The organism is Aliiroseovarius sp. Z3 (genome assembly GCF_029105185.1).
In the GTDB taxonomy this organism is placed as follows: Bacteria; Pseudomonadota; Alphaproteobacteria; order Rhodobacterales; family Rhodobacteraceae; genus Aliiroseovarius.
The window spans coordinates 55688-111899 of sequence record NZ_JAFMZK010000005.1; the positions used below are offsets into that span (position 1 = coordinate 55688).

Here is a 56212-nt window from a genome sequence, read left to right on the forward strand (position 1 = left end):
GGTCAGGCCCACCAGTTCCAACTGAGCGTCCACGCGATCTTTGCGATCAGCGATGGACACGCCGTCAAGCTCCAGCCCCAATCCGACATTCTGGCGCACGGTTCGCCATGGCAACAAGCCAAATTGCTGGAATACCATCGCAACGCGGCGCGCGCGGATGCGGCGCAGCGTGTTTTTATTCGCATTGGTCACATCGACAAGAACGTTCCCGTCACAGACATGTGCTGCGCCCCGCACCACCGGGTTCAACCCGTTCACAGCGCGCAGAAGGGTGGATTTCCCTGACCCGGACAGCCCCATCAGCACAAGGATTTCACCTTCCTGCACTGTCAGCGAACAGTTATGCACACCCAGAACCTGGCCTGTGGCTTCCTGGATTTCGGCGCGCGTCAGGCCCTGATCCATTAATGGCAGGGCTTTGTCTGGCGACTGTCCGAACACGATCGAGACGTTGTCGAATTTAACGGCAACACCATTGGAGTCGGTGGGATTTGTGATCTGTGCCATCTTAACGTTCCACTCGCAAAACGCGGTCAAGCATGATGGCCACGACCACGATGATGAATCCGCTTTCAAATCCAAGCGCCGTATTCACCTGGTTCAGCGCCCGCACGACGGGCACACCCAGCCCATCGGCCCCGACCAGAGCCGCAATCACAACCATCGACAAGGACAGCATGATGGTTTGGTTCAGACCGGTCATGATCTGCGGCAGCGCATAGGGAAGTTCGACTTTCCAAAGGGTCTGCCTTGGCGTTGCGCCAAAGGCTTGTGCGGCCTCCAACAGCGCAGGAGGGGTCGAGCTGACGCCCAGATGGGTCAGACGAATGGGTGCGGGCAGCACGAAGATCACCGTCGCGATCAGGCCGGGCACCATGCCGATGCCAAAAAACACGATCGCCGGGATCAGGTAGACGAAAGTCGGCAGCGTTTGCATCAAATCCAGCACTGGACGCATCGCGCGAAACAGGCGTGGACGGTGCGCGGCGGCAATCCCGATAGGGGTGCCGACCGCCATGCAGACCACACAGGCCGATAGGACCAGTGTCAGGCTTTCGGTCGTTTCTTCCCAATACCCTTGGTTAAGGATGAACAGGAACCCAAAGAGCACAAGCAGACAAGTTTTCCAGTTGCGCTGCAAAAGCCACGTGATCGCAACGAAAGTGGCGGTTACCAACAATGGATGCGGGGTTTGTAACACCCACAGGATGCCGTCGATCAGCAGCTCCATCAGCCAGCTGAGCCAGTCAAAGAAGGGCTCTCCCGTGTCCTGAAGCCAGTCAAACAACTGTTTGGCGGTCTTGCCCACGGGTATCTTGGTCTCGGTCAGCCAGTCCATGCTCTGCCTTTTTCACATCTCGAAAAATCAAAGAAACGCGCCAGAGATATCTCCGGCGCGTTTGTGGATGGGGTCAGATCAAAGACCCAGCGCGCCCTTGACGGCGGCAACGCTGTCGCCACCATCAACCGTGGTCACACCGTCCAGCCACGCCACGAACGCATCGGGGTTGGCTTTCAGCCACGCGCTTGCGGCATCGGCCGGGTCTTCCCCGTCATTCAGGATCGCGCCCATGATCTCGTTCTCCATGGCCAGTGAAAACTCGAGATTTTGCAGAAGCTTGCCAACATTTGGGCATTCATCGACATAACCTTTGCGGGTGTTGGTCATGACCTGTGCGCCACCAAGGTTGGGACCGAAAAAATCATCGCCACCCGTCAGGTAGCCCATGTCGAAATTGGCATTCATCGGGTGGGGTTCCCAACCAAGGAAAACAACCGGCTCGCCTTTTTTGTCGGCACGGGCAACCTGCGCCAACATCCCTTGTTCCGAGCTTTCAACGACCTCGAATCCCTCAAGGTCAAACGCATTTCCGTCGATCATCGATTGGATCAGGCGGTTGCCGTCATTGCCCGGCTCGATGCCGTAAATCTTGCCCTCCAACGCGTCCTTTTGCGCTGCGATGTCGGCGAAATCCTTGATGCCCATATCCATGGCCGCCTTGTTCACGGCAAGCGTGTATTTCGCGCCGTCAAGGTTCATGCGCACGGTGTCCACGGTGCCAGCCTCGCGATAAGGCGCGATGTCGGCTTCCATCGTTGGCATCCAGTTGCCAAGGAATACGTCGATGTCACCTTCGGCCATCGACGTATAGGTCACGGGCACGGACAACACCTTGATGTCAGTGTCATATCCCAGTGCGCCCAGCACAACCGTCGTGGCAGCCGTCGTGGCGGTAATGTCTGTCCAACCCACATCCGAGAATGTGACTTCGCTACATTCGCCTTGTGCAAATGCGGCGCTTGCTACGGCCGTAAGGGCAAAGGCTGATAGTGTCGTTCTGAGGTTCATTTAGTCGCTCCCTATTTGTTCGTGCGGTTTCTTTTGACCGAAGGTTCGGGGCATCCCGAACCACTCATCCAACCCTAACGTAGTGGATGCATGGGTGAAACCAGCTTCATTAGTCACAGACGCTGCTTTTTATTGATTGACGAGTCAATTAAAAAAACGCAATCCTGCCAAGATACCGGAATTGGAGGGGATATGCCCAAGGTTGGAATGGAACCAATCCGGCGCGGCGCGCTGGTGCAAGCCACGATCCACGAGATCGGGCGCGCGGGGAGCTTGGACGTGACCGTGACCCAGATTGCCAAGCGTGCAGGCGTGTCCAGCGCGTTGGCCCATCACTATTTCGGCGGTAAGGAACAGATATTCCTTGCGGCGATGCGCCATATCCTGACGATCTATGGCGCACAGGTGCGGGTTGCCCTGTTTGGTCTAACGGCGCCGCGGGATCGGCTTGAAGCGATCATCCGCGCCAATTTCGAAGCCGGTAACTTCCGGCCCGAGGTCATATCGGCCTGGCTGAATTTCTACGTGCTGTCGCAAAGCAACGATGGGGCGCGGCGCCTGTTGCGCGTGTATCAGCACCGGTTGCATTCGAATCTTGTTCATGCCCTGCGCCCGCTTGTCGGCGACGACGCACATGACGTGGCCGACACGCTCGCCTCGATGATCGACGGGCTTTATATCCGCCACGCCTTGCGCGAGGACACACCAAGCGGCGCGCGCGCCTGCAACCGGGTGCTGGCTTGTCTTGATGTCATATTGGAGACCTACGCATGACCAAGCCGAACATCCTGATCATCATGGTCGACCAGTTGAACGGCACCCTGTTCCCGGACGGCCCTGCGGAATGGTTGCACACCCCGAACCTGAAAAAACTGGCGGCGCGGTCGGTGCGGTTTCAAAACGCCTATACCGCCAGCCCCCTGTGCGCACCGGGCCGGGCCAGTTTCATGTCGGGCCTGCTGCCGCGAAGCACCAAGGTTTATGACAACGCGGCCGAGTTCGCCTCGGACATCCCGACCTACGCCCACCACCTGCGCCGCGCGGGCTATCAAACCGCTTTGTCTGGAAAAATGCACTTCGTCGGCCCCGACCAGATGCACGGATTCGAGGAGCGTCTGACCACCGATATCTACCCTGCTGATTTCGGTTGGACACCGGATTACCGCAAACCCGGTGAGCGGATCGACTGGTGGTATCACAATATGGGGTCCGTCACCGGGGCAGGGGTCGCCGAGATTTCCAACCAGATGGAGTATGATGACGAGGTTGCTTACAACGCTTGTGCCAAGCTGTATGACCTTGCACGGGGACATGATAACCGCCCGTGGTGCCTGACGGTCAGTTTCACGCATCCGCATGATCCCTATGTGGCACGCCGCAAGTACTGGGATTTGTACGAGGGTTGCGAGCATCTTCTGCCCCAGGTGCCCGCGATGGATTACGACGATCACGATCCACACGCGCAACGGATTTTTGACGCCAATGATTGGCGCAATTTCGACATCGCCGATGAAGATATCCGTCGCTCGCGCCGCGCCTATTTCGCCAATATCTCGTATCTGGATGACAAGGTCGGCGAGATGCTGGACGTGATGGAACGCACCAGACAGGATGCGATCATCCTGTTCGTGTCTGACCATGGCGACATGCTGGGGGAGCGTGGCCTGTGGTTCAAAATGAACTTCTATGAAGGGTCGGCGCGGGTGCCCCTGATGATTTCGGCCCCGGACCTTGCGCCGGGGTTGATCGAAACGCCGGTGTCCACGCTGGATGTCACCCCGACATTGGCCGATCTGGCAGGTATTTCGTTGGACGAGGTAAAGCCTTGGGTGGATGGCGAAACTCTCGTCCCATTGGCCAAAGGCGAGGGGCGCGAAAGCCCTGTTGCGATGGAGTATGCGGCGGAAGCGTCCTATGCGCCACTTGTCTCTTTGCGATATGGGCCGTGGAAATACACCCGCTGTGCGCTAGATCCCGATCAGTTATTCAACATTGACGACGATCCGCACGAGTTAAACAACCTGGCAAGCCATCCTGAACATCTGGGCACGTTAAACAGCCTTCGCGCCAAGTCCGAAGCGCGGTGGGATCTTGCGGCCTATGATGCCGAAGTGCGCGAAAGTCAGGCACGGCGCTGGGTGGTGTATGAAGCTCTGCGCAACGGGGCCTATTTCCCATGGGATTACCAACCGCTGCAAAAGGCATCTGAACGCTACATGCGAAACCACATGAACCTCGACAATGTTGAAGAAAACGCTCGCTTCCCCCGTGGCGAGTAACCCCTGATCTGACGGAAAAACAATGCAAGCAGAATATATCATCGTTGGCGCGGGCAGCGCGGGATGCGCAATGGCGTATCGGCTGGCGGAAGCAGGCAAGCGGGTTCTGGTGATTGAACATGGCGGCACCGATGCGGGGCCGTTCATACAGATGCCGGCGGCGCTGAGTTATCCCATGAACATGCGCCAGTATGACTGGGGGTTTATGACCGAACCTGAACCGCATCTGGGCGGGCGCAGGCTGGTGACCCCGCGCGGCAAGGTCATTGGCGGGTCCAGCTCGATCAACGGCATGGTTTACGTCCGCGGACACGCGAAGGATTTCGACCATTGGGCCGAAAGCGGTGCCGATGGGTGGTCCTATGCAGATGTGCTGCCCTATTTTAAGCGGATGGAGCACTGGCATGACGGTGGCCATGGCGGTGATCCCCGATGGCGTGGCACAGATGGCCCCCTGCATGTGACGCGTGGACCGCGAAAAAACCCCCTTTTCCACGCCTTTGTTGAGGCAGGAACGCAGGCCGGATATCCGGTCACAGGGGATTATAACGGTCAGCAGCAGGAAGGCTTCGGCCCGATGGAGCAAACCGTCTGGCGCGGGCGGCGCTGGTCGGCGGCGAATGCCTATCTTCGTCCGGCGCTGAAACGGGACAATTGCGATCTGATCCGCGCGTTCGTTCGAAAGGTTGTGATAGAAGATGGCCGCGCCACCGGGGTCGAGGTCGAACGCGGCGGCAAGATCGAGGTTATCCAAGCTGAGGCCGAAGTGATCATCGCTGCCAGCTCGATCAACTCGCCCAAACTTCTGATGCTGTCGGGCATCGGCCCGGCGGCGCATCTGTCCGAGCACGGGATAGCGGTTGTCGCTGATCGCGCGGGTGTCGGTCAGAACCTGCAAGACCATCTTGAAGTCTATATGCAATATGCGGCGCAGAAACCGATCACGCTCTATCGCTATTGGAACCTGGTCTGGAAGGGCATTCTGGGCGCGCAATGGTTGTTCACAAAAACCGGACTTGGCGCATCAAACCAATTTGAAAGCGCGGCTTTCATTCGTTCGCGCGCGGGTGTCGAATACCCCGATATCCAATACCACTTCCTTCCGATGGCGGTGCGCTATGATGGCACCGCACCCGCCGAAGGGCACGGTTTTCAAGCCCATACAGGCCCCATGCGGTCCACGTCACGGGGCGAGATCACGCTGAAATCGGCGGACCCGAACGAAGCCCCGAGGATTTTCTTCAACTACATGTCCACAGATCAGGACTGGGAGGAGTTCCGCACGTGCATTCGCTTGACTCGCGAAATCTTTTCTCAGGACGCGTTCAAGGATCATGTGAAGCACGAAATTCAGCCCGGCAATGCGCTGCAAACCGATGACGAGATTGACAGCTTCATCCGCGAACACGCCGAAAGCGCCTATCACCCCTGTGGCACCTGCCGGATCGGGCGGGCCGATGATCCGAACGCCGTGGTCGACCCGGAATTGCGGGTGATCGGCGTTGATGGCCTGCGGGTTGCCGATAGTTCGGTGTTTCCGCGGATCACCAACGGAAATCTGAATGCGCCATCGATCATGGTGGGAGAGAAGGCATCGGATCATATCCTTGGGCGTCGGCTTCCCGCATCAAACGACGCGCCGTGGATACATCCGGATTGGCAGAATTCACAGCGTTAGCGCCATTGGTTTGATCCGGGTCAATGCAGGGCGGGATGGACCGGCGCAATCTTGGACCGAACCAAGATAAAAGGAGAGATCGCGAATGTCCCACACCCCTCATGAACTGAATGAAGAGTTCCCGGATATGATCGAGAAGATGGCCGAGTTGAAGCAGTCTGACGCTCATTTCGCGAAGCTGGCCGATGAGTATCACGAGTTGAATCGTGCCGTGCATCGCGCCGAAACCAACGTGGAGCCGACGGACCAGTTCAACGAAGAGGAAATGCGCAAAAAACGTGCAGTTCTGAAAGATGAGATTTATCGGATGCTGACGGCGGCATAGCGCGCCTGAAACGAAAGCCACCCTGCATGAACCGGGGTGGCTTTCATTATTGAAGCGTCGCAATCCACTCTTTCATTTTCTTCAAAGACTGCTTCGACCAAATTGTTGTATGCCCGGCTTTCGCCTGGGTCACGAAACGTTTGTTCGGGCTGGGTGATAGCTTATAAAGCTTTCGCCCCATCGATATCGGGACTGTTTTATCGCTCCCGCCATGCATGATGAATGTCGGTATCTTCACCCGCCTGATCGTTCGCTTTGACGGCCACAGGTCATTGCGCGAGGCAAACAGGGGAAGCATTGCAGGCCGCTTGGCAGCAACCAGATCAACCAGCGAAGTATACGGCGCCTGAAGGATCAATCCGATGGGCGGGCGCTGCCGCCCGACCTTGCTGTCAGCGATTTGAAGTGCAACGCCTGTGCCCAGACTTTCACCAAAAATAATCACCGGACCATCTCCGACGTATTTGGGTAAATCCCGATACAGCGAATTGGCAAGGTTCTGGATGACCTTGCGGCTGGGCAATCCCTTGCTGCCGCTCATCCCGGGATAGGCAAGCGCGACCAATCCATAGCCATTGCCAATCAGCCAAGGGAATTTTTTCCGGCGCGTCGCAAGGTTGCCACCGGAACCGGGCAGATAATAGATCGTGGGTTTCCCGGCTTTGGGCGGTATGACCCAGATGACGGCGCCCTTGTAACGTTTCGCCTTCAGTTTTGGATGCGCAACCTTCGGGTTAGCCTTCTGAGGATTGAACTGATAAAAAACCTTCCGTTCCAAGGCAGATTGAACGCTGCTTGTTTGGGCGGACGCAGGTGCTGAGGCGGCAAAGATTGCCACCACCATCAACAGGGCCGAAAACAGAAAATTCTTCATCGTTTGATCTCGTATGGGAGTGTGCCGCGTGAATATGGATCGACTTGCAGCTTGCGTTCAAGGGGCGGCACGGATCGCTGGTGGCAGAACTGGCGTTCGCAGATGCGGCAGGACACGCCTATTGGTTCAAATGCGGCGTCATTCGTCACGTTCAGATCGTCTGCGTAAACCAAGGCCCCGGCGTGTTTCACCTCGCAGCCCAAACCGATCGCATAGCGTCGCACAGGGGCGTCAAAACTGCCCCCAGATTTCGAGACGTTCCGCGATAGGCAGAGATATCTGACACCGTCCGGCGTCTGCGCAAGTTGACGCAGGAAACGTCCCGGTGTTTCAAAGGCTTGATGCACGTTCCACAACGGACAGGCCCCGCCGAACCGCGCAAACTGAAGACGTGTCGCAGAGTGTCGTTTCGTAATGGTGCCGGCTTGATCAACGCGGACAAAAAAGAAGGGGATACCCTTCGCGCCGGGTCTTTGTAAGGTGGACAGTCTATGGGCCACCTGTTCGATGGATGCGCCAAAGCGATCTGCCAACCGTTCAAGGTCGTGACGTGTCTCACGTGCTGCGGCAAGAAACTGCTCATAGGGCAGTCTGGCAGCCCCTGCGAAGTAGTTGGCAAGTCCAAGTTTGGCGATGGCACGGGCTTCTTCGGTCTGGAAACGGGCAAAATCCAGTGTCGCCTCTAACAACGCGTCTTGGGTCAACAACGCGATCTGCATGAGCAACTGGAATTCCTGCGTGGGACGGGGCGGGCGCGTGGATAGGCGCAGAATCCGGTTTTCGGGATCATAGCTGCGCATCGCATCCTGATCGACTCGTTCCAGCTGGATCCCCCGGTCTTTCAAAACGGTTTCGGCCATTTCCGTAGGGGCCAATCCGCGGGCCTTTCCCGTGGCGGCGAAATGCTCAGCGGCGCGATCCACAGCATCGATGTAGTTGTCGCAATAGTGAAAGAAGTCGCGCACTTCGTCCCATGGGCTTGCCTTTGAGCCAAGATCAACCGTGCCAAGGTTTTCGTCCAGAGATGCCAGCCTTTCATGGCCCCTCCGATAGGCGCGGTGAAGTTCAAGCAAAGCATGCGCAAGCGCGGGTGCGTTTGAGGCCGCGAGCCTGAGGTCAGCCAAGGGTGGCACATCTGAAAACACCGGGTCTGCGAATGCCTCGCGCATGTCGCTGACCAGACGTTCGGCGTCGCCCGTCGATAACTCGGCAACATCGAAACCAAACTCCTGTGCCAGCGCCAATACGACCCCGGTCGAGACAGGTCGGTTGTTGTTTTCCATCTGGTTCAGATAGGGCAGGCTGACGCCCAGTTTCTCGGCGAAGTTTTTCTGGGTCAATCCGAGCCGGGATCGAATTTCACGAAGCTTTACACCAGCATAGAGTTTCTGGGTGGCCATGCGCAGGGTGTTCCTTTTGGGGGTTTGCAAAATTTGCTAGTACTCCCTTATACCATTTGCAAAAGCGCTGCGTCAAAGATTCAACCGTTTTTCGCGCTGCATCACCAGTAAGATTGCAACGACCGCCATCGCCGAAGAGGCGAGCATCAAAAGCAGAAGCGGCAGCGCGGTTGATCCGGGCACCAACAGCCACCCGGCAAGGGCTGACAGGGCAGCACCTCCGCCGATGTTTAATGCTCCGCCAAGACCCGAGGCGCTGCCAGCAAGCTCGGGCCGCACACTCATCATGCCTGACGTCGCGTTTGGAAGGGTCATGCCATTGCCAACACCGACCCAGGTCATAAAGCCGAAGAAAACGTATTCGGATCCAAAGCCAAGTAGGAAAAGTGAAAGCGAAAGGAATAGGCCAGCAGCCGTGATAATGGCGCCCCAAAACACCATATTGGTCAAACCAATCCGCATTGAGTATCGCCCCGAGATGTAGTTTCCCACAAGATACCCGGCGGCGGGCGCGCCAAAGAACAACCCTAGGCGCGCGGGGCTCATGCCGTAGATTTCGCTTCCGACAAACGGCGCGCCGCCGAGATAGGCGAAGAACGCCCCGGAGGTCAGCGCGGCAGATGCACAAAATCCCCAGAACCGCGGCGATGTCAGCAAGGATGGATAGGCGCGGAACTGGGCGCTGAATCCGCCAGGTTGCGGCGTGATCGTTTCACCCAGATCACGCCAGGTCAGAAGGATTGCCGCCACACCCGCGCCAGCTTGCAACCAGAAGTTGGCTTTCCAGCCGAAGGCCTGATCCAGAACGCCGCCGATTGAAGGGCCAATCATTGGGATGATCGACATGCCCATGGTTACATATCCGATCATTGATGCCGCTTGGTCGCCGGGCACCATGTCACGGATCGCGGCGCGTGAAAGGACGACGCCAACAACGACGGATGCCTGAAGCATTCGAAACCCAAGGAAAACTTCAACGCTGGGTGCATAGATGCAGCCAAGAGTGGCGACGATATAGATGGCAAACCCGGCCATGATCACAGGGCGCCGCCCGAATCTGTCTGATAGCGGCCCGACCACCACCTGCATCAACGCGTTGATGCACAGATACAAGGCGACAGATAACTGTACGATGCGATAGTCGGTATCGAAATACCGCGCCATGCCGGGCAGGGACGGCAGAAAGACATTCATCGACAGGGTTGCTGCAGCGGCCACGAAAGTGAGCGTGAAGACATGCGGCGGTGTGGATGAATCCAAAAAACGGGATGCGGATCTTAATGGCATGTGTCATGGCTAGGCTTGGGTCGCTGGACTGTCCATCCCGAGAAGGCAGAATTTGCAGTTATTCAATTTGCAATATTCACATTGCAATAAATTTGCAAATTCGCCCAATTTTCCTTTCGGGATGAACGGTTAAGCGTTACTTTGCCCGGAAATCAAGGAGTGCTGCCAGATGAAAGATATCCTTCAGGAGCTTGAAGATCGCCGCAAGACCGCCCGCCTTGGGGGCGGACAGCGACGGATCGACAGTCAACACAAAAAAGGCAAACTGACCGCACGTGAGCGGGTCGAGCTTCTGTTGGACGAAGGCTCGTTTGAAGAGTTTGACATGTTCAAGGCCCATCGGTGCACGGAATTTGGCATGGAGGCCGACAAACCTGCGGGCGACGGTGTCATCACCGGTTGGGGAACGATCAACGGACGTCTGGTTTATGTGTTCAGTCAGGACTTCACCGTTTTTGGCGGTTCGCTGTCGGAAACCCATGCGGAAAAGATCTGCAAGATCATGGACATGGCAATGCAGAACGGCGCGCCGGTGATCGGCATCAACGATTCTGGTGGCGCGCGCATTCAGGAAGGCGTGGCGTCCCTTGCGGGGTATGCCGAGGTATTCCAGCGTAACATCATGGCATCGGGTGTTGTGCCACAGATCTCGGTGATCATGGGGCCATGCGCGGGTGGTGCGGTCTATTCACCGGCAATGACCGACTTCATCTTCATGGTGAAAGACAGCTCTTATATGTTCGTGACTGGTCCTGATGTTGTGAAAACCGTGACCAACGAAGTGGTGACCGCCGAAGAGCTTGGCGGGGCGTCGACCCACACCAAGAAGTCGTCGGTCGCAGACGGTGCATTTGAAAATGATGTCGAGGCCTTGACCGAAATTCGTCGCCTTGTCGATTTTCTGCCGCTGAACAATCGCGACAAGGCCCCTACGCGCCCGTTCTTTGATGATCCGGCGCGGGTAGATGAAAGCCTTGATACATTGGTGCCGGACAACGCCAATGCGCCCTACGACATGAAAGAGCTGATCGCGAAACTGGCCGATGAAGGCGATTTCTATGAAATTCAGGAAGAGTACGCCAAAAACATCATCACCGGGTTCGTGCGGCTGGAAGGTCAAACGGTTGGCGTCGTCGCCAACCAGCCAATGGTGCTGGCCGGCTGTCTGGATATTGACAGTTCGCGCAAGGCTGCACGTTTCGTGCGCTTCTGCGATGCATTCGAAATTCCGATCCTGACCTTGGTTGATGTGCCGGGCTTCCTGCCGGGAACCAGCCAAGAATATGGCGGTGTCATCAAGCATGGCGCGAAACTTCTGTTTGCCTATGGTGAAGCGACGGTGCCGAAGGTTACCCTGATCACCCGTAAAGCCTATGGCGGGGCGTATGACGTTATGGCGTCCAAGCACCTGCGTGGCGACTTCAACTATGCGTGGCCCACCGCAGAGATTGCGGTGATGGGAGCCAAGGGCGCAACAGAAATCCTGTATCGGTCCGAACTGGGCGACCCCGAGAAAATCGCTCAGCGCACGCAGGATTACGAAGAACGGTTCGCCAATCCCTTCGTTGCCGCCGAACGTGGCTTTATCGACGAAGTGATCCAGCCGCGCTCCTCTCGGATGCGGATCTGCCGGGCCTTTGCATCCTTGCGCAACAAGAAGCTGCAGAACCCCTGGAAAAAGCACGACAATATCCCGCTGTAGAAATGACAGGCGTGGGGGGATATAACGGCCTGCCGGGCCTGGTTGGGGTGATGGCATGTGCCGCCGCCTTAACCCTTTCCGCGCCCGCAGCCGCAGGCTCCACAGAAGCGCTTTTTGAAGAGGGCATGCGGATCAATGTGCCGTCCGGGCAAGAGGTGACTTTTTTGGATGTGATTGAAGGCGAAGACAGTGCTGTTGGCACGGCGATCCGCGTTCGGTTCCTTGCCCCCCGCATTTCACGCGAAAACGGGGACTTAGAATTTGTGCAGGCAGAGGGCGATATGGCCACGTTGTGTCAGGACTATGTATTGCCGCAAATGTTGACGACGGGCGTCGCGATGCCTGCTCAGATCATCATCGTTTTATCCGATCGCGTCGTCGAGCACGGCATGACCGATCCGGATGCGACACAGTTCTTCGAAGCCTACCGGCCCGAGGATGGAATGTGCGTTTGGGAGGGGTTCTGATGGCATTGCCATATATGACCAAACACAAAGGGTTTCCGGGGCGGCTTCCCGGGTCGGACTTTCAGTTCACCATTCGCCGACCCAATAAAAGCGGCGCAACGCCGCTTGTCGCGCGCGAGCGTTTTGCTGACCGCCGTCCCGCCGATCGCCGCGCCGATGCCGGCTTCATGGAGGCGTTGTGGAATTATTTTGGCGATCAGCCGTTTGAGCGTGGAAATCTGGATGCCGGGCGCCTGTCGTGGCTGTTCGGGCGCGAAGTCGTTGCCGCAGAGGATCCATTCGATCCGGAAAGCTACGAAGCCCTTCTGATGATCGACGTGAATCGCGCAACTGCCGCATTTCCGGACGTTTTTGAGGATTGATCGGCATGAACCCGCCCGCCCTTTCATCGAACCGGCAGATTCCAGCCCAAAAGGTGGGCTTGGTTGCAACGCATTCTTGCAACACGGGAAAGGCGTGCCAATCTGTATCTCAAGCGGAAAGCACATCCCCGTTTTCCGCTATGGTTTGTCGAAACCATTACCCTTCCCCTTCTTCAGCCCGGTTCTTTGCGAAAGCAACTGAACCGGGCCTCTTTTTTGCCGATTGCGCGGGCTATGCCGTGCATGAAACAAAATTGTGCTTTGGGATTCCTGCAAATCAAGGCAAACTGGTGGTAATAAAAAATACAACCAGAGGCAGTCAACGATGCAGATCAGCAAACTATTCGTGGGGGTCACAGCCCTTATCGTGCTGGCAGGATGTCAGTGGAACGATCTTCAACGCGCCGGTGTCGGCGCGGCGACAGGGGCGGTGGTCGCCAAGGCGACCAGCGGCAACCTTCTTACAGGTGCGGTCATCGGGGCGGGCGCGGGTGCGCTGTGCGACGATGTCGGTGTGCGCTTCTGTAACTGACACATCCGCCGTTTCGTACGGCACTTCACGCTTTTTTCAGCCCGCCGGGATCAAACCCTGTGGGCTTTTCTATGCCACTTCGCGCGACGGGTTGACCCGCCGCGCCAATACATGAACGGAAGGGACAGGACATGTTCAAGAAGATCCTGATTGCAAACCGGGGCGAAATCGCCTGCCGCGTGATCAAGACCGCCCGAAAGATGGGTATCCAGACGGTTGCCATCTATTCGGACGCTGACAAGAACGCGCTTCATGTGAAAATGGCCGATGAGGCGGTGCATATCGGTCCGCCGCCTGCCAACCAGTCCTATATCGTCATCGACAAAGTCATGAAGGCGATCAAGGACACCGGGGCGGAAGCCGTCCATCCGGGATACGGGTTCCTGTCTGAGAACTCGAAATTTGCCGAGGCATTGGCCACTGCGGGCGTCGCCTTTATCGGGCCGCCTGTTGGGGCGATCGAAGCCATGGGCGACAAGATCACTTCGAAGAAGATCGCACAAGATGCCGAGGTATCGACCGTCCCCGGTTACATGGGGCTGATCGAGGATGCCGACGAAGCGGTGAAAATCTCGAACGAGATCGGCTATCCAGTGATGATCAAGGCGTCGGCTGGCGGTGGCGGCAAGGGGATGCGGATCGCGTGGAGCGACGACGAAGCGCGAGAGGGCTTTCAATCGTCAAAGAACGAAGCCGCAAGCTCGTTCGGCGATGATCGTATCTTCATCGAAAAGTTTGTCACCCAGCCGCGCCATATCGAGATTCAGGTGCTCTGCGACAGCCATGGCAATGGTGTGTATCTGGGCGAGCGGGAGTGCTCGATCCAGCGCCGCAATCAGAAAGTTGTGGAAGAAGCGCCAAGTCCGTTCCTTGACGAGAAAACCCGCAAGGCGATGGGCGAACAGGCGGTCGCACTGGCACAGGCGGTGGATTACGCCAGTGCCGGCACGGTTGAATTCATCGTCGATGGGGACAAGAACTTCTATTTCCTTGAGATGAACACCCGCCTTCAGGTGGAACATCCCGTAACCGAATTGATCACCGGCGTAGACCTTGTGGAACAGATGATCCGCGTCGCGGCAGGTGAAAAGCTGTCGATCAGCCAGAAGGATGTGACCCTGACTGGTTGGGCGATCGAGAACCGGCTTTACGCCGAAGATCCCTATAGGAACTTTCTGCCGTCGATCGGTCGTCTGACACGTTATCGCCCGCCCGAGGAAACCGCGGCCGGTCCCTTGCTTGCCAACGGTAAGTGGCAGGGGGATGCACCGGAAGGTGACATCGCGGTGCGTAATGATACCGGCGTCTACGAAGGTGGCGAGATTTCGATGTATTACGACCCGATGATCGCCAAACTGTGCACCTGGGCGCCCACGCGCGATGACGCGATCGAGGCGATGCGCGTTGCACTGGACAGTTTTGAGGTCGAAGGTATTGGGCACAACCTGCCGTTTTTGTCCGCAGTGATGGATCATCCGATCTTTATCAAAGGCGAGATGACGACCGCATTCATCGAAGAACAATACCCGGACGGGTTTGAAGGGGTCGAGCTGAAGCAGGACGTGCTGAAGCGGATCGCCGCCTCGGCCGCCGCGATGCATCGTGTCGCCGAAATCCGCCGCGCCCGTATTTCGGGGCGGATGGACAATCACGAACGCAAAGTCGGCAAGCATTGGGTCGTGACGCTGCAAGGCGAAGAATTCGCGGTGAAGATCAAGGCTGACAAGAAAGGCTCGACCGTCAAGTTCGAAGATGGCTCGAAGCTGCGTGTCAAGTCAGACTGGACGCCGGGCGATAGCTTGGCTGTTCTTGAAGTGGGTGGCACGCCGCTGGTGCTTAAGGTCGACAAGATCACATCAGGGTTCCGTCTGCGGTCGCGTGGCGCGGATTTGAAAGTTCAGGTGCGCACGCCGCGTCAGGCTGAATTGGCCCGTCTGATGCCCGAGAAGCTGCCGCCGGATACTTCGAAAATGTTGCTCTGCCCGATGCCGGGTCTGATGGTGAAAGTCGATGTGGAAGCCGGTCAAGAGGTGCAGGAAGGTCAGGCCCTGTGCACCATCGAGGCGATGAAGATGGAAAACATCCTGCGCGCTGAGAAAAAGGGCATCGTGACCAAGATCAATGCAAGTTCGGGTGACAGCCTGGCCGTTGACGAAGTGATTATGGAGTTCGAATGATGATCAGCCGGGCATCAGCCCGAGAACGTTCGGCCATGTCGCCCTTGGTGGTGGCACTGACACCTGTGTTGGGGCTGTATCTCTGTATCCAGGTCATCGCATTCAGCAAAATCGGTGCGTTCGAGTTTCCTTTGGACGATATCTATATCCACCTTGCGATGGCCGAACAGATCGCATCGGGCGGCTATGGCGTGAACGCGGGGGAATACACCTCGGCAGCGTCGTCTCCGCTTTATCCGTTCCTGTTGGTGCCTTTTGGAGGGCAACCGGCACAGATCTGGGTGGCCGTGCTCTGGAACTTGCTTGCTTTGGTCGGATCGGTCGTGCTGTGGGTCAGGATTGTCGGTGACGCGGTGGAAGACAGGCGGTGGGCCGCCGTTCTGGCCGCTCTGGGACCGCTGGCCTTTAATCTTGCAGGGGCGGCCATGGTGGCGATGGAACACACATTGCATGTGTTTGCTTCGCTTGCGGTTCTGCGCGGCTTGCAAACGCAGATGCGCGAGGGACGGATCAGTTGGCTTCTGGTCTTCGGTATGTTGATCGGTCCGTTGATCCGCTTCGAAGGTCTTGCCGTTAGCGGTGCAGCGGCATCGGCTCTTGCCCTTGTCGGAAGATGGAAAATCGGTGCTGGATTGTTCGCCATCAGCGTCGCTCTGGTTGCCGCCTTTATGGGGTTTTTGATGTCTCTGGGGTTGGAGCCACTGCCAAATTCAGTCATGGCAAAAATCTCCGGCCCAACGGGAAGCCCGGACTTCGCACTAGCCAACCTTTTTGGCAAGCTTCAGGTGCAGCTACAAAGATCTGTTCCGGCTATGGCTATGCTGGTCACCCTTGTCATTGCATTGGTGTCTCTGGTGCGCAGCGACAAGGCTGACTCCATGGGACGCGCAATTCTTGTCGCCGCCCTTTTTGCCGGGTCGGGGCAGTTGTTTCTGGGGCAATTTGGCTGGTTTGAACGCTACGAGCTTTACGCCATGAGCTTCGTCTTCGGCCTGATGATGCTGTATGCGTTCCGGCCCGAGGTCGAACGTACGGTGCGCGTGCTGGTTGTGGTCGGGCTGGGTTTCCTGACGATCTACTATGGCCATTGGATGTTGCGATACGGCGTTTGGGCACCCGGCGGGATCTATGCGCAGCAGCAGAACGCCAGTCGTTTCGTGAAGGATGTCTACCAGAAACCCATTGCAGTGAATGACCTTGGATACGTCGCATGGGGCAACCCCAACTACGTGCTCGATTTGTGGGGGCTGGCATCATATCGGGCGTTGAAGATCAGAATGGACGAGCCGTATGAGGGATGGGCCGGTGATCTGACGGATGAGGCAGGGATCGACCTTGCAATTGTCTATGACAGTTGGTTCGAGGACGGGCTGGGTAAAGACTGGGTCAAGGTCGGCACGCTGCGTTTCACCAATGCAATCGCTTTCCTCGGAGGGCGCGACGTTTCGTACTATGCGACAAATGCCGAAGCCGCGCCGGAGCTGCGGCAGATGATTGCGGATTTTGCGCCGACTGTAACTGGCCCGGCTGAGATGTGGGTAGAAGAGGGAACGGTGAAATGATCGTTCAACCCTCTCTGCCACAGGTTTGTTTCTGTTGAAAACGATTAAGACGCGACGCCAGATCTGGCGTGAAAAGACGAAAAGGATGACGTGATGAGCGACACAGCCAAGTGGAAAGAGCTGGCCGAGAAGGAACTTCGCGGTCGCGCGTTGGATGACCTGACGTGGAACACGCTGGAAGGCATCGACGTCAAGCCGCTTTATACGGCAGAAGACACGGCGAACCTTGATCACATGGGTACGCTGCCCGGCTTTGGTCCCTTCACCCGTGGTGTGAAGGCCACCATGTATGCGGGCCGCCCGTGGACGATCCGTCAATATGCGGGTTTCTCGACCGCGGAAGAATCGAACGCCTTCTATCGCCGTAACCTTGCTGCCGGTCAGCAGGGTGTCTCGGTCGCCTTCGACTTGGCAACCCACCGGGGCTATGACTCGGACCACCCGCGCGTTGTGGGCGATGTGGGTAAAGCTGGCGTGGCAATTGACAGTGTCGAAGACATGAAAATCCTGTTCGACGGCATTCCGCTGGACAAGGTTTCGGTCTCGATGACCATGAACGGCGCGGTGATCCCGATCCTTGCGAACTTCATCGTTGCTGGGGAAGAGCAGGGCCATGACAAGTCGCTGCTGGCCGGCACCATTCAGAACGACATTCTGAAAGAGTTCATGGTGCGCAACACCTATATTTATCCCCCTGAGCCGTCGATGAAGATCATCTCGGACATTATCGAGTATACCTCGAACGAGATGCCGAAGTTCAACTCGATCTCGATTTCGGGCTACCATATGCAGGAAGCGGGCGCGAACCTCGTGCAGGAACTGGCCTATACGCTGGCTGATGGACGCGAATATGTGCGTGCCGCCATCGAGGCAGGCATGGACGTGGACAAGTTTGCAGGCCGCCTGAGCTTCTTCTTCGCCATCGGCATGAACTTCTTCATGGAAGCCGCGAAACTGCGCGCCGCGCGGACGCTGTGGCATCGCGTAATGACCGAGTTCGGCGCGAAGTCAGAACGCTCGAAAATGCTGCGCACCCACTGCCAGACCTCGGGCGTGTCGCTGCAGGAGCAGGATCCGTATAACAATGTGATCCGTACCGCATACGAAGCGATGTCGGCAGCCCTTGGCGGCACCCAGTCGCTGCACACCAACGCGCTGGACGAAGCGATTGCGCTGCCCACCGATTTCTCGGCCCGTATCGCGCGCAACACCCAGATCATCCTGCAGGAAGAAACCGGCGTGACCAACGTCGTCGATCCGCTGGCGGGCTCTTACTATGTGGAAAGCCTGACCGACGAGCTGATCAACAAAGCGTGGGAGCTGATGGAAGAGGTCGAAAGCATGGGCGGCATGACCAAGGCTGTGGCCTCGGGCATGCCGAAGCTGCGGATCGAGGAATCGGCCGCCAAGCGTCAGGCCATGATCGACAAAGGTGACGAAGTCATCGTTGGCGTGAACAAGTACAAGCTGGCCGAAGAAGACCAGATCGACATTCTGGACGTGGACAACATGGCGGTGCGTGACAGCCAGATTGCTCGTCTTGAAAACATCCGCGCAACCCGTGACGCAGCTGCGTGCGAGGCCGCTTTGGCCGAGCTGACCCGCCGCGCCAAGGAAGGGGGCAACCTTCTGGAAGCCGCCGTTGACGCCGCCCGCGCCCGCGCATCTGTAGGAGAGATCTCGATGGCTATGGAAAAAGAGTTTGGCCGCCACCGTGCCGAAGTGAAAACGCTGGCTGGCGTCTATGGCGCGGCTTACGAGGGCGACGAAGGCTTTGCCGCCATTCAGAAATCGGTCGAAGACTTCGCCGAGACCGAAGGCCGCCGCCCGCGTATGCTGGTGGTGAAGATGGGGCAGGACGGTCACGACCGTGGTGCCAAGGTCATCGCGACCGCCTTTGCTGACATCGGCTTTGACGTTGACGTTGGCCCGCTGTTCCAGACCCCGGACGAAGCGGCGCAGGACGCCATTGATAACGATGTGCACATCGTGGGCATCAGCTCGCAGGCTGCAGGTCACAAGACGCTGGCCCCGCAGCTGGTGAACGCCCTGAAAGAGCAGGGCGCCGAGGACATCATCGTGATCTGTGGCGGTGTTATCCCGCAGCAGGACTATGATTTCCTATATGAAAGCGGTGTCAAGGCGATCTTTGGGCCGGGAACGAATATACCCGAAGCTGCGCAAGACATCCTGAAACTGGTGCGTGCTGCGCGCGACTAACCGATAAGACACTTGCAGCTGGCGGCATTTCCCGCCAGCGTCATCCCAGACCAGAAGGAGAGAAACTTGGCTCTGGGAGAAATAGATCATCTTGTAGTGTCCTCCGCAACGCTGTCAGAAGGTGTTGCGTGTCTAGAGGACCTGCTTGGGGTGCCCATGGCGGGGGGAGGAGACCATCCGCTCATGGGCACCCACAACGCCCTGTTGTCGTTGGGACCATCCATTTACCTGGAGGTCATTGCCGTGAACCCCGACGCGCCCACACCACCGCGTGCGCGGTGGTTTGATCTGGACTATTTCACCGGCCCCACACGTCTGACCAATTGGGCACTTCGGGTGCCAGATTTACCGGACGCGCTGCACCGTGCGCCGGATGGGATGGGGGATGCCCTTGCGCTGGAAAGGGGCGACTATTCATGGGACATGGCAATCCCGCAAGATGGGCGGCTGCCGTTTTCAGGCTGCGCTCCGGGGTTGTTAAGCTGGAAGGGGCAGCAACCGGCCCCTAACCTGCCAGATCACGGGCTGCGCCTTGCCGCGCTGGAAATCACTCACCCCGAGGCCGAGGCGCTTTCCGTTGCACTTATCCCACTTGTCGCAGATGGCCGTATTTCTGTTCATGCAGGGGAACCGAGCTTGAATGCATGGTTGGACACCGCCAACGGGTTGGTTGAACTGCCATGATACGCACTGCGACCCTAACGGATGTTCCCGCCATTCTTCACCTGTGGAACCTCGCGATCCGCGAAACGCTGATCACGTTCAACAGCGTCGAGAAAACACCAGACGATGTGGCGGATGCCCTGCGTGTTTACGATGCTTTTTTGGTTGCCGAGCAAGACGGGCAAATACTTGGCTTTGCCGCATTGTTCCCCTTCCGCGCGGGCGCGGGGTACGCCCATACCAAGGAACATTCCATCATGGTGTCACCTGCTGCACGAGAGCAGGGTCTGGGCCGTGCATTGATGGAGACGCTGGAGACCCTTGCGCGTGACCAAGGTGTGCATTCCATGATTGCCGGTGTTTCGGCCTCAAACCCGGATGGAGAACCGTTTCACACGGCCATCGGCTTTGAAACCGTTGGCCGTGTAAGCGAGGCAGGGTTCAAGTTTGACCAGTGGCACGATCTTGTTCTGATGCAGAAGAAGCTCTAGGCCGGTTCGGCCGAAGCTTTTTCCGCCGCGCGGGCCGGGTTACCTGCCATCACCAAGACCGCTGCCCCGATCATTGCGGACAGTGCCGATGCAACAAGCACACCAAGACGAACATTGTTCATCAGGGTTTGGTCGGCGAAGCTGAGGCTGCCAATAAACAGGGACATGGTGAAACCGATACCTGCCAGCGCAGACACCCCATAAATATGTATCCAACCCACCCCGTGCGGCAGACGTGCCAGCCCGGATTTGACGGTCAGATATGTCAGCCCCAGGACGCCAATCTGTTTTCCAACCACAAGCCCAGCGACGATCCCAAGCGGGATCGGGGCAAACAGCGCCTCCAGTGACATACCCTTCAAAGATACGCCTGCATTGGCGAAGGCGAAGATCGGCACGATCATGAATAGAACGTATGGTGCCAGTGCGTGTTCCAGGCTGTGCAGGGGCGATTTCCCCCAGCGATCTTTGATCGGGATAAAGAAGGCCGTCGCGACGCCCGCCAGCGTGGCGTGAACACCCGACTTCAAAACCAAAACCCACAGGACAACGCCCAGCATGAGGATCGGCGCGATCCGGTGGACCTGACGCATATTCAACCACCACATCAGAACAAGAGGCACCAGCGCATAGACGAGGTACTCGACCTTCAACTCGGCGGTGTAGAACAATGCGATGACGATGATCGCGCCCAAGTCGTCCAAAATTGCGAGTGTCAAAAGGAACACTTTCAGTGCAGCGGGCGCGCGTGTCCCGATCAAAGCAAGTATGCCCAACGCAAAGGCAATATCCGTTGCCGCTGGAATGGCCCAGCCGCCAAGCGTTTCGGGGTTTGACCAGTTGATGGCCGCATAGATGATAGCGGGCACTGCCATACCGCCCACAGCTGCCATACCGGGCAAAATCACATCACGCGGATTGCGGAGTTTGCCTTCCAGAATTTCGTGTTTCAGCTCAAGACCGATCAGCAGGAAAAAGACCGCCATCAGACCGTCGTTGATCCAAAGGATCAGTGGCTTGGACAGACCTTGATCATTAATCAGGATCGAGAATTTCGCTCCGAGGATATCATTGACCTGCCCTGCGATTGGAGAATTGGCCGCGATCATGGCCGCAATTGCGGACAGCATCAGCAGCACGCCCCCCGATGCATCATGGCGAAAGAAGCGGTCAAACATCCTTAGAAGCATTCACGTATCCCTACTGTTTTGGTCACATTTGGTGACAGATGGTACCTTGGCGTCTGAAGTTCAAGACAGCATAAGCGGAAAAACAGCTGGCGGCACAGTGCCTTGGCTTGGAAATCTTCCCGATCTGGGCGCGCTTTCTGCTCGTTTTCAGGTGCAGGACTGTGTAACAAGAGCGCATGTCCATCTGGTCTCGCATAACTGACGCTTTGTCTGCACTTGCCAAGGGTGAAAGCCTGTCTGACGTGTTTGCCAATTTGCGCACGCCCCCCGAACGTTCGGCAGGGTTTGCGATTGCGGTGATCGCGCTGGGCGCAAAGATGGCCAAAGCCGACGGGCTGGTGACGCGCGATGAGGTGTCAGCATTCCGCGAAGTCTTCGACATCCCGCAAAGTGAAGAAAAGAATGCGGCGCGGCTGTTCAATCTTGCGCGCACCGATGTCGCGGGGTTTGAGCTTTATGCACAAAAGGTGGCCGCGATGTTCGGGCCGGACGATCCCGCACTTTGCGATCTGATGGAAGGGCTGTTTTACATCGCGATCGCGGACGGGGAATATCACCCGGCCGAGAACGATTTTCTTCAGCATGTGTCCGAGATCTTCGGCATTTCGCCGGACAAGTTCAACGCGCTGCGTTCGCGACTTGTGCCCGATGCCCATCCCGATCCCTACGACGTTCTGGGCGTTACTCGGGACATGCCTTTGGACGAGATTCGGAAGGTTTGGCGCGCCGAGGTGCGCGACAGTCACCCCGATAGAATGTTCGCCCGTGGTGTTCCGGAAGAGGCTGTCAAGCTGGCCGAAAAGCGTTTGATTGCCGTCAATCGGGCCTGGGAAGAGATCAGCAAGGGGCAGGATTGATGCGGATCGCGACCTATAATGTCGAATGGTTCAATTCGCTGTTTGACGATGAAGGTCGCCCGCTGATCGACGAACAGTGGTCGGGACGGCGCGATGTCACCCGACGCGCGCAGTTGAAAGCGGTGGGCGTCGTGTTCAAGCTTCTCGACGCGGATGCCGTGATGGTGATTGAAGCCCCCGATCAAAACAGGCGGCGTAACACAAAGTTTGCCCTTGAAGGCTTTGCTGAATTGTTCGGTTTGCGTGCGCGCACGGCGCTGATTGGGTTTGCCAACGACACACAACAAGAAATCGCGCTGCTTTACGACCCCGATGTGTTTTCAGCCCGCCATGATCCACAGGGGGACGTCGGCGGCTTGATTGCGCCTCGATTTGACTCGACCTTCCAGCTTGATCTGGACACCGACGCATCGCCGGAACCGATTGTGTTTTCAAAGCCACCGCTCGAGGTGGAGCTGACCCTTCGTGAAAGCGGAAAATCAATGCGATTGATCGGGGTGCATGTCAAATCCAAGGCCCCGCATGGCGCGCAGGGGCCTAGGGACGTCATACGGCTTGCAATCGAAAACCGGCGCAAACAAATGGCGCAATGCATCTGGATCCGTCAACGGGTCGATGAACATCTACAGGCGGCCGATCCACTGATCGTATTGGGCGATTTCAACGATGGTCCCGGGCTGGATGAATATGAAAAACTTTTCGGCCGATCCGGTGTTGAGATCGTCATGGGCGAGGAAGAGGCGATCCGCATGTTCGACCCCCATGCGCGCATGATCCTGACTCACAAATCCGGGGCACGCCCAGCGACCTCTCGTTTCTATATCGCGAAGGAACGGCGGTATCTTCAGGCGCTTCTGGATTACATTATGGTGTCGCCTGATCTGGTGGCCAAATCTCCGCAATGGCGGATCTGGCACCCGTTTGATGACCCCGAATGCTATAGCGCGCCAGAGCTTCGCGAGGCGCTGTTGACGGCGTCCGATCATTTTCCGGTGTCGATTGACTTTGCCCCATAGGCTTCACATCGCCTGAATCGCCCCTACATGTAGGGAATGAAACAGATTGCAAGATCAACAGCGCTGGCAATGGTCGCCGTCGCCAGTTTGACCGCCCCGGCCTTGGCCGAGAACACGGATGTCGCACCAAATGACAACCCTGAACTGTCCGAGGGTGCAGAGCTTTTAAACCGAGGGTTTCAACTGTTGTTGGAGGGGTTGGCCAAAGAAGTAGAGCCTATGGCCGACAAATGGGCGGAAGGTTGGGCTGAATTGGTCGAGCGGTTTGGCGATCTGAATGCCTATTACCCGCCAGAGACCTTACCCAACGGGGATATCATTATCAGACGCCGCAACCCACTGGATGACCAAAACACGCCGCCGGGAGAAACCGAGCTTTAGGCAAAGAGCTTCGCAGGGCCGCATCAACGTCGAAACTTAACGATGCCTTCAGCCTGAAGCGCGTCCGATAGCGCCGAGAAACGGGCTTCGGCAACCTCGCCGAACAAATCCTTCCCGCTTTTGTCCAAGGTTAGAATAAGTTGCCGTTTTTTCGGGAACCACTTTAACGAGGCAAGTTTTGTCGGGTCTTTCATGGTCAGCATTGCGCCGAAACGCATCGCCTTTCCCAACACCTCGGCGCGGTTGATGCTCTTCTCGGACAAAATCTCGAACAACGGCTCGAACCGCGATCCTTCACGCGCATTCTTATATCGGTGCAATAGGGCCAGCCCCAGAAACACACGTTCCTGATGGGTTAACCCGCCGAGGTTCGCACGGGTCGCGTTGTCAAAACAGACCTCGTGCCGGTAGTCTGGATGGGCCCGCCAGCTGACGTCGTGCAGCAGACAGGCGGCCTTGATCAGTCGTAATTCGCTGGTCTTGGCGGATTTGAACAAGGGTTGCAGAAACGCGAACAGGCGCTTGCCAAAACCCGGAATGCGCGCGTCTTTCTGTTCAGCGGCGTAGCAAGCTTCGATCAGGGGGTCACGCCGGCGCAGCCGCTCGGGCATCTGCTGATATAACAACCCTTCGCGGATACCGAAAGAACTGACGGCAATCTCTTTCGGTCGAAACTCGCGAATAAGGCGCTTGAGCACCAGCGCGGCGATGGGCACCAGTGCCATTCGGGCAGCAGATGTACCCGTGCGCTGTCGCACCTCATCCAGATCGACTTCCTCGATCCATTTAAGGGTTGTGGCCAGCGATCTCGGTGTCATGCGATATTCGTGCAGAACCGTCAGCGGATAGCCGCGCCGCTCCATATCCAACCTTGCGATGGCCCGCCAGGACCCGCCAACCAGAAACAGGCGTTTGTGGTCGGTTCCCATCTCTTCGGCGAGCTGCTGCACCACACGCGCGATCTCGGCCTTCAGGCCTTTCTTGCCACCGGGGACGCTGGAGAGCTTCAATGGCCCCAATGGTGAGGTGACACGTTTGCCGACTTGCCCGTCTGAAATACTGGCCAACTCAAGCGATGAGCCGCCGATATCGCACATCAATCCATTGGCATCCGGCCAGCCCAGCAACACACCCTGTGCGGAAAACCGGGCCTCTTCCTCTCCGTCGATGACATAGATGTTCAATCCGGTTTCTCGCAGCACTTCGGCGCAGAAATCCGGCCCATCGCTGGCATCACGCACCGCTGCCGTGGCAACGGCAGATAAAGGCGGCATCTTCATCCCATCAGCCAGCTGTTGAAAGCGCTTGATCGCCGCTAGCGCACGTTCACGCCCTTCGGGGTGCAAACGACCGGTATCAGCTAGTCCCGTGCCCAAACCGCACAAGATTTTTTCGTTGAAGAAATAGGCCGGGCTGCGTGCGGCCCCGTCAAAAACGACAAGACGGACCGAGTTCGAACCGATATCCAGCACGCCAACCCGGCGCAGGGCGCGCACAGACGGATCATCAAACAACGGACGTCCAAATGGCCCCCAATCGTCACTGGTTTCGCCGCGTCCGTCCATCGAATGTCCCCTGTTTGGTGGTGATACGTTAGCCGGGTGCCCGCCCGCGATCAATCTTCCGAATGGGTCAGTTCCGGCACGTCAGCCGCCCCGGCCGAACCTCGTCCCGAGAGCGACGGGTTTTCCATGAAGAAACGGTGGCAGTTGAACGGGCGTTCGATGGCGCTCAGATCTGCGCGATGGAAAACGCCATCGGATTGCATGACCCAGCTTTGGGCGACATCGGCCAGATTGGCTGCCATGATCTGGCTGACGATTTGGGCTTTGACGGTGGCGTTTTTGATTTCGACCAGTGTTTCGACACGGCGGTTCAGGTTGCGTCCCATCCAGTCGGCAGACGACATGTAAACCCGTGCTTTTTTCGACGGAAGCCCATAGCCGTTGCCGAAACATACGATGCGTGAATGCTCAAGGAACCGGCCGACGATCGACTTCACCCGAATGTTTTCCGACAACCCTTTGATCCCCGGTCGCAATCCGCAAATGCCCCGCACAACAAGGCTGATCTTTACGCCCGCTTGTGATGCGGCATAAAGCGCGTCAATCACGTCGGGTTCGACCAGCGAGTTCATTTTGGCCCAGATTTCGGCGGGTTGGCCTTGCTTGGCATAGCCCGCTTCGGCTTCGATACGTTTGATCAATGTCGATTTCAGGTCGAGCGGCGAGATGGCGAGGTTTTCCAGCGATTGCGGTTCGGCATATCCTGACAGGTAGTTGAACACGCGGGTGGCATCGCGGCCCAGTGCCTCATCGCAGGTAAACAGGCTTAGGTCGGTATAGATGCGCGCAGTGATCGGGTGATAGTTACCTGTGCCGTAATGCGTATAGGTCACCAGCTTATCCCCTTCGCGCCGCACGACGGTCGAGATTTTCGCATGGGTCTTGTAGTTGATGAACCCATAGACGACATGCGCGCCCGCGCGCTCCAGCCGACGTGATTGGCGAATATTTGCAGCTTCGTCGAAACGTGCTTTCAATTCGACCAGCGCGGTGACGGATTTCCCGTCCTCGGCAGCTTCGCATAAGGCAGACACAATCGGGCTGTCATGCGAGGTGCGATAGAGCGTCTGTTTGATGGCGACGACATTCGGATCACGCGCCGCCTGATGCAGGAAGCGGACCACCATGTCGAAAGTCTCATAAGGATGGTGCAGCAGCATGTCCTTTTGCCGGATGGCAGCGAACATGTCGCCGTCGTGGTCCTGCACCCGTTCTGGCACCCGTGGCGAGAAGCTGGGCCATAGCAGGTCGGGCAGGTCTTTCAGGACAAGCTGGCCAAGGTCGGCCATGCCGATCATGCCGTCGACCTCGACGATTTCGTCATCTGTGACTTTCAGCTCGCGCATGATCATCGACAGCAGCCCGGATGGCGCGTCCTTGGTGATTTTCATGCGCACGACTTCGCCCCGGCGACGGCGTTTCAGCGCGGTTTCGAACTCACGCACCAAATCCTCGGCCTCGTCTTCGACCTCAAGATCGCTGTCACGGAGGATGCGGAAGGCACAGTTGCCTTTCTCGACATAGCCGGGGAACAGCAGCCCCAGATGTTCAAGCAAAAGGTCCTCCAGCGGCAGGAAGCGGTACTGACCGTCGTCGGCGGGTAGGGGCACGAACCGGTCGATTTGCTGCGGAATAGGCAGCAGCGCCTTCAGTTTCTGCTTGTCGGATTTGCGTTCAAGTTGAAGCGCCAATGTGTATCCGGTGTTCGGAATGAACGGGAAGGGGTGTGCGGGATCAATCGCCAGCGGTGACAGGACCGGAAACACCTGATTAAGAAATATCTCATCCAGATAGCCACGATCGGCAGGGGTAAGGTTGTCACGACGGCAGATGATGATGCCTTCGTCCTGCATTTCGCTGGCCAGTTGTTCGAACACGTTCTGCTGGCGCGACATCAACGCACGGGCGTTGGTGTCGATCAGCTTCAGCTGTTCCGTTGGGCTAAGACCATCGGCGGCAGGCGTTGTCACCCCTTCGCGAACTAGCTCGCGCAGACCCGCCACGCGGACGGTGTAAAACTCGTCCAGATTGGCCGCCGAGATTGAAAGGAATCGCAACCGCTCCAACAAAGGCACGCGGGCATTCTCGGCTTCCTCCAAAACACGCCAGTTGAAGCCAAGCCAGCTAAGCTCCCGATTGAAGAACCGACGCGGTCCTTCGAAGTCATCTGACGGCAGTTCCTGCGCGGTGGGGAAGGGCGAGGCAAGGAAATCCGCAAGCGGAATCTGTGGTGTGTTGGTCTTGTTCATGATCATACTCTAACACGCATAGATGTGACGGGAAGATGACGTTATGTCTCTGATCCCGTTTCACGATGCAGAAAACGGGCGGCGAGATTGCGGGTCAGGGGGCGACCCTCGGATAAGGCGGCCTGATCAAGCTGTTCGACCAACGCCGCTGCTGCCGCCAATGAACGGTCCATGCGCGCCAGAAGATAGTCGATCAGATTGGCTGGAACAGCGATTTGACGGTCGTCAAACAATTTGACCAGCACGGCAGACAACAACATGTCGTCGGGCGCGTCGAGCGTGGCAAGTGTTGTGCCCTCCAGTCTGCTTTTGAGGTCGGGCAGTCCGATCCCCCAACGGGATGGTGCGGCGATCCCGGTAATCAGCAGCGACCCGCCTTCGGCGAGCACCAAATTGTGCAGGTGGAAAAGAGCTGTTTCTGCGGTCGCGTCCCCTGCGATCCGATCGGCATCTTCAACCGCGACCGACTGACCTGCCAGTGCTGGTATGTCTGTGTCTATCAGATCGGTTGCATTGATAATCTGGGCATCCGCCGTGCCAGCCCAAACATGGGTCAGGTGTGTTTTTCCGGTGCCCTCGGCGCCAACCAGGACCAGTTTGCGGTTCGGCCAATCCTGCCACGCCTCGACCACGGACATTGCGGTAGCGTTGGAGGGCGTGACAAGAAAATCATCCAGCCCCTGCGCCGCACGAGCGGGCAGGTCAAATGTCAGCTGCCTGGCCATTACTCAGCGTCGCTTTCGTCAAGCACCTCATGCGTGGATAGCCCTTTGTACAAACGCCCTTCTTGGTATTTCCCGACGAAGAACCGGGCGACGACGCCTAAAGACGCGGCCACAGGAACGGCCACGAGCATACCCACAAAGCCAAACAAAGAACCGAACACAGACAGGGCCAGCAAAAGCCAGACCGGATGCAGCCCGACCGAGCTGCCGACCAGTTTTGGGGTCAGGATATTGCCCTCGAAAAACTGACCGAAAACAAAGACCGCCGCAACGGCCCCAAGGTGCCACCAATCCCCCCAAAACTGGAACAGCCCAAGTCCGATGGCCAAGGTGCCGCCGACGATGGCGCCGACATAGGGAATAAACGTGATCAGCCCTGCGATGAAGCCCACGACCAACCCGAATTGCAATCCAACTGCCATCAAAGCAACGGCATAATATGTTCCAAGGACCAGACATACAGTGCCTTGACCGCGAATGAAGCTGGCCAGCGTGCGGTTGATATCGGCCGCGATCTGGCGGATCGCCGGGCGGTGATCAAGCGGCAACAAGCTGTCGATCTTGGCGACCATCCGGTCCCAATCCAGCAACATGTAAAATGCGACAACCGGCGTCACGATCAACAATATGACAATGTTAATCACACCCATGGCCGAGCTTACAACGGTGCCCACCAGCTCTCCGCCCCGTTCCTTGATGGCTTGGCCGAGACTGCCCAAGGATTGGCGCAGGGTCGAATCCTCGTCCATCAGCGACGGAATGTTCTCGGTCAGAAAACCTTCGAGTCGCTTTAGCAATGTGGGCGCCATGTCTGCCAGCGCAATGGATTGTGAGACCAGCGTTGGCACCACCATCAGAAATGCGATGACGAAGCAAAAGACGGCAAAGATCGAGATGATTGCGGTGGCCGCGACCCGAGACAGGCCGGTCGCTTCCAATCGATCTGCAACCGGGTCAAGAAAATAGGCGATGGCACCCCCCAACACGAAAGGCATGATCACATCGCCCAGATACCAAAGGGCGAATGCCAATATCGCGACGGTGATTGACCAGAATTTTACCTGAGTTTGAACGGGTAACGCCATCTCGGCTCCTTAAAGATGCTGTTCCCTATGTCGCCCAGCTTGGATGGCAATTCAAGTGCGGGACGTGACAGGGCGCAACCGGCAGGCGGGAAAGTATGCCCTTGCCCCTGTGCGATATTGGGTGAATTATTGGGTGGACCGGCGCTGGCCGTCATATCAATGAGGTTTACAATGCGTGTTGCTGTCGCAATCAGTTTGGCTTGTTTCATTCTCTCGGCCTGCACGGGCCATGATTACGAGCCGCGCGAGCCTGGGATCAGTATTTCGGGCGAAACCAAGGCTGGCCTCAAGTATAGCGGTGGTAATGTTTCCCCGGATCAGGAAACCAAGCTAACAATCAGCGTCGGCGGGACGATCTAGCGGACCTTCAGGCTATGTGAAGCAGCGCGACCGGACGCGAAAACCAGTCTGCGAACCATTGTGTGATTGCCCCATCCGCGTTGATGTCATAGACCGCATGGGACGTTTTCGTGATTGAACAGAGGTCCACATGCGCCTGTCCCGCTATTTTCTGCCCGTTTTGAAGGAAACCCCTTCCGAGGCGCAGATCGTTTCCCACCGCTATATGCTGCGTGCCGGTATGATCAAACAGCAGTCCGCCGGTATTTATTCCTGGCTGCCGCTGGGCTTCAAAGTCCTGCGTAAGATCGAGAACATCGTGCACGAGGAACAGATACGCGCCGGGCACATTCCGATGCTGATGCCAACCATCCAATCGGCTGATCTTTGGCGCGAAAGCGGGCGGTATGACGGCTATGGTGAAGAAATGCTGCGGATGCAGGACCGTCACGGCCGCGACATGCTGTTTTCACCCACTGCCGAAGAAATGATCACCGACATCTTCCGCGCGCATGTGAATTCCTACAAAGACCTCCCGCTGACCATGTATCAGATTCAGTGGAAGTTCCGCGATGAGATCCGCCCGCGTTTCGGTGTGATGCGGGGTCGCGAATTTTATATGAAAGATGGCTATAACTTCGATCTGACGAAAGAAGACGCGCTGCACGCCTACAACCGCCATTTGGTCAGCTATCTGCGCACCTATGAACGGATGGGCCTGCAAGCCATCCCGATGCGGGCCGACAGCGGTCCGATCGGCGGCGACTATACCCATGAATTCCTGGTGCTGGCTGACACTGGCGAAAGCGAAGTGTTCTATGACAGCGAAGTCACCGATCTGACCTTTGGCGACCGCGACATTGATTATGACGATGTCGCACAATGTCAGGGGGTTATGGACGAATTTACCTCGCGCTATGCCCGCACGGATGAAACCCATGACGCTGCCGCTTTCGAAAAGGTGCCCGAGGAACGCCGCCGCGTGGCGCGGGGCATCGAAGTGGGTCAGATCTTCTATTTCGGCACGACCTATTCCGACAAACTGGGCGCGACCGTGGTCGACAAGGATCAAAACCAGGTTCCGGTTCACATGGGGTCGCATGGCATTGGGGTCAGCCGCTTGTTGGGCGCGATTATCGAAGCCAGCCATGACGATAAGGGCATCATCTGGCCCGAGGGGGTGACGCCGTTCCACTGTGGGATTGTCAACCTGAAGCAAGGCGACGATGAAGCCGATGCGGCATGCGAGGCACTTTATCAACAACTGACCAATGCCGGATTGGAACCGCTTTACGACGACCGCAATGAACGTGCGGGCGGAAAGTTTGCCACGATGGACCTGATCGGATTGCCGTGGCGCATCACTGTCGGGCCACGTGGTCTGAAAAACGGGGTTGTTGAACTGACCTGCCGCCGCACGGGCGAAAGCGAAGAACTGACGCCTGATGCGGCCGTCGCGAAGGTGATCAAGATATTCGAGCCGCACCGCGTGCATGGGCTTTGATCTGGTCTGACACTCTATCGAAACGGCGTGCCGGACTGGTGCGCCGTTTTTGATTTTGAGGGCACTGGGGCCGAGCCCCTTGACCTGATCCCTCGGCTTTGGAAGGCTGTTTTCAACAAACAGAAGAGCAGGTGATCCAAATGATCCGGACGTTGGCAATGATAGGCGGCTTCGCAGGCGCCGTGGCGATGAGCCAGTTTCCCGAATTTACGCAGCAGTACATGCAACGTCTCGCGGGCGCACGGACCGAGTTGCAGGTTGTGACGACCGGGTTTGAGCTAACTGCTAAGGCGGCAGGATACACCCGCGATGAGGCTCTGGAGAAAATGGGCGGAACCAGCTTTCAGGACAATCTACGAGACCAGATGAAACGAAACATCGCGCGTTACGAGCGTCTGGACTCCGCCTACACAGCGTTGAAGGGCACCGAACCGATGGCGCGATTGGCAAAGGTCTGGCATTTCCGCGACACGGATCTGGCGAAGCGCACATGGGAAGATTTTCGCCCCGCGATCCCTGTCACCGCTGATGGTCTGCTTTGTGCAGGGATCGGTTTTGTCGGGGGATGGCTGTTGGTTTCGCTGATCCTTGGCGCGTTCTTGCGGCCATTTAGGCGCACTGCCTAGCACCGACGAGGCAAGCCACCGCCGGTCAAAACCTCAGGTTCAGACCGACTTTAACACTGTGGAACAAAGGGGTCGCCAACGTGCTGTTGCCCAACCCATCAGACAGCGTGTCTGTTCCATAGTTCACGTACTCATACTCGCCCGTGATTGACAGGCGCTTGGTCAGCGGTTGTTCGATCCCAACACCCAGAATGTATCCATTGGTGGCGTAGGTTTCGTTGATGGCAACCGGTCCGGAAGAGCCCGTTCCCATAACACTATAGTCAAACTCGGCGCGTGACAGACCCACCGTGCCATAGACGATGGAGTTCAGCACCGGCCAGACATAGCCAGCCTTCAGGCGAACCGACAGCGCGTGATTCATCGACGTTGTCCCGCTATAACCATTTGAGGTGAAAGTATCTTCTACTTTCCCACCTTCGATGGCCAGTTCGGGGCCGAACACCCAGCGATCCAGCTGCCAGCGATAGCCTGCGCGCAGACTGCCCGCCCAACCACTGTTCTCGTACTTTCCAAGATTAAATCTGTTGCCAGACCCTTGCGTGACGCCGATGCGATCGCCACCGCTGAAGTCATAACCCAACGTCCCGCCAACATAAGCACCTTCCCAGAACGGACGATCATACGATGCGATGTTCTGAATCGGGGTTTCGATGACCGGGTCGGATAGGTTTCCGGCGTTGGCCGTGTGGGCCGCCATTGCCAACGAAAGACAGGCGAAAGTTTTGGAAAGGTTAGAACAGCGAAACATGTTAATTCACCAACAGAAAATACAAGGACAACTGTTCTTTAGCCACAAAACTTGGGGTATGAAACATATTTCTGTGACATATCTAGTGTAACAACCTGACAATGCTGGATTTGCAAATGGGCGGCTCACCTTTCACGGGAACTGCTGTCATATTGCACATCCACAGTTGTCTGCACTTTGCCGATAATGGCAGGGGCGCCAAAGGTCAGCGTTTTTCGGGTGCCATGTTGCAGATGTCCTATTTCGGCCCTGCCACTACTCGGTTCACATGCCCCATTTTCCGGCCTGTTTTGACCTCTGCCTTGCCATAAAGATGCAGCGACACATCGGGTTCACGGGCAAATTCGGGCACCCGTTCCATGTCATTACCGATCAGGTTCTCCATCACCACATCCGCATAGCGGGTCCCGTCCCCCAAGGGCCAACCAACAACCGCACGAATGTGTTGTTCAAACTGATCGACGGTGCAGCCCTGCTGAGTCCAGTGGCCTGAGTTGTGAACGCGAGGTGCAATCTCGTTGACGATAAGTCCTTGGGAAGTCACGAAAAGCTCCACTCCCATAACACCCACGTAGTCTAATGCATTCAGGATTTTAGCGGCCAACAAAACCGCATCCGTTCGCTGAGCACTTGTGAGATGCGCAGGCACCGTTGTGGTAGAGAGGATGCCATCCTTATGCACGTTTTCGCCCGGGTCATAGCAGGCAATATCGCCATCAGCGTTCCGGGCTGCTATGACGCTGACCTCATGGGTGAACGTGACAAAACCCTCCAGCACCGAAGGCGCGCCCTGCATGTCGGAAAAGGCTTGGTCTGCCTGATCCACGGTCATGATGCGGGATTGACCTTTTCCATCATATCCAAAGCGGCGGGTCTTCAGGATTGACGGTGTGCCGACCAGTGCAACCGCCTTTTTCAGGTCGTTAACCGTGTCGACCTTTTGATACGGCGCGACGCGCAATCCCAGCCCGGACAAGAAGTCCTTTTCGGTCAACCGGTCCTGACTGACACGCAGCGATTCGCGGCCGGGGCGTATGGTGCGGTGTGCTTCCAGTACATCCAATGCGGCGGTCGGAATATTCTCGAACTCGTATGTGATGACGTCGACCGATGCGGCGAAGGCCTTGAGGGCCGCAGTGTCGTCGTAGCTGGCCGTTGTTACACGGTCAGCGACATGTCCGGCGGGTGGATTGGTGCCGGGTTCAAATATATGCGTCTTAAAGCCAAGCCGAGAGGCAGCGACTGAAAGCATGCGACCCAGTTGGCCACCGCCCAGAATGCCAATCGTGGCGCCGGAGGGAAGGGGATCAGTCATCGGTCGGCTCATCGGGGATCGAGGATGACAGGGCAACACGCCACGCATCCAGACGCGTGGCCAGCGCCGGGTCGGATACCGCAAGGATACCAGCCGCCATCAGGCCAGCATTTGCCGCCCCCGCCGCACCAATAGCCATCGTCGCCACCGGAAAGCCCTTGGGCATTTGCACGATGGAATAAAGGCTGTCCACACCTGACAAGGCACGGGTTTGAACCGGAACACCAACAACAGGGATGCGGGTTTTCGACGCCATCATGCCGGGCAGGTGCGCCGCGCCTCCGGCCCCGGCGATGATCACGTGAAGGCCGCGATCTGCTGCCGTCTTGCCATACTCCCAAAGCCGATCCGGGGTGCGATGTGCCGAGACAATCTTTGTCTCATACGATATACCCAGCTCGTCCAGAATGCTGGCGGCTTCCTTCATCGTGGGCCAGTCCGACTGGCTGCCCATAATGATCCCGACTTTCACATCTGTCATGGTGACCTCGTGTCTTGGAAGCCCGCTTTATAAGGCGAGGCGCGCGCGATGCAATCAGGCAATGATGTCCGGCGTCAGTTTGTCCTCGATCCGCGAGATTTTGTCCTTCAGGGCCAGTTTCTGCTTTTTCAGCCGTCTCAGCTGCAACTGATCGGCCATGCCACGTTCTTCAAGGGCGTGAATGGCGTCATCCAGATCTCGATGCTCGGCGCGAAAGACCTCCAGCTCCACGCGAAGCACCTCTTCGGTCTTCATCTCTTTGGCATTGCTCATTTATTCGGATCGTCTTTTCTGGGGCGTGTGCGGCAACAGTTTAGCGCCAACTCTACTGCAAGGCCAAGGAAAAGCGCCCCTTGCAACCGTTTGTCCGACACCCCATATTTTTGACAAGGTCGCCTCTGCGGGGCCTGCAAACGTGTCGCTTAATCAAGGACGTGTCGATGACAAAGATGAACCTGGGAACTCATCCCTTTCTGCTGGGCTTTGAACAGCTTGAGCGTATGGTCGAACAAGCCGCGAAGTCGGGCAAGGATGGCTATCCCCCTTTCAATATCGAACAGGTCAGTGACCGCGCCTACCGCATTACGCTTGCGGTGGCGGGTTTTGCGGATGACGACCTGTCAATCACGGTCGAAAACGCGAAACTGGTGATCCGTGGCGCGCAAAATGACGATGGTCAGGAACGCGTCTTCCTGCATCGTGGCATCGCCGGGCGACAGTTTATGAAAAGTTTCGTTTTGGCCGATGGCGTGGATGTCAAAGGGGCGCATACAGAGCACGGGTTGCTGCATATCGACCTTGAACGCGCCGAGCCGGAGCGCCTTGTGCAGACGATCCAGATAAAGAAGGGGTGAGCTGATGAACCATAAACTGCCTTTTGGCCAGTCCGAGATTGGCAACATCGTCTATGTAAAGGCCGTTGCGATTGATGACCTGCCGGATTCGATTCAGGACGAGGCGCGCGAGCAGGCCGACGGGGCGGAAACGCTCTACGCTGTGCATCGCGAGGACGGAGAGCAACTGGCCTTGGTCGTAGATCGGGATCTGGCCTATGCGCTGGCCCGCCAGAATGATTTTTCGCCGGTCTCGATCCACTGACAAGTGCCGGACAACCCAACCAATGAAAAACCCAGGGACATGCTCTGGGTTTTTTGCATTTTGCCGTTTGGCTTAGCCCCGGATCAGCCCCATGCTTTCCAGCTTCAGCAGAACCTGATGGGCGCAGTTGTCCACGTCTACATTTTCAGTTTCGACCGAAAGTTCGGGGTTCTGCGGCACATCATAGGGGTCTGAGATGCCGGTGAATTCCTTGATCTTGCCTTCGCGTGCCAGTTTATAAAGCCCCTTGCGGTCACGGCGTTCACATTCCTCGATCGAGGTGGCGACATGCACTTCGACAAAGGCGCCGAATTGCTCGATCTCTTCACGCACGGCGCGGCGGGTGGTGGCATAGGGCGCAATCGGTGCGCAGATGGCGATCCCGCCGTTCTTGGTGATTTCGGACGCGACATAGCCGATGCGGCGAATGTTCAGGTCGCGGTGTTCTTTCGAGAAGCCAAGCTCGCTCGACAGGTTTTTCCGCACGATGTCACCATCCAGCAGCGTCACGGGACGTCCGCCCATCTCCATCAGCTTGACCATGAGGGCATTGGCGATGGTGGATTTGCCCGAGCCCGAGAAGCCAGTGAAGAACACGGTGAACCCCTGTTCGGCGCGTGGCGGTTTGGTCTTGCGCAGCTCTTCCACAACAGCCGGGAAGCTAAACCATTCCGGGATTTCCAGCCCTTCCGACAGGCGGCGGCGCAGCTCGGTGCCCGAGATGTTCAGGATCGTCACGTCGTCCTTGTCCAGAATCTCGTCCGCCGGTTCGTATTGTGCGCGGTCCTGCACATAGACCATGTGCTTGAAATCCACCATTTCGACGCCGATTTCGTCCTCGTACTCGCGGAACAGGTCCTGTGCGTCATAGGGGCCATAGAAATCTTCACCAGCCGAGTTCTTGCCGGGGCCGGCGTGGTCACGACCGACGATGAAGTGGGTGCAGCCGTGGTTCTTGCGGATCAGACCGTGCCAAACAGCTTCGCGCGGGCCGGCCATGCGCATGGCGAGGTTCAGAAGGCTCATCGTCGTGGTGGCGGCGGGGTATTGGTCCAACACAGCCTCGTAGCACCGCACGCGGGTGAAGTGGTCGATATCGCCCGGTTTGGTCATGCCCACGACCGGGTGGATCAGCAGGTTGGCCTGCGCTTCTTTTGCGGCGCGGAAGGTCAGTTCCTGGTGCGCGCGGTGCAGCGGGTTGCGGGTTTGGAACGCGACGATGCGGCGCCAGCCCAACTTGCGGAAATAGGCGCGCAATTCGTTCGGTGTGTCGCGACGACCGCGGAAATCATAGTGGATCGGCTGCTGGATGCCGACAATCGGTCCACCCAGATAGATCTTGCCAGCCACATTGTGCAGATAGTTGACTGCCGGGTGGGCGTCGTCATCGGCGCCGAAGACTTTCTCGGCCTCCAGGGCCTTGTTCGGCTCCCACCGATCCGTCACGGTCATGGTGGCCAGGATGACGCCTTCCTGATCACGCAGGGCGATATCCTGCCCCAGTTCGATCGAGTTGGCGAAATCTTCCGACACGTCCAGCGTGATTGGCATCGGCCACAGCGTTCCGTCCGCCAGACGCATGTTTTCGACCACCCCGTTATAGTCGTCTTCCGTCAGGAAGCCTTTCAGCGGGTTGAATCCACCGTTCATCAACAGTTCCAGATCGCAGATCTGGCGTTGGGTCAGGTCGTGGCTGATCAGGTCGGTGGCTTCGACTTTCAGCTTTTGCGCGCTTTCATACGAGACATAAAGCTCCGGAATGGGAGCGAGGTTCGACAATTCCATGCAAGTGACCTTTACCGAGTTTGTGCATTGTGGACCGCGTCCGAGTTACCGGGCGTTTAGACCCGAACCGGGGGCCGTTTCAAGCACAGGTGCGGTTATTTCGTGGTTTAGGCGCGAAATGCGGCGAATTTGCCTTGCATACAGCAGCAATGCAGACTCATTTCCCGGTGAATGCGTTGGACGGAAAACCTTGATCGCGGCCCTTTGGTGACCGCGGGCACGATTTATATGTGCAGCGCGCGAGTCTTTCGCCGTCTAGCCGCTTTGCTCACCTTGCCGCGCCCGTAACTCGGCCGCCCGCTCGACCTCAGACGGATGTGGTTCAGCGCGTTTGATGAATATAACGGTTTTGCGGGTCAGCAGGATCGCATCTATCCATGCTACGATTTCGCTCTCTTCTGCGCTGATGGGCGGCCAATCGGTTTGTGCGCCTGCCAGCGCGGCCTGCAGGCGCGAGACGAAATTCCACGTCGATTCCGGATGGTCCGCATAGACCTCGTATTTTTCGGGCATTGGGAACGACGTGAAAATATCCTCGATCACATAGATGCCGTTTGGCGGCAGCAATGGGAATAATGTGCGGAACGCGGTGATCTGATGCGACCACTTGTGACTGGCGTCATCCAGAATGATTGCGGGTTGATGTTTCTGGACCAATTGGTTCAGGAAAAGGGGTTTTGCGGCGTTGCCGATCTCGACCTCGAAATCATCGCCAGAAAACTGCTGTGTTTTTGGGTTGTTGTCGACGCCGATAATTCGAGCATTGGTAAAATATTGGCGCCAGGTGCGCAAAGATGCTGCCTTGATGCGCGGCAAGCCGACTCCGAGCTCCATGAAGCAGAAATCGGCTGTTCTGTACGGCGCGAACACGAACTCGTAGAGGCGCATATAGTCGTGCCCGCGAGATGATTTGTCGGTGCCAGCCTCAACAGAGTACCGGTCAAGATCGCCCGATGGCAACAGTGGGTCAATGGGCATCCAAGCCTCCTGTAAACAACCTGTGCCAAGTGATCGGCACAGGTGCGAGTTATTCCTGTTCGGCCAGGAAGTGCTCGGCCTCAAGCGCGGCCATGCAGCCCATGCCGGCAGAGGTCACGGCCTGACGATACTTGTGATCGGTCAGATCGCCTGCGGCGAAGACACCCGGGATCGAGGTGGCGGTCGAGTCCGGCTGTGTTACCACATAGCCACCCATATGGGTTTCCAGCGTGTCCTTGACCAGCTCGTTCGCTGGCGCGTGGCCGATGGCGATAAAGACGCCCTTGGCGGGGATTTCCGTAATCTCGCCGGTTTTGACATGCTTGACGCGGACGCCGGTGACGCCCAGCGGGTCTTCGTCGCCCACGACCTCTTCCAGCACGTGATCCCACAAAGGTTCGATCTTTTCATTCTTCATCAGCCGGTCGATCAGGATCTTTTCGGCGCGCAATTCGTCACGACGGTGCACCAGCGTCACTTTCGAGGCGAAGTTGGTCAGGAACAGCGCTTCTTCAACCGCCGTGTTGCCGCCGCCGATCACGATTATTTCTTGCCCGCGATAGAAAAACCCGTCGCAGGTGGCACAGGCGGATACGCCGAAGCCCTTGAACTTTTCCTCGCTGTCCAGACCCAGCCACTTGGCGCGGGCGCCGGTCGCAAGGATGACGGCATCAGCCTTATAGGTCGTGCCGCTGTCGCCGGTCGCGGTGAAGGGTCGTTCGGACAGGTCCAGATCGGTGATCAGGTCGCTGATCACCTCGGTCCCGACCGCTTTGGCGTGGGCTTCCATCTTGACCATCAGGTCGGGGCCTTGAATCTCGGTCTCGCCGGGCCAGTTCTCGACCTCGGTGGTGGTGGTCAGCTGGCCGCCGGGCTCCATGCCCTGCACAAGGATCGGTTCCAACATGGCGCGGGACGCATAGACGGCGGCGGTATATCCGGCCGGGCCAGAGCCGATGATCAGGACTTTTGTTTTGCGGGTTTCTGACATGCGGGATTCCTTGAGCATTCTGGGTTTCCAACGCATATAAGGCGGCGCGGGGCTGGTGGAAAGCCCGTGTCCACTTCCAAAGGCGCGGCAATGTGCTACGTCACCAATGGCAATGACAGAAATTATGTTGCGCAGCAGCGAAAGATTGTTGCGCAATTGAACTCTAACCGGTAATCTCTGCACAATTTCCAACGAAATCTCTGGTTCTGCCGGGATCACTGGGCCCACCCAAAAAGGTTCATCAATGACCGCAAGCAAACTTGATCCAATTGATCGCATGATTCTCGCCGAGCTTCAGGCAGATGGCCGCATGACAAATGTTGAGCTGGCCAAGCGCGTGGGAATTTCTGCGCCCCCCTGTTTGCGGCGAGTCAGAACGTTGGAAGAACAAGGGTTGATCCGGGGGTATCACGCCGATGTTGATGCGCGTGCGCTTGGGTTCGAAGTGCAGGTGTTTGCAATGGTCGGTCTTGTGAGCCAGGCCGAGTCCGATCTGTCGGCGTTTGAAAACCAATGCCGGGGATGGTCGCTGGTTCGCGAGTGCCACATGTTGAATGGCGAAGTTGATTTCGTCCTGAAATGCGTGGCCCCCGACCTATCCACCTTCCAGACTTTCCTGACCGAAGAATTGACCGCTGCCGAAAACGTGGCGTCGGTTAAAACCTCGTTGGTTATTCGCGGTGCGAAAGACGAACCGGGCGTTCCGTTCGATGTGCTTGAAGCGCGGCTTGGCTCGGCACCCTGAACGGCGCGCGGCGCTACGGAAGACGAATGGCTGAAATCAGGCGACCGTAATCCGGTTCCTTCTTGTGGCAGCTGCGCCGATAGGAATAGAAACGGTCGGGGTCAGAATAGGTGCAGTGACCCACCCATTCGGCGCGCTCCACCCCCGCCTCGCGCAACAGGTGCAGACCAAACCCCGGCAGGTCGAACATCGCGCGATCCCCCTCGCCACCTGCAAAGAAGCGACCATAGTCGGGGTTGTGGTCCATGAAATTGTCAAAAAACTCGGGTCCAACTTCATAGGCACGTTGGCTGATCGTGGGTCCGATGATAGCGGTGATGCCGCTGCGGGTTGCCCCAAGTGCGGTCATCGCGGTGATCGTTGCCTCAAGCACGCCGCCAAGTGCACCCTTCCAACCGGCATGGGCCGCGCCGATTACACCAGCTTTGGCATCCGCAAACAGAACAGGCTGGCAGTCTGCGGTCAGGATCGTCAGGGCAAGGCCGGGCGTGGCCGTAACAAGCGCATCCGCTTCTGGTTTGGCACCGTTGATGGGACCATCCAGCGTCACCACGTTTGCGGAATGCACCTGATGCACGCCACACAGCCTGTCGCGTTCAACGCCCATCGCGTCTGCGACGCGGTCGCGATTGATCGAAACCAGCTCGGACTGATCCTGACTTCCCATGCCGCAATTCAGGCCCGCGTAAACGCCAGACGATGCGCCGCCCCGGCGGGTGAAAAACCCGTGTTTCAAAGGCGCCAATGCGTTTGCAGTTATGATTTCAAGGGTCATGCCGGGTCAGTTTGGTTGGGTGTTCGGGCAAGGCCGGGCAGGTTGGGCGCATCTGCGCGAGTCAGACCCAGCACTTTGAAGAGCGTCCCCATTTCATCCGGGTGCGTCAAGCGTCGGTGTGCATTGATATGCACGTCCAACGCGCTTCCAGTAAGGCGTGCGGCCAATGTTTGTGCCCGCTGGGTGATGCCGAGCCGTTCCAGAAAGATGCCCTGAGGGGTCAGAAGATGTGGGGAAAGCGGGGCCGCGGCGCGGACCAAGGTTTCGAAGTCCACATGGGCAGTCAGGTCTGCCTTGCCGGGGGTGGTCAGCGGGTCGACATGTTCATGTGCTGATATGGCCTGCAAGGTATCCCCTACCGACCGCCAGTCGCCATAGTCGATGATCAGAGCCGCACCGCCGTGTGTTGCAATGCGCGTTGCGATCTGTGCCATAATGGCGGGGGCAGGCGGGCACAGCTCGACCACATCGCCGTCACGCGTGTCGCCCAACCGGTGCTCCAGATCGCGAACGGGTAGGGAGGCCGTCAGACCTATTGCCAGATTGTCGTGCTCAAAACCAACCTGACGTTCGCGCCAACCGGTGCCATCTTTTTGGAACTGGCGAATGGGCAGGGCGTCGAAAAATTCATTGGCCAAAAGAAACAGCGGAGCTTCGGGCAACGTATCGACGCTTTCGTGGTGCACGATGGCATGAGGCGCAAGCGCCTTTGCCTGCGCGGTTTTCAGCACCGGAGAGGCTTCGATCAGATGCACCCGAGCGGCGGCGTGGAAACCCGGCACATTCTTGGTGGCGCGCAGGATATCTGCCATCAGGGTGCCGCGTCCCGGTCCAAGCTCTGCAAGTGTGAAAGGGGCGGGTGCGCCCTGATCCAGCCAGGTCTGTGCCAAGGCCAGCCCCAAAAGCTCGCCAAACATCTGGCTGATCTCGGGGGCGGTGGTGAAGTCGCCCCTCGCGCCAAAGGGATCGCGGGTTGTGTAATAACCGTGATCGGGATGGAGCAGACATTCAGCCATGAACTCTGCGATCGAAATCGGGCCGGTGACGGCGATCCGCCGCCCCAGTATCTTGGCAAGCGGGGTCATGAGGTCGCAGGTGGCCACGACCGGCGGGCCGCCCAGACCATGGTGATGATCCCGATTACAATCATTGGAAGCGTCAGTGTTTGCCCCATGGTCAGCCCCCAGTCACCAAGTCGGATAACGTGACCCCACGGATTGTCCGGCGCGATGAACTGCATGTCGGCCTGTCGGAAAAACTCGACGACGAAGCGCGACAGCCCATAGCCCAGAAAGAACAGTCCGGTCAGCATCCCCGGTCGCTTCAGCCATCCACGCCGGAAGGCCAGCGTTAGAAGCAGGGTCGCCAGCACAAGCCCTTCCAGAGCCGCTTCGTAAAGCTGGCTGGGGTGGCGCGCGCAGGCGCCAAGGGCGGCATCCCATCCGGGGCAGGTTTGCGCCTCGCCGGGAAAGATGACACCCCAGGACGCGGTGGTCGGGCGACCCCAAAGCTCGGCATTGATGAAATTCGTAATCCGCACCAGCCCGATGCCAATCGGGGCGGCAATGGCCATCAGGTCTGCCAGTTGGGCCACGGCAATCCCATGCTTGCGCGCAAACAACCACGTAACGGCGATGATCCCAAGAAAGCCACCATGAAATGACATGCCTCCGGTCCAGACCTTTGGGATGTCCAGCGGGTTATGAAGGAAATGCGCGGGGTCATAGAACGCCACATAGCCCAGTCGCCCGCCCACAACGATGCCGATAATCGCCCATGTGGCAAGGTTTTCCAGCTGTAATCGCGTCATCGGCACGTCACCGCTCCACAGAGCGGGCTTTGAAATTGCGCGCGCGATGATCCACCAGCCAAGTGCAATACCGACCAGATATCCAAGCGCATACCAGCGCAAGGCGAAGGTGAATGTGCCGATTTCGACCGAGAAGATCTCGGGCGAAATGGCGGGAAAGGGGATAGCCATGAACATGGCGCATTCCTGACCCTGTCCGGTGGGGCAAGTCAACCTTGTCTCGGTCCCCGGAAATCCCCATATAGAGGTCAGCAAGCGAGGAGATGCCGATGCAGACGCGCAATAAAATTCTGGACGATATGTCCCAGTTGATGACCAACGCCATGGGCGTGGCCCAAGGTGCCAAGGACGAGGCCGAAACAGCGATGAAAAGCTGGATGGATCGTTGGCTTGCAGATCGCGATTTCGTGACCCGCGAAGAATTTGATGCCGTGCGGACCATGGCGCAAAAAGCGCGCGAGGAGAACGAGGCGCTCAAATTGCGTCTGGACGCGCTTGAGAAGAAAAAAGCGAAAAGCTGATCGAGCGTTCAGCGCCAGCGTCAGTCGGACGCCAACACAGGCTGTCTATTTCAGAATGGGCGGTTTGTCGGGGTCAGAGCCGGGCGCAACCGGTGCCAGCCGTTCCTGCGGTTCGGGTTTTGGCAGATCAAACCTGATGCCAAGCGCTGCAAGTTTCCCTGCTGCCTGATCTTGGCGGGAAAAGAACCCCACATCCATTTCCCCTGCATCAAGCCCTGAAAATGTCAGTGCTTCGTTTGCAGCCCCGGCCAAGGCGTGTTCGGCACCGGGGGCCGTGTCCACAAAACCAAGCAGATGCCCTTTTCGCCCATCGGCATATGTAACACCCGCCAGACAGGCATGGCTGGCCAATCCACCTGCGCTGGCCAGTTTGATGCCAAGCGCCGAGATCAGGGCTTCGGGCACGGAAGGCGCATGAACTTCGGCGATGCGAGCCTCGACCTGTTCCGGCCCTGTTTTCAGTGTGTCGGCCAGCCAGGAAATAGCCTCGGACGGGATCAGGATCGAGGACGGCGCGACCCCCAAATTGACACCCAGACCGATGGTTTGCCCGGCCAACATGTTGGCAACCAAGCGGCCCGGAAGGGCGGCGTAAGGGGCGGGCGTGCCAACAAATTCTGCCAGTCGATCCTCTTGATCGAACACAAGGGCGAAGGTCGCCCCCTCAAGCTCGAACAGTTCCGGTGAAATCTCGTCCCCGTTCGGTTCTTCGGTCAGGAGCAGAAACAGCTCGCCATCCGCCAAACGCTCATAAAACCGAAGCCGGGCCGCATCATCATCCAGATCGGCTTGCATCGCCGCGTGGGCGTCATCAAGGCGGGTCGTCTCGGTCATGGCGCGTCCTTTGCGCTTGAGTTTGAAAGCACCTCGGCCAGTCGAGATCTGAGAACCGGCAGCAATTCGGCTTCGAACCAGGGGTTTTTCTTCAACCATCCCGTATTGCGCCAGGACGGATGAGGCAAGGGAAACAGGCGCGGCGCATGATCGCGCCAGCCCCTGACGGTTTCGGTCACACCCTTGCCACGCCCAAGATGCCGCGCCTGCGCATAACCCCCAACCAGAAGTGTCAGGGGCGTGTCCGCAAGATCATTATCCACGCGATCCGCCCATGTTTCTGCGCATATTCGGGGCGGGGGCAGGTCCGACCCTTTCGCATCATAGCCCGGAAAGCAAAATCCCATCGGCGTGATGGCGATACGGGTTTGATCATAAAAGGCGTCGCGGTCCAGCCCCATCCAGTCGCGCAACCGATCACCCGACGGATCGTCGAAGGGCAGGCCAGACTTGTGCACCCGCAGTCCCGGCGCTTGCCCAATGATGCGCACCTTCGCACCTTTCCGGAACCAAACCACTGGGCGGGGGGCGTGGTTGGTCTGTGTGGCGGCAAACCGGTCGGCACACAAACGGCAGGCTTTGATGTCATCTGTTAGACGGGACATGGCTGTAGGCTAGGACTGTCCGGCCAGGGGTGCAATATTTCGATAGTTGTCGAAATAAAGCTTGCCCAGTGCAATTATTTCTATATTTCTAGAAATATGAAACACGAATCTCTTGAACCCCTCCATGTCGATATTGCGGCCTCACAATTCGCCGCCCTCGGATCCGAACACCGCTTGTCTGTCTTGCGCACGTTGGTGCGCGCTGGGCCAGAGGGTCTGCCCATCGGCGCATTGGGGGAACGTTGCGGGGTCACGGGGTCAACCTTGACCCACCATATGAAAATCCTTGCGGCTGCCGGGTTGGTTACGCAGGAAAAACAAGGTCGTAGCATCATTTGCGCTGCTGCTGAATATGATGTGATGCGGGCACTTTCGAATTATCTTCTGTCGGAATGCTGCGCGGATTGTCCAGACGGAAAGGGCCACGATCATGGCTGAGACGACGCAAACGCAACCGCCTTCGAAACGCTGGCACATCGACAAGGCATGGGTGGCGATCCTGCTGATCCCGGCCGTTTTGGCCCTGTTCGCGCCCCAAGAAGTCGGCCCAACCATCACCTTTGCGCTGACCGCGCTTATGCACACTGCGCCGTTCATTTTGTTTGCGATCCTTGCGGTGGCTTATCTGAAGGCGACAGGGGCAGAAAACCTGCTGGCCCGTGCCTTTGAGGGCCGCGAGGCGCGCATGATCGTGTTGGCTGCATTTGCCGGTGGCCTGTCACCTTTCTGTTCCTGCGAGGTGATCCCGTTCATCGCGGCCTTGCTGGCCGTCGGCGCCCCCTTAGGTGCTGTCATGGCGTTCTGGTTGTCCTCGCCCCTGATGGACCCGGCGATGTTTGCCATCACCGCGGGCACGTTGGGCACCGGCTTTGCCGTAACGAAAACCATCGCCGCGGTGTCGATCGGCTTGTTTGGAGGGTTCACCGTCAAAGCCATGGCCAAATCGGCATTGTTTTCAGATCCGTTGAAAAACACACCCGCACCGGCCTGCGGGTCATCCTCGGGCTGCTGTGCCGGGTCCGGCGCAGATATCTACTCCGGGGAGGTCAAATGGCGGTTCTGGACCGAGAGCGCCCGCCGTTCGACCTTCCAATCCACTGCCATCGAAAACGCGCTTTTCCTGACAAAGTGGTTGCTGCTCGCCTATATGCTTGAAGCGCTTATGCTGCGCTATGTTCCGGCGGATCTGGTTGCGCAAGTGTTGGGCGGGGCTGGAATCGGTCCGATCTTGCTGGGGGCCATCGTGGGGGCGCCCGCCTATCTGAACGGTTATGCGGCCGTACCAATGGTGGCGGCACTGCTAGAGCAGGGCATGTCGAACGGTGCGGCTATGTCCTTTGTCATCGCTGGCGGTGTCAGCTGTATCCCGGCTGCCGTCGCGGTTTGGGCGCTGGTCAAGCCTCGCGTGTTTGTCGCCTATCTTGGGCTGGCCATGATCGGAGCCGTTGTGGCCGGGCTGGTCTGGGGGTTGGCCGCCTGATGCCGCAATGAAACAGATATTGCGCGCGGCCATTGTTGTTTGAGCCCAGTTGAAGTATTTCCTGAAACGAACGAACACAAAGGTCGCGCCCAGCCTTTCATCGCCGGGACGCGGCCTGTTTGTAAAACAGGAACTAGACGGGGCATCTTATGTATCGCGTATGGAATTTTATCACGACCTACTCGATCCTGCTGATCAGCGGTGCAATCATTGCGCTGATCTGGGCCAATATTGATCCGCATTCGTACCACCATTTTGTAGAGTACCCTCTGTGGTTTAACTCGACGATCGGTATCGATATCGGCTATTGGGAAAAAGCCTACGGAGAAGCGGCGCATCACTTCGAATATGGTGACATCGAACGTGTGGTGACCTTCCACTATCTGATCAACGATGTGCTTATGGCGCTGTTCTTTGCCATCGCCGGGAAAGAGGTTTGGGAGGCCGTGATCCTTGAAAATGGATCGCTGCGTGGAAAGAAGGCGGCAACGCCGCTGGTTGCCACAGCCGGCGGCATGCTGGGTCCAATCGCTGTTTATCTGGGCATTGCGTATTTCCTTGGCTCGACAACTTTCGATGCTGTGGCGCGTGGTTGGGCCATTCCAACCGCTACCGACATCGCTTTCAGCTATCTGGTCGGGCGCATGGTCTTTGGGGCGGGCCACCCGGCGGTGCGTTTCCTGTTGCTACTGGCCATTGCCGACGACGCTGCGGGCCTGATTATTCTGGCAATTTTCTATCCCTCCGGTGAACTCGCTCCGATCTGGCTTCTGCTTTCGGTCGCGGCATCGGTCATTGCGTTTGCCTTGTTCAACTGGTTGCCGCGACACTTGGATCGCGGTGATCAGCTGCGCCCAAAGTCGACCTGGATGCGCAAGAACCTGAAATGGTATCCCTATGCCATTGCGGGCTGTTTGAGCTGGTTCGGCTTTGCCCAGGCTGGCATCCACCCGGCGCTGGGTCTGTTGCCGGTTATCCCGGCCATTCCACACGCCGATCGTGCGTTCGGCATCTTTGCAGAGGCCGAAAGATACCTCCACGATATATTGAACGATATGGAGCACGGATTGGCCATTCCCGTGGACATAGTGTTGTTCTTCTTTGGCCTCTTGAACGCCGGGGTGGAATTCGGCGCAATCTCCGAGGCGACTTGGCTGGTGCTGGCCGGCCTGATCATCGGGAAACCTGTCGGGATTTTCATCATGGGGTGGCTTGCCGCATATCCCATGCGACTTGGATTGCCAGCCGGGATGCGTACCCTTGATCTGATTGTGATCGGATTCGTGGCGGCAATCGGCTTTACGGTATCGCTGTTCGTGGCCTCGGTCGCCTTTGCGCCCGGCCCGGTGCAGGATGCGGCCAAGATGGGCGCGTTGTTCAGTTTTGGGGCTGTCTTCCTGTCATTTGCCGCAGGAAAAATCCTCAAGGTGCAAAAACAAGAGGGCTGACGCCCCGTCCTCCGGCCCTGTCGGGCCGGAGACCCGCCTGTGGCTGTTCGGGGAACATCCCCTTAAAACTCCCCACGTTTTCTTGATATGCCAGCGTGGTCTTCGACATAATGATGCCTAAGTGAGCAATTATAGCGCATCGTTAAGGAAGCTTGTGTACAAGCGATAAGCGAAAGCAGTGTCGGGGCACCCAATGCTCGAGTTCGATAACGTCAGCAAGTCGTTCTGGACGGGACAACAACGCAAAGTCATCTTGGACAATGTGTCCTTTCGTGTTGAGTTGGGGAAATCGCTGGGCATTCTCGCGCCCAATGGCACCGGTAAGACCACGCTCATCAACATGATGGCCGGGCTTGAAAAACCGGACGAAGGCGAGATTCGTCGTGGCTGCAGAATATCCTTCCCGTTGGGATTCATGGGGGGGGTGGTTGGCAAACTCTCCGCCAAAGAGAATGCGCGCTACATAGCAAAAATCTATGGCCTCGACCCTGATTATATCGAGGCATTCACGCGATGGCTGTGTGAGCTTGACGAATATTACGACTTCCCCGTCGCGACCTATAGCGCGGGTATGAGGGGGCGGTTCTCGTTTGCGCTTCTGTTGGCGCTGGACTTTGATATCTATCTGATCGACGAGGGTATGCCGCAAAGCACCGATGCCCAATTCAACCGCAAAGCCGGTGATGTCCTGCGCGACAGGTTGGTCAATTCGACGGTGATCATCGTATCGCACCAGGCAGAAACACTGGAAAAATTCTGCCAGTCGGCGGCGGTTCTGCGGGATGGGCAGTTTTACATGTTTGAAACTTTGGAAGAAGCGAAACGGCTTTATGACTACCAAACCCAGGGCTAAGAAATTTCGCATCAGCAGAACGACGCGCCCGTCGCAGACGAGTTCCGCGTCCGCCGAAAAAGATGTCTTTGCTCAGCGCGTGCAGGCTGCAGCTGGGCAAACCGATGCGACGGCGACCGTATCCGGTTTCTCACGAACCCAAGCGCGCGACCCGAACCCGATGGAGCAAGCGGCGCAATCTCCGACCGAAGATGGCTTTCCGAAAGAGGGATTTGTGCCAAAGGGAGCAGCGACAGGTGATGCGTCGAACAGCGGCACGCCTGACAACGACACTCTGGCAGCCATCGAAGCGATAAAGAAAGAGGGGTTGACCAGTCGCCAACTCAGGATGGCGCGTCGCGTTGCCCAAAAGCACGGTATTGCTGTCGACAGTGATTTTGATGCGGTCTACCGGCTTCGAAAGGCGGGAATTGATCCGTTCAAACGATCCAACCTGCTGGAACTGGTCGGTGCCGACGGCGGCGGGAAAAACGGCAGCGGTTCGTCAGGTAATCTGCCGCAAACCCGCCCCATGCCGACCCTTCCGGCAAACCACGTGTATGACGATGCTGACCGCGCCCGATCCATTCGCGAAATTCAGGTTGATATCGCGCGTCGTCGCCGCCGGAAGCTGCGATTGTTGTTTGCACGCCTCGCGTTTTTCGTGTTTCTGCCAACCATCATCGCGGGGGTTTACTACTATAACTACGCCACACCGATGTATGCGACGAAAACAGAGTTCGTGATTCAGAAGGCAGATGGGGCAGGGGGAAGCGGCCTCGGCAGCCTGTTTGCCGGATCGGGATTGGCGACGTCGCAGGACAGTATCACAGTCCAAAGTTATCTGACGTCGCGCGACGCCATGCTCAGGCTGGACGGAGATATTGGTTATAAAGCTGTATTTGCGGATTCCAGCATTGATCCGGTCCAACGCCTTGATCCCGATGCAACCAATGAAGCGGCCTATAAGCTCTATAAGAAGAACGTAAAGATCGGTTTTGATCCGACCGAAGGCATCGTCAAGATGGAGGTTGTCGCGCCCACACCTGAACAGAGCGCGAAGTTCTCGGAAGTGTTGATTTCCTACGCGGAAGAACGTGTGGATGACATGACCCAACGGCTGCGTGAGGATCAGATGGAGGGCGCCGTCTCGAGTTATGAGAAGGCAGAACAGGATATGCTGGACGCGCAGGCCGAGGTTTTGCGGCTTCAGGAAGAGATGGGTGTGTTCGACGCCACATCTGACGCGTCCGCTTTGATGTCGCAGATCACAGGTTTTGAAAGCCAGTTGCAGGAAAAACGTCTGACGCTGCAACAGCTTTTGGACAACACCCGACCCAACAAGGCGCGGGTGGATGGTCTGCGCGGTGATATCGGACGGCTTGAAACCTTGATCGCAGAACTGCGGGGCAGGTTGACGGAAACGGGGGGTGAGAATGGCTCCTTGGCGTCTGTCAGCGGCCGACTGCGGATCGCACAAACCAATTTGGAAACGCGCACCGCTTTGATGCAACAATCGCTGCAACAGCTTGAAGCTGCCCGTATCGAGGTCAACAAGCAGACACGCTATTTGGAATTGGGTGTGCGGCCGGTGGCACCAGATGAACCAACCTATCCAAAGTCCTTTGAAAACACCCTGCTCGCCTTCCTGATTTTTGCGGGATTGTACCTGATGGCCTCGATCACCGCCTCGATCCTGCGCGAACAGGTGTCGTCCTGATATGGGGGATGTCGTCGTCAGGGGGATGCAGGTGGGAAATACCCTTCCCCTGACTATCATTGCGGGGCCATGCCAGTTGGAAGGGCGTGAGCACGCGCTTCGGATTGCCGAGCACATGGCGCGGCTCTGCAGGGGCTGCGGGCTTGGCTATATCTTCAAGGGGTCTTTTGACAAGGCAAACCGGACATCGCTGTCCGGCGCGCGTGGAATGGGAATGGTTGACGGGCTTTCTGTGCTTGCAGAGATCAGAGAGCAGTTGGATGTGCCGGTGCTGACGGATGTGCATCTGCCCGACCAATGTGAAGACGTGGCCGCGGTCGTTGATGTTTTGCAGATCCCCGCTTTTCTGTGCCGTCAAACAGATCTTCTGATTGCGGCGGCGCTGACCGGCAAGCCCATCAACATCAAGAAAGGTCAGTTTCTGGCGCCGTGGGATATGGAACACGTGGCCGCCAAGATCATCGGTTCAGGTAACGCGCAGGTGATGCTGACCGAGCGCGGCACGTCTTTCGGCTACAACACCTTGGTTGCGGATATGCGCGGCCTGCCGCAAATGGCGGCGCTTGGGTATCCCGTCATCATGGACGCCACCCACGCGGTTCAGATGCCCGGCGGACAGGGTGGTGCGTCCGGTGGGCAGCGCGAATTCGCGCCGGTTCTGGCCCGTGCGGCGGTGTCGCTGGGCATTGCCGGGGTGTTCATCGAAACCCATCCAAACCCTGACACGGCCCCCTCGGACGGGCCGAACATGGTGCCACTTGACCAGATGGAGCGGTTGGTCGCGGATCTGGCTGCCTTTGATCGGCTTGCCAAGGATCGGCCACTGAGGGGCGTTTGATGCGCATATGTCCAAGCGGTTTCCGCGAGTATGACGCGCGCTGGCGATACCCGGACGATATTGATTTGGAAGGGATATTTGCCGTCGGGATGGGACTTGGCACCCAAATGTCCCGTCGAAGCGTTGGACGGAAAATCGTGGTCGGCCATGATCATCGAAGCTACTCGTCCGCCGTCAAAGATGCGTTGAGCGATGGCATAATTCAGACCGGTGCGCAGGTGTGCGATATTGGTATGTGCTTGTCCCCGATGGCCTATTTCGCACAGTTCCATCTGGATGTGAACGCCGTCGCCATGGTGACGGCCAGCCACAACCCAAATGGCTGGACTGGCATCAAGGTCGGGTTTGACCGCCCCTGCACCCATGGTGTCGATGAGATGGCTGAGCTGAGGGAACTCATCCTCGATCGTGACTTCGATCTGACGGGTGGCGCGCGGATCACAGTGATTGCAGATATCAGCGATGCCTATCTCGATGATCTGGTGGAAAATGTCTCGATATCGCGGCCCCTGCGCGTGGTGTGTGCGACCGGAAATGGAACCGCCGGGGCCTTCGCGCCAAAGCTTTTGCGCCGATTGGGTGTTGATGTGGTCGAACGGCATTGCCAGTTGGATCATAGTTTCCCTCATTACAATCCGAATCCCGAAGCGTTGGAAATGCTTGCCGATATGGGTGCCGCTGTCGGGGAAAGCGGGGCAGACTTCGGTATTGGGCTGGATGGCGATGGAGATCGGCTTGGCGTTGTCGATGAGACCGGCAGCGCCGTGTTTGCCGATAAGCTAGGACTATTGCTGGCGCGCGATCTGGCAGCCGCAAGGCCCGGTGTGCATTTTCTCGTGGATGTGAAATCCACCGGTTTGTTCGCCATCGACCCGGTTCTGTCGTTCTTCGGTGCCACGGTTGAATACTGCAAGACAGGCCACAGCCATGTGAAACAAGGGATGCGTGCCTCTGGTGCGCTGGCTGCATTCGAGAAATCGGGCCACATCTATTTCGGACCACCTATCGGACGCGGCTATGACTGCGCATTGCGTGCCGTTGTCGCGCTATGTCATCTGATGGCGCATCAACCGAACGCGCGTCTTTCCGATCTGGTCGCCGGGCTTCCCGCCAGTTGGTGCTCTCCCACCCTGTCTCCTGCGTGCCCGGATGATCAGAAATACCAGGTGGTCGAACGGTTGACCGAGGCGTTCAGGCTTATGCAACGCGACGGTGAAATGATTGCCGGACAGAAGATCACTGACATTCTGACTGCCAACGGCGCGCGCGTTCAACTTGAAAACGGGTCTTGGGCATTGGTTCGGGCGTCCTCGAACACGCCGAATCTGGTGGTGGTCTGTGAAAGTTTCACAAGCAAGGCATATCTTCATGACCTGTTCACCGACTTTGACAGGATCATCCGTCGAGAGCCCGCCATAGGTGACTACGATCAGAATTTTACAGCGTAAAACCAACCCTACCGCTGTGGTTGCGCGAGGTGTCTGAATGGCGCTCCAACTCTTTGCCCCCAACGCTGTTCAGCGGATATTGAATCTGGGATAAATCGGTCATTTTAGGGTTGCGCCCCGCTTTGGGTTTGGCTAGGAAAGCGCGCACTGCTGGGGTGTAGCCAAGTGGTAAGGCAACTGTTTTTGGTACAGTGTACCGTAGGTTCGAATCCTACCACCCCAGCCAGTCTCCTCGATGTGCTCGAATAGTTTTCCAAGACACCTGCACCCATGGCTTGCCCGTGACTGCCAAGCTCTTGCCCTTCCGGATTGGCGAACCGCAAGCCCGTTGGATCATCAAACCAATCAGATAACCCGGCTGTCTTCGTTTAAGCCATCTTCGATTCCAACAGACCCGACGGCTGACGGACAGTTCATCCAGGTTTCCGTGCTATTAGCCAACCGGTTTCAACGCTCACTCGCTTCTTCATAACGTTGGCGGTTACTCACTCAAGAAGGTGTAGCTGTCGGGCTGCAGGTCAATTGCGTTGCTGAAAACTCAGGCTTCATCGTTAGCAGTTCCATCAACCCACAATTCCCGCGCACCAAATCGTCAAGCGTCACCATGTCGAGTTCGTGGTAGAACGCTTCAAGGGCTCGGGCGACGTAAGTTCTTAGCCTGCATGTCTCAGAGAGCGGGCAGGTGTTTTTCTCGTGATCAAAGCATTCGGCAAACGGTATATCCGTTTCAAAAACGCGAAAGACAGATCCGATGGAAATTCTGTTTGCCGGTCGGGCCAGTTTAATCCCACCGCTGCGGCCACGTACGGTTTCAAGATAGCCTTCAGCCTGTAAATTCTGCACAACGTGCGCGACATGGTTCACAGACGCATTGCACCGCTGAGCGATATCTGACGTCCGCATCAGTTGATTTTCATTCACTGCACAAAACATCAATGTACGAGCAGCGAGGTTTGTCCGCGTCGTTAGGCGCAATTGCTATCCTCCGGTTGCGAATACAGATATTTCACATCCAAGATGTTACTTTCTTTGATTTAGATCAGTTTGGAAAGCAGCGCGCTGGATTAGCACAAGGACCGCTTAGAGGATCAACCGGCGATGATTAACACGCAACAACCTGAACGAGCAGGTCATCGACAGCGCCGATTGGGCGGACTGCTTTCATTACTTGCTAGTTTGATCTGGCTTGTTCAAGCATGGGTGATCGCTTGGGTGCTTGCAGCTTTGTTGAGCGGGACTGACGTCGCACCTGTTCAAGCGTCACTGTTGTTTGTGGGGGCTAGCTTACTTCGATCGGTCTTGAACAAAATCGCTCAGGGGGTTCTGAGTTCGGCTGCCGAAACAGAAATCTCGGCTTTGCGTGATGAGCTTATCCTGATCGAAGCGAAGACGGCAAAACAATCCGGTTTTGGCGGGGCTGGCGTGCGATCCGTCCTTGCCACAGAAAAGTTGGAAGCGCTTCGTCCCTATCTGTTGCGGTATGAGCCAGCGCGTATGCGCGTTATGGTCATACCTTTGATGATCGTCGCCATCACCGCATGGCACAGTTGGGCTGCAGCCGTTGTGCTTTTGGCGGCGGGGCCACTGATACCGGTTTTTATGGCGTTGGTTGGCTGGGCTGCGAAAGAGGCGAGCGCGCGCCAGATGATCGAGATCGGCTCATTGAACGATCTTCTTTCTGACCGTCTTTCTGCGTTGTCAGATCTTAAGCTGGTTGGTTCAGGCACACAGGTTATCAATGGTTTTGCCGATGCGTCGGAAAGCCTGAGAAATCGGACCATGGGCGTGTTGCGGATCGCGTTTCTTTCCTCGACCGTGCTGGAGCTGTTCGCCGCTTTGGGTGTTGCCATGATCGCCGTCTGGGTTGGGTTTGCACTTTTGGGGGAGATCTCGTGGGGAACTTGGGGCATGCCATTGTCCCCGTTTGCTGGCGTGTTTTTGCTTCTGCTTGCCCCCGATTACTTTCAGCCTTTGCGTGATCTGGCCGCGGCCTGGCATGACAAAGCCGCGGCAGACGCGGTCTATCAAGAGATGAAGGCATGGCGCAGTGATCCGCGAGAGGTGATCATCGGCACAGGTGGACATTCCAGCCCCGCACTTTTCGAAGGCGTTTCAACACGTGGGCTTACGCTTCAGCATGATGATCGGACACTGGTTTACCCGGATTTTGACCTTGTACCAGGCGAGGGTGTTGCACTGACTGGTCCAAGCGGAGTGGGCAAGTCATCACTACTTCGCCTTGTTGCCGGATTGGATCGCCCGACCAGTGGGGTGGTTGCTTTTGGAAGTTCCTCTCTGAGTGCTGACAATGCTGATGCGTGGCGCGCGTCCATTGGGTGGATACCACAGGCCCCCCGATTTCTTGGGCAATCGTTACGTTACAACATCGGGTTCGGCGCAAAGCTGAACGAAGAGGTGATCGCGGCGACCCATGTCGCTCCGGTTATCAAGACCTTGCCAAGCGGACAGTTAACCCGACTGGGTGAAAGTGGCGCCGGTCTGTCAGGCGGTGAAGCACGGCGGGTCATGCTGGCCCGTGCCTTGCATCGCAACCCCAGACTGCTTCTGGCTGACGAACCCACCGCAGATCTCGATGAAGCCACCGCACAGGATATCATCAACGGGTTGCTGCACTTTCTGTCATGCGGAGGGACTTTGATTGCCGCGACGCATGACCCGAGGCTTATCTCACAAATGCAAAGGCAAGTCCGGCTCGAGGCGAAAATATGAAGTCTCTGGCAAGAATGATGCTCCTCATCCTGAAAGGCGAGCGTCGCGCATTTGCCCAGGGCGCGGCATTGTCGTTGGTTGTGCTTGTCATGGGCGTCTCTCTTCTGGGGCTTTCGGGATGGTTCATTACGGCCGCAGCAGCAGCGGGCATGATTGGACTTGGGTCGGTGTTCAACGTGTTTGCACCATCTGCCATGGTCCGTTTTCTGGCCTTGGGGCGTACGGCGGCACGTTATGGGGAACGTTTAACCACACATGATGCAACGCTGCGCGCCTTGTCCAACCTACGCGTTCGATTGCTGGCTGGCCTTCTGCAAGCGCCTTATCGGCAGTTGGAACGATTGCGTGCCAGCGTCTTTCTTAACCGTGTCACTGCAGACATTGATGCGTTGGACGGCGTTGCGTTGCGGCTTCTGTTGCCCGGTGTGGCTGGGCTGGCTGTCATCGTGCTGACATCGGTCGCGGTTGCTTTGCTTGTGCATCCGGCCATCTCGACGGTTATCTTGTTTGGGTATGGGGCGGTGCCAACCGTTATTTTCTTGTTAGGTCAGCACCTTGCCGACAAACCGGCACGACGGGCCGAGGCCGGACTTCAGGCATTGCGCAGTCGACTTATTGATTTGATCACGGTGCGCGACGAATTGGTTGCATTTGGGCAGTTGCAGGAAGCCACAAAACGCGTTCGGAGCGCAGCAGAATATCATTCAAACGGACAGTCCGGGCTTGAACGGATCGAAAGGCAAACGGGCTTCTGGCTTGAGTTTGTTGGCTGGTGTGTCGTTGCCATCGCGCTTGGCGTTGGGGCGAAACTTGCACAGGCGGATTTGATTACACCTGCACAGGTCGCAATCGGAGTATTCGCCGCGCTTGCACTTTCCGAGGCTGTCGCGCCGATCTTAAGAGCACTTTCGGAAATTTCCACAATGCGCTCAGCAGCGAAACGGATTTTGCCAAGGCTGGATGGTGACAGTGCAGATGAGCTTTGCGCGAGATCTACATCACACGCGACATCCATCGTTGCCGATCAGCTGGAAATAAAACGAGGCACCAGCTCATATCCACTTTTTGCTCCGTTGAGTTTTCACGTCAGAGCAGGCGAAACACTCGCGCTGACGGGGCGC

At 57.4% G+C, this 56212-nt stretch carries 56 protein-coding genes and 1 tRNA gene (2 of these 57 cut by a window edge); 33 read left to right on the plus strand and 24 right to left on the minus strand.

Annotation, left to right across the window (positions count from 1 at the left end):
* The 3 genes from choV to J3R80_RS10395 all read right to left on the minus strand — a co-directional run.
* Positions 1-507: the 5' end (the start) of a choline ABC transporter ATP-binding protein gene (choV, locus tag J3R80_RS10385; RefSeq protein WP_275393706.1), read on the minus strand. The gene continues 552 nt to the left of window position 1, outside the view; the window shows 507 of its 1059 coding nt (coding positions 1-507); the start codon lies at positions 505-507; its stop codon lies off the left edge, out of view.
* A 1-nt stretch (position 508) separates the two neighbouring features.
* Positions 509-1339: a choline ABC transporter permease subunit gene (gene choW, locus J3R80_RS10390; protein ID WP_275393707.1), complete on the minus strand. Its 831-nt coding sequence runs from the start codon at positions 1337-1339 to the stop codon at positions 509-511.
* 78 nt (positions 1340-1417) lie between these two features.
* Positions 1418-2350 carry a choline ABC transporter substrate-binding protein gene (locus J3R80_RS10395; protein ID WP_275393708.1) on the minus strand — a complete coding sequence of 311 codons (933 nt, stop codon included), beginning with the start codon at positions 2348-2350 and terminating at the stop codon, positions 1418-1420.
* A gap of 192 nt (positions 2351-2542) precedes the next feature.
* Between J3R80_RS10395 and betI the strand changes: the two genes are divergently transcribed.
* The 4 genes from betI to J3R80_RS10415 all read left to right on the plus strand — a co-directional run bounded on the left by betI (position 2543) and on the right by J3R80_RS10415 (position 6632).
* Positions 2543-3124, plus strand: coding sequence for a transcriptional regulator BetI (gene betI, locus J3R80_RS10400; protein ID WP_275393709.1), 582 nt, complete (start codon positions 2543-2545; stop codon positions 3122-3124).
* The gene (betC, locus tag J3R80_RS10405) at positions 3121-4629 is read left to right on the plus strand and encodes a choline-sulfatase (protein WP_275393710.1); all 1509 of its coding nucleotides are present in this window, start codon (positions 3121-3123) and stop codon (positions 4627-4629) included. Before betI ends, betC begins: the two co-directional genes overlap by 4 nt.
* Positions 4630-4651: 22 nt before the next feature.
* Positions 4652-6307 carry a choline dehydrogenase gene (betA, locus tag J3R80_RS10410; RefSeq protein ID WP_275393711.1) on the plus strand — a complete coding sequence of 552 codons (1656 nt, stop codon included), beginning with the start codon at positions 4652-4654 and terminating at the stop codon, positions 6305-6307.
* 85 nt (positions 6308-6392) lie between these two features.
* Complete coding sequence (locus J3R80_RS10415; protein WP_275393712.1) at positions 6393-6632, plus strand: DUF465 domain-containing protein; 240 nt, start codon at positions 6393-6395, stop codon at positions 6630-6632.
* Positions 6633-6678: 46 nt separating this feature from the next.
* Here J3R80_RS10415 and J3R80_RS10420 read toward each other — a convergent pair whose 3' ends face one another.
* The 3 genes from J3R80_RS10420 to J3R80_RS10430 form a co-directional block, all read right to left on the minus strand.
* On the minus strand, positions 6679-7470 hold the full coding sequence (locus J3R80_RS10420) for an alpha/beta hydrolase (protein WP_275393713.1): 792 nt from the start codon (positions 7468-7470) through the stop codon (positions 6679-6681).
* Between the two features lie 32 nt (positions 7471-7502).
* The gene (locus J3R80_RS10425) at positions 7503-8906 is read right to left on the minus strand and encodes a helix-turn-helix transcriptional regulator (protein WP_275393714.1); all 1404 of its coding nucleotides are present in this window, start codon (positions 8904-8906) and stop codon (positions 7503-7505) included.
* Between the two features lie 72 nt (positions 8907-8978).
* The gene (locus J3R80_RS10430) at positions 8979-10193 is read right to left on the minus strand and encodes a multidrug effflux MFS transporter (RefSeq protein ID WP_275393715.1); all 1215 of its coding nucleotides are present in this window, start codon (positions 10191-10193) and stop codon (positions 8979-8981) included.
* 169 nt (positions 10194-10362) lie between these two features.
* Between J3R80_RS10430 and J3R80_RS10435 the strand changes: the two genes are divergently transcribed.
* From J3R80_RS10435 to J3R80_RS10475, 9 genes are all read left to right on the plus strand, one after another.
* Positions 10363-11895 carry an acyl-CoA carboxylase subunit beta gene (locus J3R80_RS10435; RefSeq protein WP_275393716.1) on the plus strand — a complete coding sequence of 511 codons (1533 nt, stop codon included), beginning with the start codon at positions 10363-10365 and terminating at the stop codon, positions 11893-11895.
* 125 nt (positions 11896-12020) lie between these two features.
* Positions 12021-12362, plus strand: a complete 342-nt coding sequence (locus J3R80_RS10440; protein WP_343075822.1) for a DUF6497 family protein — start codon at positions 12021-12023, stop codon at positions 12360-12362.
* Positions 12363-12376: 14 nt separating this feature from the next.
* Positions 12377-12724, plus strand: a complete 348-nt coding sequence (locus J3R80_RS10445) for a hypothetical protein (RefSeq protein WP_275393925.1) — start codon at positions 12377-12379, stop codon at positions 12722-12724.
* A 325-nt stretch (positions 12725-13049) separates the two neighbouring features.
* Complete coding sequence (locus tag J3R80_RS10450) at positions 13050-13256, plus strand: hypothetical protein (protein ID WP_275393717.1); 207 nt, start codon at positions 13050-13052, stop codon at positions 13254-13256.
* A 131-nt stretch (positions 13257-13387) separates the two neighbouring features.
* Positions 13388-15433, plus strand: a complete 2046-nt coding sequence (locus J3R80_RS10455; RefSeq protein ID WP_275393718.1) for an acetyl/propionyl/methylcrotonyl-CoA carboxylase subunit alpha — start codon at positions 13388-13390, stop codon at positions 15431-15433.
* Positions 15430-16995: a hypothetical protein gene (locus J3R80_RS10460; RefSeq protein WP_275393719.1), complete on the plus strand. Its 1566-nt coding sequence runs from the start codon at positions 15430-15432 to the stop codon at positions 16993-16995. Before J3R80_RS10455 ends, J3R80_RS10460 begins: the two co-directional genes overlap by 4 nt.
* 93 nt (positions 16996-17088) lie before the next feature.
* Positions 17089-19215 (plus strand): methylmalonyl-CoA mutase, encoded by a 2127-nt coding sequence (gene scpA / locus J3R80_RS10465; protein WP_275393720.1) that lies wholly within the window; start codon positions 17089-17091, stop codon positions 19213-19215.
* A gap of 66 nt (positions 19216-19281) precedes the next feature.
* Positions 19282-19899 carry a VOC family protein gene (locus J3R80_RS10470; protein ID WP_275393721.1) on the plus strand — a complete coding sequence of 206 codons (618 nt, stop codon included), beginning with the start codon at positions 19282-19284 and terminating at the stop codon, positions 19897-19899.
* Positions 19896-20369, plus strand: coding sequence for a GNAT family N-acetyltransferase (locus J3R80_RS10475; RefSeq protein ID WP_275393722.1), 474 nt, complete (start codon positions 19896-19898; stop codon positions 20367-20369). Before J3R80_RS10470 ends, J3R80_RS10475 begins: the two co-directional genes overlap by 4 nt.
* On the opposite strand, the gene nhaA is transcribed toward J3R80_RS10475, so the two are convergent.
* On the minus strand, positions 20366-21559 hold the full coding sequence (nhaA, locus tag J3R80_RS10480; RefSeq protein ID WP_275393723.1) for a Na+/H+ antiporter NhaA: 1194 nt from the start codon (positions 21557-21559) through the stop codon (positions 20366-20368). The two genes, J3R80_RS10475 and nhaA, sit on opposite strands and share 4 nt — an antisense overlap.
* 176 nt (positions 21560-21735) lie before the next feature.
* Between nhaA and J3R80_RS10485 the strand changes: the two genes are divergently transcribed.
* The 3 genes from J3R80_RS10485 to J3R80_RS10495 are packed head-to-tail and all read left to right on the plus strand — an operon-like array spanning position 21736 to position 23813.
* A complete protein-coding gene (locus J3R80_RS10485) occupies positions 21736-22416 on the plus strand; it encodes a molecular chaperone DjiA (protein ID WP_275393724.1) in 681 nt (226 codons plus the stop codon).
* Positions 22416-23432: an endonuclease/exonuclease/phosphatase family protein gene (locus J3R80_RS10490; protein ID WP_275393725.1), complete on the plus strand. Its 1017-nt coding sequence runs from the start codon at positions 22416-22418 to the stop codon at positions 23430-23432. The genes J3R80_RS10485 and J3R80_RS10490 overlap by 1 nt, the downstream gene beginning before the upstream one ends.
* A gap of 36 nt (positions 23433-23468) precedes the next feature.
* Entirely contained in the window at positions 23469-23813 is a 345-nt protein-coding gene (locus J3R80_RS10495; RefSeq protein ID WP_275393726.1) for a hypothetical protein, read from the plus strand.
* A gap of 23 nt (positions 23814-23836) precedes the next feature.
* Here the strand turns inward: J3R80_RS10495 and J3R80_RS10500 are convergent, their stop codons facing one another.
* From J3R80_RS10500 to J3R80_RS10515, 4 genes are read right to left on the minus strand one after another with little or no spacing between them, the layout of a single operon-like run.
* Positions 23837-25378 carry a Ppx/GppA family phosphatase gene (locus J3R80_RS10500; RefSeq protein WP_275393727.1) on the minus strand — a complete coding sequence of 514 codons (1542 nt, stop codon included), beginning with the start codon at positions 25376-25378 and terminating at the stop codon, positions 23837-23839.
* Between the two features lie 50 nt (positions 25379-25428).
* The gene (locus tag J3R80_RS10505; protein ID WP_275393728.1) at positions 25429-27627 is read right to left on the minus strand and encodes an RNA degradosome polyphosphate kinase; all 2199 of its coding nucleotides are present in this window, start codon (positions 27625-27627) and stop codon (positions 25429-25431) included.
* A 41-nt stretch (positions 27628-27668) separates the two neighbouring features.
* Positions 27669-28352 (minus strand): chromosomal replication initiator DnaA, encoded by a 684-nt coding sequence (locus J3R80_RS10510; protein ID WP_275393729.1) that lies wholly within the window; start codon positions 28350-28352, stop codon positions 27669-27671.
* Positions 28352-29437, minus strand: a complete 1086-nt coding sequence (locus J3R80_RS10515) for an AI-2E family transporter (RefSeq protein WP_275393730.1) — start codon at positions 29435-29437, stop codon at positions 28352-28354. Before J3R80_RS10515 ends, J3R80_RS10510 begins: the two co-directional genes overlap by 1 nt.
* 171 nt (positions 29438-29608) lie before the next feature.
* Between J3R80_RS10515 and J3R80_RS10520 the strand changes: the two genes are divergently transcribed.
* The 3 genes from J3R80_RS10520 to J3R80_RS10530 all read left to right on the plus strand — a co-directional run bounded on the left by J3R80_RS10520 (position 29609) and on the right by J3R80_RS10530 (position 31906).
* Positions 29609-29797, plus strand: coding sequence for a hypothetical protein (locus tag J3R80_RS10520; protein WP_275393731.1), 189 nt, complete (start codon positions 29609-29611; stop codon positions 29795-29797).
* A gap of 130 nt (positions 29798-29927) precedes the next feature.
* Positions 29928-31280 carry a proline--tRNA ligase gene (proS, locus tag J3R80_RS10525; protein ID WP_275393732.1) on the plus strand — a complete coding sequence of 451 codons (1353 nt, stop codon included), beginning with the start codon at positions 29928-29930 and terminating at the stop codon, positions 31278-31280.
* A 140-nt stretch (positions 31281-31420) separates the two neighbouring features.
* Entirely contained in the window at positions 31421-31906 is a 486-nt protein-coding gene (locus tag J3R80_RS10530; RefSeq protein ID WP_275393733.1) for a DUF2937 family protein, read from the plus strand.
* 25 nt (positions 31907-31931) lie between these two features.
* Here J3R80_RS10530 and J3R80_RS10535 read toward each other — a convergent pair whose 3' ends face one another.
* The 4 genes from J3R80_RS10535 to J3R80_RS10550 form a co-directional block, all read right to left on the minus strand.
* A complete protein-coding gene (locus tag J3R80_RS10535) occupies positions 31932-32606 on the minus strand; it encodes an outer membrane beta-barrel protein (protein ID WP_275393734.1) in 675 nt (224 codons plus the stop codon).
* A gap of 289 nt (positions 32607-32895) precedes the next feature.
* Complete coding sequence (locus J3R80_RS10540) at positions 32896-33972, minus strand: 5-(carboxyamino)imidazole ribonucleotide synthase (RefSeq protein ID WP_275393736.1); 1077 nt, start codon at positions 33970-33972, stop codon at positions 32896-32898.
* A complete protein-coding gene (purE, locus tag J3R80_RS10545) occupies positions 33965-34453 on the minus strand; it encodes a 5-(carboxyamino)imidazole ribonucleotide mutase (protein ID WP_275393737.1) in 489 nt (162 codons plus the stop codon). Before purE ends, J3R80_RS10540 begins: the two co-directional genes overlap by 8 nt.
* Before the next feature lie 54 nt (positions 34454-34507).
* Complete coding sequence (locus J3R80_RS10550; RefSeq protein WP_191285154.1) at positions 34508-34726, minus strand: DUF465 domain-containing protein; 219 nt, start codon at positions 34724-34726, stop codon at positions 34508-34510.
* Between the two features lie 167 nt (positions 34727-34893).
* Between J3R80_RS10550 and J3R80_RS10555 the strand changes: the two genes are divergently transcribed.
* Both J3R80_RS10555 and J3R80_RS10560 read left to right on the plus strand, forming a co-directional pair.
* Positions 34894-35307: an Hsp20 family protein gene (locus tag J3R80_RS10555; protein WP_275393738.1), complete on the plus strand. Its 414-nt coding sequence runs from the start codon at positions 34894-34896 to the stop codon at positions 35305-35307.
* 4 nt (positions 35308-35311) lie between these two features.
* Positions 35312-35551 carry a DUF1150 family protein gene (locus J3R80_RS10560; protein WP_275393739.1) on the plus strand — a complete coding sequence of 80 codons (240 nt, stop codon included), beginning with the start codon at positions 35312-35314 and terminating at the stop codon, positions 35549-35551.
* A 72-nt stretch (positions 35552-35623) separates the two neighbouring features.
* Here the strand turns inward: J3R80_RS10560 and J3R80_RS10565 are convergent, their stop codons facing one another.
* From J3R80_RS10565 to trxB, 3 genes are all read right to left on the minus strand, one after another.
* Positions 35624-37336, minus strand: a complete 1713-nt coding sequence (locus tag J3R80_RS10565; protein ID WP_275393740.1) for a bifunctional sulfate adenylyltransferase/adenylylsulfate kinase — start codon at positions 37334-37336, stop codon at positions 35624-35626.
* 255 nt (positions 37337-37591) lie between these two features.
* On the minus strand, positions 37592-38314 hold the full coding sequence (locus tag J3R80_RS10570) for a hypothetical protein (RefSeq protein ID WP_275393741.1): 723 nt from the start codon (positions 38312-38314) through the stop codon (positions 37592-37594).
* 49 nt (positions 38315-38363) lie between these two features.
* The gene (gene trxB, locus J3R80_RS10575; protein ID WP_275393742.1) at positions 38364-39305 is read right to left on the minus strand and encodes a thioredoxin-disulfide reductase; all 942 of its coding nucleotides are present in this window, start codon (positions 39303-39305) and stop codon (positions 38364-38366) included.
* A gap of 244 nt (positions 39306-39549) precedes the next feature.
* On the opposite strand from trxB, the gene J3R80_RS10580 reads away from it, so the two are divergent.
* Entirely contained in the window at positions 39550-40050 is a 501-nt protein-coding gene (locus J3R80_RS10580) for an Lrp/AsnC family transcriptional regulator (protein WP_275393743.1), read from the plus strand.
* A 13-nt stretch (positions 40051-40063) separates the two neighbouring features.
* Here J3R80_RS10580 and pgeF read toward each other — a convergent pair whose 3' ends face one another.
* The 3 genes from pgeF to lgt are packed head-to-tail and all read right to left on the minus strand — an operon-like array spanning position 40064 to position 42812.
* Positions 40064-40825, minus strand: coding sequence for a peptidoglycan editing factor PgeF (gene pgeF / locus J3R80_RS10585; protein WP_275393744.1), 762 nt, complete (start codon positions 40823-40825; stop codon positions 40064-40066).
* Entirely contained in the window at positions 40822-41910 is a 1089-nt protein-coding gene (locus J3R80_RS10590; protein WP_275393745.1) for an SAM-dependent methyltransferase, read from the minus strand. The genes pgeF and J3R80_RS10590 overlap by 4 nt, the downstream gene beginning before the upstream one ends.
* Positions 41907-42812, minus strand: coding sequence for a prolipoprotein diacylglyceryl transferase (gene lgt / locus J3R80_RS10595; protein ID WP_275393746.1), 906 nt, complete (start codon positions 42810-42812; stop codon positions 41907-41909). The genes J3R80_RS10590 and lgt overlap by 4 nt, the downstream gene beginning before the upstream one ends.
* Positions 42813-42904: 92 nt before the next feature.
* Between lgt and J3R80_RS10600 the strand changes: the two genes are divergently transcribed.
* Positions 42905-43156: an accessory factor UbiK family protein gene (locus J3R80_RS10600; RefSeq protein WP_275393747.1), complete on the plus strand. Its 252-nt coding sequence runs from the start codon at positions 42905-42907 to the stop codon at positions 43154-43156.
* A gap of 45 nt (positions 43157-43201) precedes the next feature.
* Here the strand turns inward: J3R80_RS10600 and J3R80_RS10605 are convergent, their stop codons facing one another.
* Positions 43202-43990: an SseB family protein gene (locus J3R80_RS10605; protein ID WP_275393748.1), complete on the minus strand. Its 789-nt coding sequence runs from the start codon at positions 43988-43990 to the stop codon at positions 43202-43204.
* A complete protein-coding gene (locus J3R80_RS10610; RefSeq protein WP_275393749.1) occupies positions 43987-44595 on the minus strand; it encodes a uracil-DNA glycosylase family protein in 609 nt (202 codons plus the stop codon). The genes J3R80_RS10605 and J3R80_RS10610 overlap by 4 nt, the downstream gene beginning before the upstream one ends.
* A 96-nt stretch (positions 44596-44691) precedes the next feature.
* On the opposite strand from J3R80_RS10610, the gene J3R80_RS10615 reads away from it, so the two are divergent.
* The 8 genes from J3R80_RS10615 to J3R80_RS10650 all read left to right on the plus strand — a co-directional run bounded on the left by J3R80_RS10615 (position 44692) and on the right by J3R80_RS10650 (position 52587).
* Positions 44692-45033 (plus strand): metalloregulator ArsR/SmtB family transcription factor, encoded by a 342-nt coding sequence (locus J3R80_RS10615; protein WP_275393750.1) that lies wholly within the window; start codon positions 44692-44694, stop codon positions 45031-45033.
* Positions 45026-46075 carry a permease gene (locus J3R80_RS10620; RefSeq protein WP_275393751.1) on the plus strand — a complete coding sequence of 350 codons (1050 nt, stop codon included), beginning with the start codon at positions 45026-45028 and terminating at the stop codon, positions 46073-46075. Before J3R80_RS10615 ends, J3R80_RS10620 begins: the two co-directional genes overlap by 8 nt.
* 149 nt (positions 46076-46224) lie before the next feature.
* Positions 46225-47523 (plus strand): Na+/H+ antiporter NhaA, encoded by a 1299-nt coding sequence (locus J3R80_RS10625; protein ID WP_275393752.1) that lies wholly within the window; start codon positions 46225-46227, stop codon positions 47521-47523.
* Positions 47524-47716: 193 nt separating this feature from the next.
* Complete coding sequence (locus J3R80_RS10630; protein WP_275393753.1) at positions 47717-48376, plus strand: ATP-binding cassette domain-containing protein; 660 nt, start codon at positions 47717-47719, stop codon at positions 48374-48376.
* 79 nt (positions 48377-48455) lie between these two features.
* Positions 48456-50075, plus strand: coding sequence for a capsule biosynthesis protein (locus J3R80_RS10635; protein WP_343075823.1), 1620 nt, complete (start codon positions 48456-48458; stop codon positions 50073-50075).
* Position 50076: 1 nt separating this feature from the next.
* Positions 50077-50913: a 3-deoxy-8-phosphooctulonate synthase gene (gene kdsA, locus J3R80_RS10640; RefSeq protein ID WP_275393755.1), complete on the plus strand. Its 837-nt coding sequence runs from the start codon at positions 50077-50079 to the stop codon at positions 50911-50913.
* Complete coding sequence (locus J3R80_RS10645; protein ID WP_275393756.1) at positions 50913-52361, plus strand: phosphomannomutase/phosphoglucomutase; 1449 nt, start codon at positions 50913-50915, stop codon at positions 52359-52361. The genes kdsA and J3R80_RS10645 overlap by 1 nt, the downstream gene beginning before the upstream one ends.
* Before the next feature lie 151 nt (positions 52362-52512).
* Positions 52513-52587, plus strand: a tRNA-Gln gene (locus J3R80_RS10650).
* Between the two features lie 263 nt (positions 52588-52850).
* Here the strand turns inward: J3R80_RS10650 and J3R80_RS10655 are convergent.
* Positions 52851-53336, minus strand: coding sequence for an Rrf2 family transcriptional regulator (locus tag J3R80_RS10655; protein ID WP_275393757.1), 486 nt, complete (start codon positions 53334-53336; stop codon positions 52851-52853).
* A gap of 324 nt (positions 53337-53660) precedes the next feature.
* Between J3R80_RS10655 and J3R80_RS10660 the strand changes: the two genes are divergently transcribed.
* Positions 53661-55091 carry an ATP-binding cassette domain-containing protein gene (locus J3R80_RS10660; protein WP_275393758.1) on the plus strand — a complete coding sequence of 477 codons (1431 nt, stop codon included), beginning with the start codon at positions 53661-53663 and terminating at the stop codon, positions 55089-55091.
* 194 nt (positions 55092-55285) lie between these two features.
* Positions 55286-56212, plus strand: partial view of an ATP-binding cassette domain-containing protein gene (locus J3R80_RS10665; protein ID WP_275393926.1) — the 5' portion only. It continues 546 nt past the right edge of the window; 927 of the gene's 1473 nt are visible here — the first part of the coding sequence; it begins with the start codon at positions 55286-55288; the stop codon falls past the right edge of the window.

What these genes read in the sequence shown, in the direction of transcription:
- choW (WP_275393707.1), bottom strand. Translation starts at nt 1,339, where the DNA reads ATGGACTGGCTGACCGAGACCAAGATACCCGTGGGCAAGACCGCCAAA.
- J3R80_RS10395 (WP_275393708.1), bottom strand. Translation starts at nt 2,350, where the DNA reads ATGAACCTCAGAACGACACTATCAGCCTTTGCCCTTACGGCCGTAGCA.
- betI (WP_275393709.1), top strand. Translation starts at nt 2,543, where the DNA reads ATGCCCAAGGTTGGAATGGAACCAATCCGGCGCGGCGCGCTGGTGCAA.
- betC (WP_275393710.1), top strand. Translation starts at nt 3,121, where the DNA reads ATGACCAAGCCGAACATCCTGATCATCATGGTCGACCAGTTGAACGGC.
- betA (WP_275393711.1), top strand. Translation starts at nt 4,652, where the DNA reads ATGCAAGCAGAATATATCATCGTTGGCGCGGGCAGCGCGGGATGCGCA.
- J3R80_RS10415 (WP_275393712.1), top strand. Translation starts at nt 6,393, where the DNA reads ATGTCCCACACCCCTCATGAACTGAATGAAGAGTTCCCGGATATGATC.
- J3R80_RS10425 (WP_275393714.1), bottom strand. Translation starts at nt 8,906, where the DNA reads ATGGCCACCCAGAAACTCTATGCTGGTGTAAAGCTTCGTGAAATTCGA.
- J3R80_RS10430 (WP_275393715.1), bottom strand. Translation starts at nt 10,193, where the DNA reads ATGCCATTAAGATCCGCATCCCGTTTTTTGGATTCATCCACACCGCCG.
- J3R80_RS10435 (WP_275393716.1), top strand. Translation starts at nt 10,363, where the DNA reads ATGAAAGATATCCTTCAGGAGCTTGAAGATCGCCGCAAGACCGCCCGC.
- J3R80_RS10440 (WP_343075822.1), top strand. Translation starts at nt 12,021, where the DNA reads ATGCGGATCAATGTGCCGTCCGGGCAAGAGGTGACTTTTTTGGATGTG.
- J3R80_RS10445 (WP_275393925.1), top strand. Translation starts at nt 12,377, where the DNA reads ATGACCAAACACAAAGGGTTTCCGGGGCGGCTTCCCGGGTCGGACTTT.
- J3R80_RS10450 (WP_275393717.1), top strand. Translation starts at nt 13,050, where the DNA reads ATGCAGATCAGCAAACTATTCGTGGGGGTCACAGCCCTTATCGTGCTG.
- J3R80_RS10455 (WP_275393718.1), top strand. Translation starts at nt 13,388, where the DNA reads ATGTTCAAGAAGATCCTGATTGCAAACCGGGGCGAAATCGCCTGCCGC.
- J3R80_RS10460 (WP_275393719.1), top strand. Translation starts at nt 15,430, where the DNA reads ATGATGATCAGCCGGGCATCAGCCCGAGAACGTTCGGCCATGTCGCCC.
- scpA (WP_275393720.1), top strand. Translation starts at nt 17,089, where the DNA reads ATGAGCGACACAGCCAAGTGGAAAGAGCTGGCCGAGAAGGAACTTCGC.
- J3R80_RS10475 (WP_275393722.1), top strand. Translation starts at nt 19,896, where the DNA reads ATGATACGCACTGCGACCCTAACGGATGTTCCCGCCATTCTTCACCTG.
- nhaA (WP_275393723.1), bottom strand. Translation starts at nt 21,559, where the DNA reads ATGCTTCTAAGGATGTTTGACCGCTTCTTTCGCCATGATGCATCGGGG.
- J3R80_RS10485 (WP_275393724.1), top strand. Translation starts at nt 21,736, where the DNA reads ATGTCCATCTGGTCTCGCATAACTGACGCTTTGTCTGCACTTGCCAAG.
- J3R80_RS10490 (WP_275393725.1), top strand. Translation starts at nt 22,416, where the DNA reads ATGCGGATCGCGACCTATAATGTCGAATGGTTCAATTCGCTGTTTGAC.
- J3R80_RS10495 (WP_275393726.1), top strand. Translation starts at nt 23,469, where the DNA reads ATGAAACAGATTGCAAGATCAACAGCGCTGGCAATGGTCGCCGTCGCC.
- J3R80_RS10500 (WP_275393727.1), bottom strand. Translation starts at nt 25,378, where the DNA reads ATGGACGGACGCGGCGAAACCAGTGACGATTGGGGGCCATTTGGACGT.
- J3R80_RS10505 (WP_275393728.1), bottom strand. Translation starts at nt 27,627, where the DNA reads ATGAACAAGACCAACACACCACAGATTCCGCTTGCGGATTTCCTTGCC.
- J3R80_RS10510 (WP_275393729.1), bottom strand. Translation starts at nt 28,352, where the DNA reads ATGGCCAGGCAGCTGACATTTGACCTGCCCGCTCGTGCGGCGCAGGGG.
- J3R80_RS10515 (WP_275393730.1), bottom strand. Translation starts at nt 29,437, where the DNA reads ATGGCGTTACCCGTTCAAACTCAGGTAAAATTCTGGTCAATCACCGTC.
- J3R80_RS10520 (WP_275393731.1), top strand. Translation starts at nt 29,609, where the DNA reads ATGCGTGTTGCTGTCGCAATCAGTTTGGCTTGTTTCATTCTCTCGGCC.
- proS (WP_275393732.1), top strand. Translation starts at nt 29,928, where the DNA reads ATGCGCCTGTCCCGCTATTTTCTGCCCGTTTTGAAGGAAACCCCTTCC.
- J3R80_RS10530 (WP_275393733.1), top strand. Translation starts at nt 31,421, where the DNA reads ATGATCCGGACGTTGGCAATGATAGGCGGCTTCGCAGGCGCCGTGGCG.
- J3R80_RS10535 (WP_275393734.1), bottom strand. Translation starts at nt 32,606, where the DNA reads ATGGCGGCCCACACGGCCAACGCCGGAAACCTATCCGACCCGGTCATC.
- J3R80_RS10540 (WP_275393736.1), bottom strand. Translation starts at nt 33,972, where the DNA reads ATGACTGATCCCCTTCCCTCCGGCGCCACGATTGGCATTCTGGGCGGT.
- purE (WP_275393737.1), bottom strand. Translation starts at nt 34,453, where the DNA reads ATGACAGATGTGAAAGTCGGGATCATTATGGGCAGCCAGTCGGACTGG.
- J3R80_RS10550 (WP_191285154.1), bottom strand. Translation starts at nt 34,726, where the DNA reads ATGAGCAATGCCAAAGAGATGAAGACCGAAGAGGTGCTTCGCGTGGAG.
- J3R80_RS10555 (WP_275393738.1), top strand. Translation starts at nt 34,894, where the DNA reads ATGACAAAGATGAACCTGGGAACTCATCCCTTTCTGCTGGGCTTTGAA.
- J3R80_RS10560 (WP_275393739.1), top strand. Translation starts at nt 35,312, where the DNA reads ATGAACCATAAACTGCCTTTTGGCCAGTCCGAGATTGGCAACATCGTC.
- J3R80_RS10565 (WP_275393740.1), bottom strand. Translation starts at nt 37,336, where the DNA reads ATGGAATTGTCGAACCTCGCTCCCATTCCGGAGCTTTATGTCTCGTAT.
- J3R80_RS10570 (WP_275393741.1), bottom strand. Translation starts at nt 38,314, where the DNA reads ATGCCCATTGACCCACTGTTGCCATCGGGCGATCTTGACCGGTACTCT.
- trxB (WP_275393742.1), bottom strand. Translation starts at nt 39,305, where the DNA reads ATGTCAGAAACCCGCAAAACAAAAGTCCTGATCATCGGCTCTGGCCCG.
- J3R80_RS10580 (WP_275393743.1), top strand. Translation starts at nt 39,550, where the DNA reads ATGACCGCAAGCAAACTTGATCCAATTGATCGCATGATTCTCGCCGAG.
- pgeF (WP_275393744.1), bottom strand. Translation starts at nt 40,825, where the DNA reads ATGACCCTTGAAATCATAACTGCAAACGCATTGGCGCCTTTGAAACAC.
- J3R80_RS10590 (WP_275393745.1), bottom strand. Translation starts at nt 41,910, where the DNA reads ATGACCCCGCTTGCCAAGATACTGGGGCGGCGGATCGCCGTCACCGGC.
- lgt (WP_275393746.1), bottom strand. Translation starts at nt 42,812, where the DNA reads ATGTTCATGGCTATCCCCTTTCCCGCCATTTCGCCCGAGATCTTCTCG.
- J3R80_RS10600 (WP_275393747.1), top strand. Translation starts at nt 42,905, where the DNA reads ATGCAGACGCGCAATAAAATTCTGGACGATATGTCCCAGTTGATGACC.
- J3R80_RS10605 (WP_275393748.1), bottom strand. Translation starts at nt 43,990, where the DNA reads ATGACCGAGACGACCCGCCTTGATGACGCCCACGCGGCGATGCAAGCC.
- J3R80_RS10610 (WP_275393749.1), bottom strand. Translation starts at nt 44,595, where the DNA reads ATGTCCCGTCTAACAGATGACATCAAAGCCTGCCGTTTGTGTGCCGAC.
- J3R80_RS10615 (WP_275393750.1), top strand. Translation starts at nt 44,692, where the DNA reads ATGAAACACGAATCTCTTGAACCCCTCCATGTCGATATTGCGGCCTCA.
- J3R80_RS10620 (WP_275393751.1), top strand. Translation starts at nt 45,026, where the DNA reads ATGGCTGAGACGACGCAAACGCAACCGCCTTCGAAACGCTGGCACATC.
- J3R80_RS10625 (WP_275393752.1), top strand. Translation starts at nt 46,225, where the DNA reads ATGTATCGCGTATGGAATTTTATCACGACCTACTCGATCCTGCTGATC.
- J3R80_RS10630 (WP_275393753.1), top strand. Translation starts at nt 47,717, where the DNA reads ATGCTCGAGTTCGATAACGTCAGCAAGTCGTTCTGGACGGGACAACAA.
- kdsA (WP_275393755.1), top strand. Translation starts at nt 50,077, where the DNA reads ATGGGGGATGTCGTCGTCAGGGGGATGCAGGTGGGAAATACCCTTCCC.
- J3R80_RS10645 (WP_275393756.1), top strand. Translation starts at nt 50,913, where the DNA reads ATGCGCATATGTCCAAGCGGTTTCCGCGAGTATGACGCGCGCTGGCGA.